This window comes from Marinobacterium iners DSM 11526, assembly GCF_900107855.1.
Classification (GTDB): domain Bacteria; phylum Pseudomonadota; class Gammaproteobacteria; order Pseudomonadales; family Balneatricaceae; genus Marinobacterium; species Marinobacterium iners.
Map to the genome: position 1 here is coordinate 1 of NZ_FNRJ01000011.1, position 57,671 is coordinate 57,671.

The 57,671-nt window shown below is 57.2% G+C and carries 51 protein-coding genes (1 of these 51 running past the window's edge); 31 read left to right on the forward strand and 20 right to left on the reverse strand.

Features of this window, described 5'->3' with window-relative positions; translation table 11 throughout:
* Nucleotides 1-214, reverse strand: a 214-nt coding sequence (locus tag BLV48_RS19215; RefSeq protein ID WP_217633009.1) for a hypothetical protein, incomplete at its 3' end; no start/stop codon positions are given.
* A gap of 140 nt (nt 215-354) precedes the next feature.
* On the opposite strand from BLV48_RS19215, the gene BLV48_RS12025 reads away from it, so the two are divergent.
* Together BLV48_RS12025 and BLV48_RS12030 are read left to right on the forward strand one after the other, a co-directional pair.
* Nucleotides 355-672, forward strand: a complete 318-nt coding sequence (locus BLV48_RS12025) for an MTH1187 family thiamine-binding protein (RefSeq protein ID WP_091827040.1) — start codon at nt 355-357, stop codon at nt 670-672.
* A gap of 11 nt (nt 673-683) precedes the next feature.
* Nucleotides 684-1,196 carry a M48 metallopeptidase family protein gene (locus tag BLV48_RS12030; RefSeq protein ID WP_091827041.1) on the forward strand — a complete coding sequence of 171 codons (513 nt, stop codon included), beginning with the start codon at nt 684-686 and terminating at the stop codon, nt 1,194-1,196.
* A gap of 33 nt (nt 1,197-1,229) precedes the next feature.
* Here the strand turns inward: BLV48_RS12030 and rlmF are convergent, their stop codons facing one another.
* Complete coding sequence (gene rlmF, locus BLV48_RS12035; protein WP_091827042.1) at nt 1,230-2,183, reverse strand: 23S rRNA (adenine(1618)-N(6))-methyltransferase RlmF; 954 nt, start codon at nt 2,181-2,183, stop codon at nt 1,230-1,232.
* A 307-nt stretch (nt 2,184-2,490) separates the two neighbouring features.
* On the opposite strand from rlmF, the gene urtA reads away from it, so the two are divergent.
* From urtA to BLV48_RS12100, 13 genes are all read left to right on the forward strand, one after another.
* Entirely contained in the window at nt 2,491-3,777 is a 1,287-nt protein-coding gene (urtA, locus tag BLV48_RS12040; protein WP_091827043.1) for an urea ABC transporter substrate-binding protein, read from the forward strand.
* Nucleotides 3,778-3,838: 61 nt separating this feature from the next.
* Nucleotides 3,839-5,452 carry an urea ABC transporter permease subunit UrtB gene (urtB, locus tag BLV48_RS12045; protein ID WP_091827044.1) on the forward strand — a complete coding sequence of 538 codons (1,614 nt, stop codon included), beginning with the start codon at nt 3,839-3,841 and terminating at the stop codon, nt 5,450-5,452.
* Complete coding sequence (gene urtC, locus BLV48_RS12050) at nt 5,449-6,594, forward strand: urea ABC transporter permease subunit UrtC (RefSeq protein WP_091827045.1); 1,146 nt, start codon at nt 5,449-5,451, stop codon at nt 6,592-6,594. The genes urtB and urtC overlap by 4 nt, the downstream gene beginning before the upstream one ends.
* On the forward strand, nt 6,591-7,424 hold the full coding sequence (urtD, locus tag BLV48_RS12055; protein ID WP_091827046.1) for an urea ABC transporter ATP-binding protein UrtD: 834 nt from the start codon (nt 6,591-6,593) through the stop codon (nt 7,422-7,424). Before urtC ends, urtD begins: the two co-directional genes overlap by 4 nt.
* Complete coding sequence (gene urtE, locus BLV48_RS12060; RefSeq protein WP_091827047.1) at nt 7,421-8,116, forward strand: urea ABC transporter ATP-binding subunit UrtE; 696 nt, start codon at nt 7,421-7,423, stop codon at nt 8,114-8,116. The genes urtD and urtE overlap by 4 nt, the downstream gene beginning before the upstream one ends.
* Nucleotides 8,117-8,126: 10 nt before the next feature.
* Nucleotides 8,127-9,014 carry an urease accessory protein UreD gene (locus BLV48_RS12065; protein WP_254775029.1) on the forward strand — a complete coding sequence of 296 codons (888 nt, stop codon included), beginning with the start codon at nt 8,127-8,129 and terminating at the stop codon, nt 9,012-9,014.
* Between the two features lie 40 nt (nt 9,015-9,054).
* Nucleotides 9,055-9,357, forward strand: coding sequence for an urease subunit gamma (gene ureA, locus BLV48_RS12070; protein WP_091827048.1), 303 nt, complete (start codon nt 9,055-9,057; stop codon nt 9,355-9,357).
* Between the two features lie 13 nt (nt 9,358-9,370).
* Nucleotides 9,371-9,715 (forward strand): urease subunit beta, encoded by a 345-nt coding sequence (locus BLV48_RS12075; protein ID WP_091827049.1) that lies wholly within the window; start codon nt 9,371-9,373, stop codon nt 9,713-9,715.
* The gene (gene ureC, locus BLV48_RS12080; RefSeq protein ID WP_091827050.1) at nt 9,715-11,421 is read left to right on the forward strand and encodes an urease subunit alpha; all 1,707 of its coding nucleotides are present in this window, start codon (nt 9,715-9,717) and stop codon (nt 11,419-11,421) included. The genes BLV48_RS12075 and ureC overlap by 1 nt, the downstream gene beginning before the upstream one ends.
* 10 nt (nt 11,422-11,431) lie before the next feature.
* Nucleotides 11,432-11,884, forward strand: coding sequence for an urease accessory protein UreE (ureE, locus tag BLV48_RS12085; protein ID WP_091827051.1), 453 nt, complete (start codon nt 11,432-11,434; stop codon nt 11,882-11,884).
* A complete protein-coding gene (locus tag BLV48_RS12090; RefSeq protein WP_422730698.1) occupies nt 11,850-12,533 on the forward strand; it encodes an urease accessory protein UreF in 684 nt (227 codons plus the stop codon). The genes ureE and BLV48_RS12090 overlap by 35 nt, the downstream gene beginning before the upstream one ends.
* A gap of 29 nt (nt 12,534-12,562) precedes the next feature.
* Complete coding sequence (gene ureG, locus BLV48_RS12095) at nt 12,563-13,210, forward strand: urease accessory protein UreG (RefSeq protein ID WP_091827052.1); 648 nt, start codon at nt 12,563-12,565, stop codon at nt 13,208-13,210.
* Nucleotides 13,211-13,237: 27 nt separating this feature from the next.
* Entirely contained in the window at nt 13,238-13,804 is a 567-nt protein-coding gene (locus BLV48_RS12100) for a HupE/UreJ family protein (RefSeq protein WP_091827053.1), read from the forward strand.
* 57 nt (nt 13,805-13,861) lie between these two features.
* On the opposite strand, the gene BLV48_RS12105 is transcribed toward BLV48_RS12100, so the two are convergent.
* The 3 genes from BLV48_RS12105 to BLV48_RS12115 all read right to left on the reverse strand — a co-directional run bounded on the left by BLV48_RS12105 (nt 13,862) and on the right by BLV48_RS12115 (nt 18,260).
* Complete coding sequence (locus BLV48_RS12105) at nt 13,862-16,465, reverse strand: DUF349 domain-containing protein (RefSeq protein ID WP_091827054.1); 2,604 nt, start codon at nt 16,463-16,465, stop codon at nt 13,862-13,864.
* A 140-nt stretch (nt 16,466-16,605) separates the two neighbouring features.
* Nucleotides 16,606-17,766 carry an EF-hand domain-containing protein gene (locus tag BLV48_RS12110; protein WP_091827055.1) on the reverse strand — a complete coding sequence of 387 codons (1,161 nt, stop codon included), beginning with the start codon at nt 17,764-17,766 and terminating at the stop codon, nt 16,606-16,608.
* 65 nt (nt 17,767-17,831) lie between these two features.
* Nucleotides 17,832-18,260 carry a YchJ family protein gene (locus tag BLV48_RS12115; RefSeq protein ID WP_091827056.1) on the reverse strand — a complete coding sequence of 143 codons (429 nt, stop codon included), beginning with the start codon at nt 18,258-18,260 and terminating at the stop codon, nt 17,832-17,834.
* Between the two features lie 87 nt (nt 18,261-18,347).
* On the opposite strand from BLV48_RS12115, the gene sbcB reads away from it, so the two are divergent.
* Nucleotides 18,348-19,802, forward strand: a complete 1,455-nt coding sequence (gene sbcB, locus BLV48_RS12120; protein ID WP_091827057.1) for an exodeoxyribonuclease I — start codon at nt 18,348-18,350, stop codon at nt 19,800-19,802.
* Entirely contained in the window at nt 19,768-20,391 is a 624-nt protein-coding gene (locus BLV48_RS12125) for a hypothetical protein (protein WP_091827058.1), read from the forward strand. Before sbcB ends, BLV48_RS12125 begins: the two co-directional genes overlap by 35 nt.
* Here BLV48_RS12125 and BLV48_RS12130 read toward each other — a convergent pair.
* The gene (locus tag BLV48_RS12130) at nt 20,370-23,234 is read right to left on the reverse strand and encodes an insulinase family protein (RefSeq protein WP_175527662.1); all 2,865 of its coding nucleotides are present in this window, start codon (nt 23,232-23,234) and stop codon (nt 20,370-20,372) included. The two genes, BLV48_RS12125 and BLV48_RS12130, sit on opposite strands and share 22 nt — an antisense overlap.
* A 151-nt stretch (nt 23,235-23,385) precedes the next feature.
* Between BLV48_RS12130 and BLV48_RS12135 the strand changes: the two genes are divergently transcribed.
* The 5 genes from BLV48_RS12135 to BLV48_RS12155 all read left to right on the forward strand — a co-directional run bounded on the left by BLV48_RS12135 (nt 23,386) and on the right by BLV48_RS12155 (nt 29,591).
* Nucleotides 23,386-23,769, forward strand: a complete 384-nt coding sequence (locus BLV48_RS12135; protein WP_091827060.1) for a DUF6394 family protein — start codon at nt 23,386-23,388, stop codon at nt 23,767-23,769.
* 4 nt (nt 23,770-23,773) lie between these two features.
* Nucleotides 23,774-25,477 (forward strand): potassium channel family protein, encoded by a 1,704-nt coding sequence (locus BLV48_RS12140; RefSeq protein WP_091827061.1) that lies wholly within the window; start codon nt 23,774-23,776, stop codon nt 25,475-25,477.
* A complete protein-coding gene (locus tag BLV48_RS12145) occupies nt 25,477-26,373 on the forward strand; it encodes a DMT family transporter (protein WP_091827062.1) in 897 nt (298 codons plus the stop codon). Before BLV48_RS12140 ends, BLV48_RS12145 begins: the two co-directional genes overlap by 1 nt.
* A 9-nt stretch (nt 26,374-26,382) precedes the next feature.
* Complete coding sequence (locus BLV48_RS12150) at nt 26,383-27,252, forward strand: Tim44 domain-containing protein (RefSeq protein WP_091827063.1); 870 nt, start codon at nt 26,383-26,385, stop codon at nt 27,250-27,252.
* Nucleotides 27,253-27,440: 188 nt separating this feature from the next.
* Nucleotides 27,441-29,591, forward strand: coding sequence for a methyl-accepting chemotaxis protein (locus BLV48_RS12155; protein ID WP_091827064.1), 2,151 nt, complete (start codon nt 27,441-27,443; stop codon nt 29,589-29,591).
* Nucleotides 29,592-29,629: 38 nt separating this feature from the next.
* On the opposite strand, the gene yaaA is transcribed toward BLV48_RS12155, so the two are convergent.
* Together yaaA and BLV48_RS12165 are read right to left on the reverse strand one after the other, a co-directional pair.
* Complete coding sequence (gene yaaA, locus BLV48_RS12160; protein ID WP_091827065.1) at nt 29,630-30,409, reverse strand: peroxide stress protein YaaA; 780 nt, start codon at nt 30,407-30,409, stop codon at nt 29,630-29,632.
* 72 nt (nt 30,410-30,481) lie between these two features.
* Nucleotides 30,482-30,712, reverse strand: a complete 231-nt coding sequence (locus tag BLV48_RS12165; protein WP_091827066.1) for a DUF2789 domain-containing protein — start codon at nt 30,710-30,712, stop codon at nt 30,482-30,484.
* 237 nt (nt 30,713-30,949) lie between these two features.
* Between BLV48_RS12165 and BLV48_RS12170 the strand changes: the two genes are divergently transcribed.
* Both BLV48_RS12170 and BLV48_RS12175 read left to right on the forward strand, forming a co-directional pair.
* Entirely contained in the window at nt 30,950-32,227 is a 1,278-nt protein-coding gene (locus tag BLV48_RS12170) for a tryptophan--tRNA ligase (protein WP_091827067.1), read from the forward strand.
* Nucleotides 32,228-32,413: 186 nt separating this feature from the next.
* Nucleotides 32,414-32,617 carry a hypothetical protein gene (locus tag BLV48_RS12175; protein WP_242530142.1) on the forward strand — a complete coding sequence of 68 codons (204 nt, stop codon included), beginning with the start codon at nt 32,414-32,416 and terminating at the stop codon, nt 32,615-32,617.
* 72 nt (nt 32,618-32,689) lie between these two features.
* Here BLV48_RS12175 and cysK read toward each other — a convergent pair whose 3' ends face one another.
* Nucleotides 32,690-33,658 (reverse strand): cysteine synthase A, encoded by a 969-nt coding sequence (gene cysK, locus BLV48_RS12180; RefSeq protein ID WP_175527663.1) that lies wholly within the window; start codon nt 33,656-33,658, stop codon nt 32,690-32,692.
* Nucleotides 33,659-33,817: 159 nt separating this feature from the next.
* On the opposite strand from cysK, the gene BLV48_RS12185 reads away from it, so the two are divergent.
* Nucleotides 33,818-34,327, forward strand: a complete 510-nt coding sequence (locus BLV48_RS12185) for a tetratricopeptide repeat protein (RefSeq protein WP_091827069.1) — start codon at nt 33,818-33,820, stop codon at nt 34,325-34,327.
* Here the strand turns inward: BLV48_RS12185 and BLV48_RS12190 are convergent.
* The 8 genes from BLV48_RS12190 to BLV48_RS12225 form a co-directional block, all read right to left on the reverse strand.
* Complete coding sequence (locus BLV48_RS12190; RefSeq protein ID WP_091827070.1) at nt 34,302-35,717, reverse strand: DUF4139 domain-containing protein; 1,416 nt, start codon at nt 35,715-35,717, stop codon at nt 34,302-34,304. The two genes, BLV48_RS12185 and BLV48_RS12190, sit on opposite strands and share 26 nt — an antisense overlap.
* Nucleotides 35,718-35,728: 11 nt before the next feature.
* Nucleotides 35,729-38,134 (reverse strand): SUMF1/EgtB/PvdO family nonheme iron enzyme, encoded by a 2,406-nt coding sequence (locus tag BLV48_RS12195; RefSeq protein WP_091827071.1) that lies wholly within the window; start codon nt 38,132-38,134, stop codon nt 35,729-35,731.
* Between the two features lie 84 nt (nt 38,135-38,218).
* Complete coding sequence (kdsA, locus tag BLV48_RS12200; RefSeq protein ID WP_091827072.1) at nt 38,219-39,067, reverse strand: 3-deoxy-8-phosphooctulonate synthase; 849 nt, start codon at nt 39,065-39,067, stop codon at nt 38,219-38,221.
* 35 nt (nt 39,068-39,102) lie between these two features.
* Nucleotides 39,103-39,504: a hypothetical protein gene (locus BLV48_RS12205; protein WP_091827073.1), complete on the reverse strand. Its 402-nt coding sequence runs from the start codon at nt 39,502-39,504 to the stop codon at nt 39,103-39,105.
* A 69-nt stretch (nt 39,505-39,573) separates the two neighbouring features.
* Entirely contained in the window at nt 39,574-40,506 is a 933-nt protein-coding gene (locus BLV48_RS12210) for a GIDE domain-containing protein (RefSeq protein ID WP_091827074.1), read from the reverse strand.
* 3 nt (nt 40,507-40,509) lie between these two features.
* A complete protein-coding gene (locus BLV48_RS12215) occupies nt 40,510-41,082 on the reverse strand; it encodes a LemA family protein (protein WP_091827075.1) in 573 nt (190 codons plus the stop codon).
* 74 nt (nt 41,083-41,156) lie between these two features.
* The gene (locus tag BLV48_RS12220; RefSeq protein ID WP_091827076.1) at nt 41,157-41,366 is read right to left on the reverse strand and encodes a DUF2788 domain-containing protein; all 210 of its coding nucleotides are present in this window, start codon (nt 41,364-41,366) and stop codon (nt 41,157-41,159) included.
* Nucleotides 41,367-41,455: 89 nt separating this feature from the next.
* Complete coding sequence (locus BLV48_RS12225) at nt 41,456-41,644, reverse strand: CopG family transcriptional regulator (protein ID WP_091827077.1); 189 nt, start codon at nt 41,642-41,644, stop codon at nt 41,456-41,458.
* A 120-nt stretch (nt 41,645-41,764) separates the two neighbouring features.
* Here BLV48_RS12225 and dauA point away from each other — a divergent pair, with 120 nt between their 5' ends.
* Nucleotides 41,765-43,519 carry a C4-dicarboxylic acid transporter DauA gene (gene dauA / locus BLV48_RS12230; RefSeq protein WP_091827078.1) on the forward strand — a complete coding sequence of 585 codons (1,755 nt, stop codon included), beginning with the start codon at nt 41,765-41,767 and terminating at the stop codon, nt 43,517-43,519.
* On the opposite strand, the gene BLV48_RS12235 is transcribed toward dauA, so the two are convergent.
* Complete coding sequence (locus BLV48_RS12235; protein ID WP_091827079.1) at nt 43,440-46,085, reverse strand: EAL domain-containing protein; 2,646 nt, start codon at nt 46,083-46,085, stop codon at nt 43,440-43,442. The two genes, dauA and BLV48_RS12235, sit on opposite strands and share 80 nt — an antisense overlap.
* A 196-nt stretch (nt 46,086-46,281) precedes the next feature.
* Between BLV48_RS12235 and BLV48_RS12240 the strand changes: the two genes are divergently transcribed.
* Entirely contained in the window at nt 46,282-47,496 is a 1,215-nt protein-coding gene (locus BLV48_RS12240; protein ID WP_091827080.1) for an NnrS family protein, read from the forward strand.
* A gap of 10 nt (nt 47,497-47,506) precedes the next feature.
* Here the strand turns inward: BLV48_RS12240 and radD are convergent, their stop codons facing one another.
* Complete coding sequence (gene radD, locus BLV48_RS12245; protein ID WP_254775030.1) at nt 47,507-49,306, reverse strand: DNA repair helicase RadD; 1,800 nt, start codon at nt 49,304-49,306, stop codon at nt 47,507-47,509.
* 44 nt (nt 49,307-49,350) lie between these two features.
* On the opposite strand from radD, the gene BLV48_RS12250 reads away from it, so the two are divergent.
* Entirely contained in the window at nt 49,351-50,190 is an 840-nt protein-coding gene (locus BLV48_RS12250; protein ID WP_091827081.1) for a sterol desaturase family protein, read from the forward strand.
* Here BLV48_RS12250 and BLV48_RS12255 read toward each other — a convergent pair.
* The gene (locus tag BLV48_RS12255) at nt 50,185-51,288 is read right to left on the reverse strand and encodes a tRNA-queuosine alpha-mannosyltransferase domain-containing protein (RefSeq protein WP_091827142.1); all 1,104 of its coding nucleotides are present in this window, start codon (nt 51,286-51,288) and stop codon (nt 50,185-50,187) included. The genes BLV48_RS12250 and BLV48_RS12255 overlap by 6 nt on opposite strands.
* Nucleotides 51,289-51,392: 104 nt before the next feature.
* Between BLV48_RS12255 and BLV48_RS12260 the strand changes: the two genes are divergently transcribed.
* From BLV48_RS12260 to BLV48_RS12270, 3 genes are all read left to right on the forward strand, one after another.
* The gene (locus BLV48_RS12260) at nt 51,393-52,091 is read left to right on the forward strand and encodes an SDR family oxidoreductase (protein WP_091827082.1); all 699 of its coding nucleotides are present in this window, start codon (nt 51,393-51,395) and stop codon (nt 52,089-52,091) included.
* A gap of 100 nt (nt 52,092-52,191) precedes the next feature.
* Nucleotides 52,192-56,289 (forward strand): EAL domain-containing protein, encoded by a 4,098-nt coding sequence (locus BLV48_RS12265; protein WP_175527664.1) that lies wholly within the window; start codon nt 52,192-52,194, stop codon nt 56,287-56,289.
* Between the two features lie 109 nt (nt 56,290-56,398).
* Nucleotides 56,399-57,671, forward strand: partial view of a bifunctional diguanylate cyclase/phosphodiesterase gene (locus tag BLV48_RS12270; protein WP_217633010.1) — the 5' end (the start) only. The gene runs 1,562 nt beyond the window's last position; the window shows 1,273 of its 2,835 coding nt (coding positions 1-1,273); it begins with the start codon at nt 56,399-56,401; the stop codon falls past the right edge of the window.

Below are 57,671 nucleotides of genomic sequence, written 5' to 3' on the forward strand. Positions count from 1 at the left end.
AAAACGAGCATGCGCGTTTTGCAGCTTTGCCGTGCGTGTTATCCTGCAACGGCCAGACCATAGTTACCTGATACTGAACGATTTTCCCGCCTGTTGCCAGTGACAAATGAGCATCGCTAAGTGACAAAGCAGGCAACACCGGCACGTGGCCTTCAATACACTGTATGAAATCACAGAAACTCAGATCAGCTTGTCCACAGGCCAAGTGGTGCACGGATCGATCAGCTGATTCCTGCGAATGCCTGCAAATTGCGCAAACCAGCATATCCCGGCCGCTGCCTTTCACCTTTTGCCCGACACGGAGGTAACATAGGCAGCCTGTAATCTTGCCAACACGGCCAAGCAGGAGTGCCTATGAAAGTCATGATTGATCTCTGTGTTATTCCGATCGGGGTAGGTGTTTCGGTATCCGAGTATGTTACGGCCTGCCAGCGGGTGCTGGAAGATGCCGGTCTTGAACACCAGTTGCATGCCTACGGTACCAACATAGAAGGGGACTGGGATGACGTCATGGCAGCGGTGAAGCGCTGTCACGAAGTTGTCCATGAGATGGGGGCGCCGCGTATCAGCTCGTCCATGCGTCTGGGGACCCGAATCGACCGGGAACAAAGCATTCAGGATAAAATTCAGAGTGTGGCCGACAAGCTGGCAAACGATTCAGAACTGGGGTGAGTGACAGGCCCATGAGCAAGCCCAAAGCGTTCAATTACCTCAGTGGCTACAGTCAGCAGGTTCAGCAGCAGGCACAGGCGTTGCTGGATAACGAAAAGTCCGGCGCCTGGCTATTGAAGAAGTACCCTCAAGCGCATGAACTGGCGTCCGAAAGGGCCCTGTATGACTATGCGCAGGGGATCAAAAACCAGTATATGCGCAGCTCGTCGCCGATCAGCAAGGTGGTCTACGATGACAAGATACACATCATCAACAATGCCTTGGGTCTGCATACCTATGCGTCGCGGGTGCAGGGCAAGAAGCTGAAATCGAAAAACGAGATTCGGATCTCTTCGCTGTTTCGCAAGGTGCCGGAGCCGTTCCTGCGCATGATTCTGGTGCACGAGCTGGCACACCTGCGCGAGAAGGAGCACGACAAAGCGTTCTACAAGCTCTGTTGTCACATGGAGCCGGATTACCACCAGCTGGAATTCGAGCTGCGCCTGTACCTGTGTCATCGCGATCGCTTTGGCGATCTCTGGTGAAATTTAACGGGATGGCGGCACGTACAGGATCAGTTATATAAACGTCCATGCCAGTATGCGGGTGATTTTATTACCCTGTTTCATCTCGATTTCTCGCACGTCAACGGCGCCAAGTTTGCGGATCAGTTTGGTGGCAGGCTTCAGGTTTTCGGCTTTCGATACCAGGCTGGTGAACCAGCGGCACTGTGTAGAAAAAGCTTGGCTTTCTTTAATCATCTTCTTAAGGAAAGCCTGTTCGCCGCCCTTGCACCAGAGTTCCGCTGCCTGGCCGCCGAAGTTCAGCCTGGCCGACGTGGCCGTTTTATCACCGCGGTTACGTGCCAGGTTGTTGAGTTTACGGCGGGTACCTTTGAGTGCTTCTTCCTGGGAGGCATGGAAGGGCGGGTTGCACACGCTCACATCAAAAAACTCGCCGGCCTGAATAACCCCCTCAAAGATGTGATTCTTGTCGTGTTGCGTACGCAGGGTGAAGCGCTCTTGCAGACCGGGATTCTTGGCGATAATCGCGGCGACGTTATCCAGTGATTGTGGATTGATATCAGAACCCACGCATTGCCAGCCGTATAGCTGGCAGGCGAGTAGCGGGTAGATGCCATTGGCGCCTGTGCCGATGTCCAGCAAGGTGACGCTGGGCGAGGCATCCGCTTGATTGGCATCAGGCGCGCCAAGGCCAAGCAGGTCTGCAATGTAATGGATGTAGTCGGCTCGTCCGGGAATGGGCGGGCACAGCGCGCCTTCAGGAATATCCCAGTCAACAATGCTGTAATGCTGCTTTAACAGCGCGGCATTCAGGGCTTTTACCGCCAGCGGGTCGGCGAAGTCGATAGACAGGTTGCCGTACGCATTCTTGCTGACATATTGGGCCAGCGGAGGGTAGCTGTTGAGCAGTGCAGGAAAATCATAGCCGTACCTGTGCAGATTTCGCGGGTGCAGGCCTTTGCGATCAGGTTGGGCAGGGCTTTTTTCTGTATGACGGCGTGGGCGCACAGCAGTATATCCGAAGTTCAGGCTTCAACCGGTGGGTGATATCGAGTGAGGCCGAGATTATAGCGCTGGTCCATAAGCAGGGTATACAGGGCCCCTGCCTGCGCTGTTGCGACCCCCTGCAAGTCCTGTCCCCCGTCCACTACGTCATTTGACGTACCCCTCTGCGTCATTGCGCGCATACCCCCTCTTGCCCCCCTTGGGAATAATCGGTCAGGCACTGAGTTGTTTTCCCGGCCTCGTCGAGGCCTGACCGATAACGAAGGTTTCGCCCGCACTGCACGGATGCGGAACCAAAGGGGGTACTGCAATGAAGATCAAATCACTGGCTGCCGGCGTTGCTCTGACGATTGGCGTTTCTTCTCTGTCCTTCAATGTTCTGGCGGCGGATACCATCAAGGTGGGTGTGCTGCACTCACTGTCCGGCACCATGGCGATCAGCGAAACCACGCTGAAAGACACCGTATTGATGATGATCGAGGAACAGAACAAGAAGGGCGGACTGCTGGGCAAACAGCTTGAGCCGGTTGTGGTAGACCCGGCCTCGAACTGGCCGTTGTTCGCCGAAAAAGCGCGTGAGCTGCTGACCCAGGAAGAGGTCGATGTCATCTTCGGCTGCTGGACCTCGGTATCCCGCAAGTCGGTCCTGCCGGTACTGGAAGAACTGAACGGCCTGATGTTCTATCCGGTGCAGTATGAGGGCGAAGAGTCCTCCAAAAATGTCTTTTACACGGGGGCTGCTCCCAACCAGCAGGCGATCCCGGCGGTGGATTACCTGATGAACGAGCTGGGTGCTGAGCGCTGGGTGCTGGCCGGTACCGACTACGTGTATCCGCGCACCACCAACAAGATCCTCGAAGCCTACCTCAAGTCCAAGGGCGTGGCGGAAGAGGACATCATGATCAACTACACCCCCTTCGGTCACTCCGACTGGCAGTCGATTGTCTCCGATATCAAGAAGTTTGGCGGTGCCGGCAAGAAGACCGCGGTGGTGTCCACCATCAACGGCGATGCCAACGTGCCGTTCTACAAGGAGCTGGGCAACCAGGGCGTCTCTTCAGAGGATATCCCGGTGGTGGCCTTCTCCGTGGGTGAAGAAGAGCTGTCCGGTATCGACACCGGCCCGCTGGTCGGCCACATGGCCGCCTGGAACTACTTCCAGAGCGTGGATACTGACCTCAACAGCGAATTTATCCAGAAATGGCACGCGTTTACCGGTGATGACTCGCGTGTGACCAACGACCCGATGGAGGCTACCTATATCGGCTTCAACATGTGGGCGCAGGCAGTAACGGCTGCCGGGACCACCGATGTGGACGCGGTCGAGCAGGCGATGATCGGCCAGGAAGTACCCAACCTGACTGGCGGCGTTGCCGTGATGAACAAGAACCACCATCTGAGCAAGCCGGTGCTGATCGGTGAAATTCAGGACGACGGTCAGTTCGAGGTGGTCTGGGAGACCGAAGGTGTCGTGGCGGGTGATGCCTGGTCCGACTTCCTGCCGGGCTCCAAAAATCTGATTGCTGATTGGACCGCGCCGATCACATGCGGCAACTACAACGTGGAAACCCAGTCCTGTGGTGGTCAGGCCAACTGATCCATCGACTCTCAGCGGCCCCGTCTGACGGGGCCGCCTGCACAACTTCTGGAGTGACCCCGTGAAACGATTACTGGCGATCTGCTGTTACTGCTTCGGCCTGCTGCTGTCGTTGTCGGCAACGGCCGCCGAAAAACCTTTGCCACCCGCGCTGGCTCCGCATCTGGAGGCGCTGACCGAGGCGTCCCTGAGCCAGACGATACCGGTGCTCGAAACCCTGGAAGCCGAAGGGGGGGAGGCGGTGCAACCGCTGTTTCTCCATCTGCTGGAGGGGGATCTGTATTTCATCAAGTCCAGCCGCCAGGTGATTGCCGTCACCGAATCGGCCGGCAAGGATACCTTCATCGACATGCTCAGCGGTGTGGAAATCGAACCGCTGTCCAGTCGTGAGATCAAGAAAATTCGCGTCAACAACCGTCTGCGAGGCCATCTGCGTGATGCTATCGCACGCCTTCAGTTGGGCTCCGCCAGTGCATCGGTGCGTGAAAGCGCCGTGCGTGCACTGTTGTCTGACCTGGATGCGAATACCCTCAGTGTCATTCGTGAGGCGCGCCTGAATGAAAGCGCCGCAAACGTCCGTGAGGTGATGGACATGGCGCTGGCCCTGAACCGCCTCAACACCGCTGCAGAAGCGTCGGACCGCATTGAAGCGATCGGCCAGCTGGAGGGCAGCCTTGAAGGTGATGTGCGCAACGCGCTGAACCGCATTGCCGACAACGACCCTTCACCTCAGGTACAGCAGGCCGCGCAGAAGGCATTAGTTGGAATCGAGCAGAAGGTTGAGTTCTACGCTTTCATCGACCAGCTGTTTTTCGGCCTGAGCCTCGGCTCCGTGTTGTTGCTGGCGGCGATTGGTCTGGCGATTACCTTTGGCGTGATGGGCGTGATCAACATGGCTCACGGCGAGATGATCATGCTGGGGGCCTACACCACTTACGTGGTACAGCTGTTGATGCCGAACCATATCGAATATTCGCTCTGGGTTGCCATTCCGGCCGCTTTCGTTGTGTCCGGCATGGCCGGTGTACTGCTGGAACGTCTGGTAATCCGTCATCTGCATGGCCGCCCGCTGGAAACCCTGCTGGCAACCTTCGGGGTCAGTCTGATCCTGCAGCAGCTGGTCCGGACGGTGTTTTCGCCACTGAACCGTCAGGTAGCATCGCCCGAATGGATGAGCGGCTCCTGGGAGATCAACCCGGTCCTGTCGCTGACGCTGAACCGTCTTTATATCCTCGCCTTCGCGCTGCTGGTGTTCTTTGCGCTGATGATGTTGCTGAAGAAAAGCTCGCTGGGTCTCAATGTGCGGGCTGTTTCCCAGAATCGCAGCATGGCCAAATCCATGGGCATTCCCACCGGCCGCGTTGATGCGCTGACCTTCGGTCTGGGCTCCGGTATCGCCGGCATCGCCGGGGTGGCGCTGAGCCAGCTGACCAACGTGGGGCCGAATCTGGGCCAGTCCTACATCATCGATTCCTTCATGGTGGTGGTGTTTGGTGGCGTGGGCAACCTGTGGGGCACGCTCGTTGCGGCGTTCTCGCTCGGTATCGCCAACAAGTTCCTGGAGCCGGTCACCGGTGCCGTCCTCGCGAGCATTCTGGTGCTGGTCTTCATCATCCTGTTTATCCAGAAGCGTCCCAAGGGACTCTTCCCGCAGAAAGGGAGGGCGGCTGAATGAACTGGCTGACTCAGCTATTTGCCGCCGGTCGTACCCCCGGTAACCGGGTACTGCCATTCGTGATCGTGTTGCTTGGCGTCACCACGCTGGCGTCAATGGCCAACCTGATGCTGCCGGAAAGCTCGCCGCTGCACGTCAGCACCTACACCATCACCTTGCTGGGCAAGTATCTCTCCTATGCGATGCTGGCGCTTGCGGTGGATGTGATCTGGGGTTACTGCGGCATCCTCAGTCTGGGCCACGGGGCGTTCTTCGCGCTTGGCGGCTATGCCATGGGCATGTACCTGATGCGCCAGATCGGTGATCGTGGCGTGTACGGCAACCCGGATCTGCCGGACTTCATGGTGTTCCTCAACTGGGATAGCCTGCCCTGGTACTGGATGGGCATGGACCAGTTCTGGTTTGCCATGCTGATGGTGCTGGCCGTGCCCGGGCTGCTGGCGTTCGTGTTCGGCTGGCTGGCATTCCGCTCCCGTGTGACCGGTGTCTACCTGTCGATCATGACTCAGGCGTTGACCTATGCGCTGATGCTCGCCTTCTTTCGCAACGAGATGGGATTTGGCGGCAACAACGGCCTGACCGACTTCAAGGAGATTCTGGGGTTCGATCTGCAGTCCGATACCACCCGCGTGGCCCTGTTTGTCACCACGGCGCTGGTGCTCTGCGCGGTGTATGTCATCAGTCATCTGATTCTCAAGTCCCGCATGGGCAAGGTGATCGTGGCGATCCGTGACGGCGAGGCCCGTGCCCGTTTCCTGGGCTACCGCACCGACCGCTACAAAGTATGGCTGTTCGTCTTTTCCGCCCTGATTGCGGCCATGGCAGGTGCGCTCTACGTGCCTCAGGTCGGCATCATCAACCCGGGCGAGTTCTCGCCGCTCAACTCCATCGAAGTGGTGGTTTGGGTCGCGGTGGGTGGGCGCGGCACGCTGTATGGCGCGGTTATCGGTGCACTCCTGGTCAACTACGCCAAGACCCGCTTTACCGCCATTATGCCGGAAGGCTGGCTGTTTGCACTGGGGGCGCTCTTCGTTCTGGTAACGCTTTATCTGCCCAAGGGACTGGTCGGGCTGCGAGGACAGTTGGCAGCGCGTCGTAACAACAAGGCCGGCAAGGCAGTAAAACAGGAGGTGCACTCATGACCGCACTGGACAACGCGCGCGAACTGATGCGCCCCGACCGCGTCTGGCCCTTTCTGATCCCGCCGGCAGCCCCGGTCGATGTATCGCATCAGGTGCTGCTGTACGTGGAAGGGTTAAGTGTCAGCTTTGATGGCTTCAAGGCTTTGAATGATCTCAACCTGTATATCAATGATGGCGAGCTGCGTTGCCTGATCGGTGCCAACGGGGCTGGCAAGACCACCCTGATGGACGTCATCACCGGCAAAACGCGCTGCGACCAGGGCAGTGTCTACTTTGGCCAGACCATCAACCTGCTGGAAAAATCCGAGCCGGAGATTGCCCAGCTGGGCATCGGTCGCAAGTTCCAGAAGCCGACGGTATTCGAGGCGCACACGGTGTTCGACAACCTGGAGATGTCGCTGAAGACAGCCAAGGGGATCTGGCAAACGCTGATGGCGCGCCTGGCCCCACGCGAGCTGGATCTGATCGACAGGGTACTGGAGACCATCGGCCTCAAGGACCAGCGCTTCATGCGAGCCGGTGCACTGTCGCACGGTCAGAAGCAATGGCTGGAGATCGGCATGTTGCTGGTGGCCGAGCCGCGACTGCTGCTGATTGACGAGCCGGTGGCGGGCATGACGGCGGAAGAAACCGAAAAAACCGCTGAACTGCTGACCTCACTGGCGGGCGAGCACACCGTTGTGGTGGTGGAACACGACATGGAGTTTGTGCGCAGCATCGCCCGTACCGTCACCGTACTGCATCAAGGCACTGTATTGGCCGAGGGCACCATGGAGCAGGTGCAAAACAACCGTGACGTCATCGAAGTGTATTTGGGAGAGGGCGCATGATCTCCATCCACAATGTAAACCAGCTCTATGGTGGTACCCAGATCCTCTGGGATCTGGATCTGGAAATAGAGCAGGGGTCCTGTACCTGCATCATGGGCCGCAACGGGGTCGGCAAGACCACCCTGCTCAAGTGCCTGATGGGGCTGCTGCCGATTCAGAGCGGCGAGATCCTGATGGAAGGGCAGGCGCTGCACACGCGTCCAGCCGAATATCGTGCCCGTGCCGGTATTGGCTACGTGCCTCAGGGGCGTGACATCTTTCCGCTGCTGACGGTTGAGGAAAACCTGCGTATCGGTTTGCCGATCCGCAAGGACAAGGCAAGGGATATTCCCGACAAGATTTTTGAGCTGTTCCCGGTACTGGGCGAGATGATGCACCGTCGTGGCGGAGATCTGTCCGGCGGTCAGCAACAGCAGCTGGCCATCGGCCGTGCGCTGGTGCTTGATCCCAAGGTGCTGATTCTGGATGAGCCCAACGAGGGCATCCAGCCCAACATCGTCAAACAGATTGGCGACGTCATCCTCAAGCTCAACGAGGAGGAGGGGCTGACCGTGATCCTGGTGGAGCAGAAGCTCGGCTTTGCCCGACGTGTCGGCAAGGAGTTCCGCCTGATGGAAAAGGGGCGGATTGTCGCGGCAGATCGCATGGATAACCTCAATGATGAGCTGATTCGTCAGTATCTGGCGGTCTGAGGAGTGCAGGATGAACATGCCGCTGATGCCACGACCAGGCTCGGATAACGGCACCACAGCGCCCTCGCGCTGGCATGCCCGTCTGTCGCTGGGCATCAAGCGTACGCCCCGTGGCAGCCGTGTCGCCAGTGCCGAGCGCTTCGGCCCGTTGCATCTGCAGAAGCCCTTCTACCCGGAAGGTCCTGATCTGGCGCACCTCTACCTGCTGCACCCTCCGGGCGGAATGGTCTCTGGCGACCTGCTGGAGATTGAAGCGCGCCTAGAGCCGAACACGGCGGCACTGATCACCACCCCCGGAGCCGGTCGCGTTTACCGCGCCCGTCCTGACCGTACCCTGCAGCACCAGCGCGTGCGGCTGGAGGTGGGCGAGGGCTGCAGCCTTGAGTGGCTGCCGCTGGAGACCATTCTTTACCCGGGTGCTCGCACCCGGCTGGAAGTGGATGTAGAGCTGGCCACAAATGCCCGCTTTATCGGCTGGGAGGTGACCAGTCTGGGGCTGCCGGCACAGGGCGAGGGCTTTGGCCGCGGTGAGCTACAGCAACGGCTGCAGATTCGCCGAGAAGGCCGCATCCTGCTGCGCGAACAGCTGATGATCGATGGGCGGAGCCCGGCGTTGCTGATGGGAAAGGCGGGCTTGCAGGGACAGCCGGTGAACGGGCTGCTGGTAGCGGGGCCGTTTACGCCGGAACAGGCTGAGCCACTGCTGGAGCCGCTGCGAGCGTGTTGCGAACGAGACGAGCTGCTGGCGGGCGTGAGCCTCAGTGGCGAGTTTCTGCTGATCCGAACATTGGGGTGTTGCTCGGAGCGCACCCGGCTGTGTTTGGAACAGTGCTGGGGCCTGATTCGGCCAGAACTGATCGGCCGCGAGGCCTGCGCCCCACGCATCTGGGCGACCTGAATTGAACAGACCCACAGCAGGTGGGCTGGAGGAGAAACCGATGGAACTGCTGCCAAGAGAGAAAGACAAGCTGCTGATATTTACGGCAGCGTTGCTGGCGGAGCGCCGCCTTAAGCGTGGCTTGAAATTGAACTACCCGGAAGCGGTGGCCTACATCTCCATGGAAATCATGGAGGGTGCCCGTGATGGCCGTACCGTGGCGGAGCTGATGGGCTACGGCAAGACCCTGCTCAGTGCCGATCAGGTGATGGAGGGCGTGCCGGAGATGATTGACGAGGTGCAGGTGGAAGCGACCTTTCCCGACGGCACCAAGCTGGTCACCGTGCATCAACCGATTGTGTGAACAGGAGAATCCCATGATTCCCGGAGAAATTCAGACAGCCGCCGGCGAGATTGAACTGAACGTTGGTCGCAAGACCATACGCGTGCGGGTGGAAAATCACGGAGATCGACCGGTACAGGTCGGCTCCCATTACCATTTTTATGAAGTGAACCCGGCGCTGGTGTTTGAGCGTGACGCGGCCCGTGGCTATCGCCTCAATATCGCCTCCGGTACTGCCGTGCGCTTCGAGCCTGGACAGGGCCGGGAAGTGGAACTGGTCGAGTATGCCGGCAGCCGTACCATCTACGGTTTCCGTGGCGAGGTGATGGGACCGCTGGACACTGCAGCAGGCGGAAGCTCAGCAGGAGGGCACAACTGATGGCCAAAATGGATCGACACAGCTATGCCCAGATGTTCGGCCCCACAGTTGGGGACAGGGTACGACTGGGCGACACCGAACTCTGGATTGAGGTCGAAAAGGACTACACCACCTACGGCGACGAAGTGAAATTCGGCGGTGGCAAGGTGATCCGTGACGGTATGGGCCAGAGTCAGGTGACCAACGACACGGCCATGGATCTGGTGATTACCAATGCCCTCATTCTGGACCACTGGGGCATCGTCAAGGCCGATGTGGGCGTGAAGGAGGGGCGGATTCATACCCTCGGAAAGGCGGGCAACCCTGATATTCAGGATGGTATCGACATCGTCATAGGCCCCGGCACTGAAGTGATCGCGGGCGAAGGCTGCATCCTGACGGCCGGTGGCATTGATGCCCATATCCACTTCATCTGCCCGCAACAGGTGGAAGAGGCGCTGATGTCTGGCGTGACCACCATGATCGGCGGTGGAACGGGCCCGGCTACCGGTACCAAGGCAACCACCTGTACACCGGGGCCCTGGTATCTGGGCAAGATGCTGCAGGCCACCGACCAGATGCCGATGAATCTGGGCTTTCTCGGCAAGGGCAACGCCAGTCGCCCCGGAGCGCTGCGTGAACAGCTGGATGCCGGTGCCTGTGGCCTCAAGCTGCATGAGGACTGGGGCACCACACCAGCCAGCATCGACTGCTGTCTGAGTGTGGCCGAAGAGTACGATGTGCAGGTGGCGATCCATACCGATACCCTGAATGAGTCCGGCTTTGTGGATGACACCCTGGGGGCGTTCAAGAACCGCGTCATCCATACCTATCACACCGAAGGGGCCGGTGGCGGCCATGCGCCGGATATCATCCGTGCAGCAGGCTATTCAAATGTACTGCCGTCTTCGACCAACCCCACGCGCCCGTACACGGTCAACACCGTGGATGAGCATCTCGACATGCTGATGGTCTGTCACCATCTGGACAGCAACATTCCCGAGGATGTGGCCTTTGCCGACTCCCGCATCCGCAAGGAGACCATCGCGGCTGAGGACATTTTTCATGATCGCGGCGCCTTCAGCATGATTTCGTCCGACTCTCAGGCGATGGGACGTGTGGGCGAAGTCGTGACGCGGACCTGGCAGACGGCGCACAAGATGAAATGCCAGTTCGGGCTGTTGCCGGAAGACAGGGTACTGGGAGCCGATAATTTTCGCGCGCGCCGCTATGTCGCCAAATACACCATCAATCCGGCGATCACCCATGGGGTGGCCCATGAAGTGGGGTCCATCGAGTCCGGCAAGCTGGCGGATCTGGTGCTGTGGAAGCCGGCATTTTTCGGCATCAAGCCGGCGATGATTATCAAGGGGGGTATGATTGCGGCGGCGCCCATGGGCGATCCCAATGCCTCCATCCCGACGCCGCAGCCGGTGCACTACCGACCCATGTTCGGTGCCGAGGGCAAGGCGGCGGCACAAACCTCCGTCACCTTTGTCAGCAAGGCAGCGCTGGAGTCCGGTTTGCGTGAACAGCTGGGGCTGAGTCGACGTCTGGTTGCCTGTGGCAATACCCGCAACATCAGCAAAGCCGACATGATTTTGAATGACTGGCAGCCGGACATTCAGGTGGACCCACAAACCTATGAGGTGCGGGCCGACGGCGAGCTGCTGACCTGTGAGCCTGCTGATGTGCTGCCCTTGGCGCAGCGATACAGCCTCTTTTAAGGAGAGACGCATGTTTGAAATCCATGAACGGCTGGGCACCCATTGCCATGCCCCCATCGCGGCGAAAGTAAGCCTGACCCATGACCAGCGTGATCGTGGCCGATTGAAGCTGGTCAGTGATACCGGTGAAGAGGTGCGTGTCTTCCTGGAACGGGGCAAGCCGCTGCGAGTTGGTGAATACCTGAAATCATCCTGTGGGCGTCACATTTTGGTCGAAGGGGCCAAAGAGTCGGTGCTGGAGGCGCGCTGTGATGACTGGAACACTTTTGCACGGGCCTGTTACCACCTCGGCAACCGCCATGTGCGCATTGAAGTAGGTGATCGCTGGCTGAGGATCAAGCCGGATCATGTACTGGAGGAGATGCTGCAGCTGCTGGGGCTGGAAACCCGGCAGGCCGAAGCGGTATTTATGCCGGAATCCGGAGCCTATGCCCATGGCCATGCGCACCATCACGACCACTGACCATGCCTTGATGCGCCTGTTGCAGCTGAGCAGCGTCAGCCTGCCGGTGGGCGGCTACGCCTTCTCGCAGGGGCTTGAGTACGCCATCGACAGTGGCTGGATACACAGGGCAGATCAGGTGGCGGATTGGTTGGAGCTGCAATTGCTGCATGCTCAGGCAAAGACCGATCTGCCGTTGTTGAAGCTGGCTATGCAGGCTGATAGCGATGGACGTTGGCAGTCGTTGAACGACCTGTCGCTGGCCTGTCGCGAGACCCGCGAGTTGCGCCTGACCGACGGCGCCATGGGCGAAGCGTTGCGACGGGTGCTGAAGAACCTGGGCATTGACGTGCCACAGGTGCTGCAGCAGGAGGTCAGTTTCATCGTGCTGTTCGCCTTTGCCGCGAAGCACTGGGGGCTAGAGTTTGGTGCCACCGCATTGGGACTGGGCTGGTCCTGGCTGGAAAATCAGGTGGCCGCCGCCACCAAGCTGGTGCCACTGGGACAGACGCAGGCACAGCAGCTGCTGAATGACCTGCAACCGTTACTGCCGCAGGCGATCGAGATCGCAAAAAGCGTTGAAGAAGACTTTATCGGTGCTGGCCTGCCCGCATTGGCAATCGCCAGCAGCCGTCACGAAACACAGTATTCACGGCTGTTTCGCTCTTGAAGAGCCGCCGTTGAGAAGAGGAAACCAACATGAGCAAACCGAAACAGACATTACGAGTGGGAGTAGGGGGGCCGGTGGGCTCCGGCAAGACGGCGTTGCTGCGTTCGCTCTGTGCCGCCATGCGCGAGTATTACGATATCGCCGTGGTGACCAACGATATCTACACTCAGGAGGATGCCAAATTCCTCACCGAGCATGAGGCATTGAGTGCCGACCGCATTATTGGGGTAGAAACCGGCGGCTGTCCGCATACGGCCATCCGTGAGGACGCCTCGATGAATCTGGCGGCGATCGATCAGCTGGTGGCGCGCCACGGAGTACTGGATGTGGTATTTGTCGAAAGCGGTGGTGACAACCTTAGCGCCACGTTCAGCCCCGAGCTGTCTGATCTGACCATCTATGTGATTGATGTTTCGGCCGGTGACAAGATTCCGCGCAAGGGCGGCCCAGGGATCACCAAGTCCGATCTGTTGATTATCAACAAAACCGACCTGGCACCGCTGGTGGGAGCCTCGCTGGAGGTAATGGATCGGGATGCGCGCAAGATGCGCGGTGATCGCCCCTTCATCTTCGCAAACCTGAAAAAGGCTGAAGGGCTGGACGACATTATCGGTTTCATCATCAGCGAAGGCATGCTGGAAGCCAAAACTCTGCCACCGGCCCATGCGGTGGTGTGATTGAATTCAATTATGAAGGGGATAACGATGAAAAAAGCACTGATTGCGACTGTCGCACTGTTGCCGGGCGTGGCGCTTGCGCACACGGGACATGAAGTATCGGGTTTTATTAGTGGCCTGGCGCACCCGGTAGGTGGTGCTGATCACTTGCTGGCGATGCTGGCTGTGGGGCTTTGGGCTGCCCGTTTGGGTGGCCGTGCACTCTGGTTGGTGCCATTGGCCTTTGTGGCCACCATGCTGTTGGGCAATCTGCTGGCGCTTTCTGGTGTTTCTTTGGTGTTCACCGAACAGGGAATTGGCCTGTCCGTAGTGGTTCTGGGGCTGTTGCTGGCTTTTGCTGCACGCTTTGTAACACCTGTCTGCATGGCAATCGCAGGCAGCTTTGCGCTATTCCATGGCTTGGCTCATGGCGCTGAAATGCCGCTTAATGCCAGTGGTTTTAGCTATGCCGCCGGCTTCATGCTGGCCACACTGGCGTTGCATCTGGCTGGTATGCTGGTGGGCAAGATCGGAGTTGAAGCGCGTGCAGCGCTCTTCAGCCGTGTAGCCGGTGGGGCAATCGCTTTGACCGGTATGGCGATGGTCGTCGCCTGAAGAGATATGCAGGACGGGTGTTTCTGTTGATGGGTGGCCACAGGCCACCCATCTGCATCATGATGCGTGCGTCAGTATGTCCGAAAAACGTTTGCGCAGGTCAACAAACTGCCATGCAAACGGCAGTGTCAGCCATTCCAGCTCAAGGGATTGCAGGGCCGCTTCAGATGGCTCGTCATCCTGTTCGGCCAGTGCTTGGCCGAGCCGCTCCATCTGGTATTCCATGCGCAGCACTTCATCTTCTTCAGGTGTGGGTTGTCCGAGCATGATCTCAAGTCGGATACACAACTCACGCGCCTGAGCTTCAGACAGGGCCAACTGCTGATCGATGGAGCGGTTGCCCGCACTGATCAGGCGGATCGCTTCCAGTCGCTGGCCGATGCGCTCGCGCCACAGCTGACCGGGAGAAGGGCCGGTAACCGCTTCCGTCAACAAGGTAGAAAGCGTTTCCGAGCGTGCGGTTTCAGCCAGTTCCTCTTCTGCCTGCTCGGCCAGTTGAGCCAGCCTTTGCAAGGCTTGCAGAGGTGTCCCGGACAGCAGTATTTCACGCGCAGGGGATGGTTTCTTGGCAGTCTGCGCCTTGCGGGCCTGTTTGAGTCGGCTGAAAATCAGGTCGCACTGTTCACGAAATGCCTGCCACAACCCGCGTTCGCGGCTACGGAAGGTTGCGCCGGCTGCTTTCCACTGCTGTTGTAGCTGCTTGGCTTCGCTGGCGGCGGCTTCGATATCCTCTGCGCTTGCCAGTTCGGCGGCGCGAGCAATAATGCTTTCTTTCAGTTCGGCACACGCCTGACGATGAGCCCGAATACGGCCATCGAGATCACGCAGCAGGCTATTGAACTGCTGTTGTACCGGTTTGCCGGGTGCCCGGTCAACCGGCGAGAACGTTCGCCACTCCTCGCGTGCGGTACGGCCGATTGCTTCGACGGCATGCCAGTCGGCCTGACTCCAGTCCATACCGTGGATGAAGCTGTCGAGCTGGTTACAGATTTCGCGTCGCTGCTTCAGGTTGTGCTCACGCTTCTGCCGCTGAGCGCTGAACCACGCCTGGCAGGGTGCATAGGCTTTTTCGCCAGCATCGTGAAAGCGTTTCCACAGCTTTTGTGAATGCACAGGATCAGTGTGGTCAATCTCCTTCCACTCCTGTTGCAATGCACGTATCTGGTCGGCCAATGTCTGTGGGGGCTGTTCTGCTCCGACCAGCGATTCCATCTGCTGACACAGTTTTTCCTTCTTGCCGTTGGCTGCGAAACCTTGCCAATCCTTAAGTTCGGCGAGCCTTGCAGTAAGTTGGCGGTAGCGTGAATCCAGGCTTTCAGGCAAACCGGAATGCTGTTCAACATGCCGCGCAAGACTTTTGTGGGTGGACTCGGCGGTGCTGATTTCGCCCTGATCAAGTTGCTGCTCCAGCAAGCGCAACTGCTGGAGCAGTTCATCTTCCTGCCGGCTGGATTGCGCATTTATCTGTTTAACTGTCTGCTGCAGCTGTGTGATCAGTTCCTTCAGCGACTGAAGCAGCGTTGGGAGTGGGCGTGAATCGGGCCACTCGACTGAGCGCAGCAGGCGCTGAGCTCGGCGCAGTGTTTGTTCCGGGCTGCCATCCTGCTGTTGCAGCAGCGATTCAATATGTGGGCTTTGTTGCTGCAGCCGTTCACTTGCCGCCATACAGTGTTCGGCGTTTTGGCTGAGGCTTTGCCACTGCTGACGCTGCTCGCTGGCGGGTTCGTAACGGCTGTTCAATTCATCCCATTGATGCTGCAGGCTCTGCAGGGCCTCTGCCTCAATTACATCGCCGGCAACCAACGCTTCCAGTTCTGCCAGCAGCTCATGCGACGCGTGCCGGTCCAGCTCCTGCTGTTTGAGTTGTTCCTGCTCCTGTCGTTCCGCTTCTGCTGCGGCCTCAAGTCGGGCCTGTATCTGCTCGATCCACTGTGTAAAGAGGCGGTTGCTGTCATTATCGGCAGCCGGCAGTTGCTGCCACTCCTGCGACAACGCTTGAGAGCGGGCATGCAAGAACTGCAGGTCGGCTCCCACGGCAAGCTGTTCAAGTTGTTGCAGCAGTTGGGTGCGCCGATTGGCATGTTCGGTTTCAAGTCGGGCCTGTTCGCGCAAGCGGTTCAGCTTGTCGCGGCTGATGCGGTGTACGGTTTTGTCACGGCCACGACTCTGACGCTGCAGGTTTTCCAGCAGGTCGGCTCGCTCTACGCGCTCGGCCGCTTCACGGCGCATGGTAGCCAGGCGGGCATGCAGAGCCACCTGCATCAGCACGGCTTCGTCATCTATGCAGTTGAGGGCGCTTTGTTGCAACTGTTCGCTGCTGACATTGATGATAATTTGGGTACGGGTATCGGCATCGTCAAGTCGCCTGAGCAGTTCGCTCAGGCTGTCGGAGCCTTCACCGTTCAGGCATTCGCTGACGCGCAGCCCTGCCTGTTCACGGACTTCAGGGTCGGAGGAGTGCGATAGCACGTCTAGCAGAGAGTCCGTGTCACTCAGACGTCCAACCGCCACTATACGGACCTGGCGGTTGTCGTCATGCAGTGCCAGCTGACACAGGATTCTGGCTTGGTCAGGCTGGTCCGGACATAGTTTGCTGACGGCACTTAAGCGCACTTCAGGATCTGAATGACGCCATCTTGGCTTGAACAGGTTTGCAAACATCAGTCACCACTACCGGAGAAGAGTCCCGGCATCCATTTTCATGCAGATGAGCGGGCGGGCGCCTATTCTACCGGTCAGGGTAGTGCAAGGAAAAGCCTTGACAGATGCTGAATACGGACAATATCTGAGGACAAATTTTTTCAGATACTCAGATCAACGTGTTGAACAGTGCCAACCCGGCCATCTTCTGATAGGAAAATGCTGCTTGAACGGATCACTCCAAGTCGGCTTTCTGTCATGCCCGACGTCAGAGAAAACTCGGTATCAGCGGCGTTGAGCCAGATTGCGCCGATATTCTTGCTGGCCAGTGTCATCAGTGAGCCCTGTCCTTCTGCACCCGGTGACCAGAGCCGAAGGCGGGAGAAGACACTGTCACCGGCATCAATAAAACCGTTGCCATCTTCGTCAAATTGGGCCAATTCCGCAAAGCCGTTGCCGGATCGAGCGCCAAAAAGCTCCGATCCATCATTTATTACGCCGTCGGAGTTTTGATCGAGTGCAATAAATGCACGGTTTCCCGCCAGAGTCGGTACCTGATCAGCTTGCCCGTCCAGATCCAGGTCAAATTCAAACCGGGTTTGGCTCAGCTGGGCCGCATCACCGTCAAAGTTGATCACCAGTGGGTCTGACAGACGAGCGCCGATGCGCAGAATTTCGTGCTCTTCCTGCGTAATCGAGCGCGCCATCTGCAGAGACAGGTTGATATCGATACGACGGCCATCGCGGGTGATGACCTGTCCACTGGCCTCGAAACGGGTGGACTCCTGCTCATGGATGCGGCTGTGGCGTTGGTATTCAAGGCCGACTTGTGGTTCTGCAGGTGTTTCAGGTGTATCTGCTGCCGGTTTTGCCTGGTTGGGGGCACTGATTTCAGCGCCGCTTGCGTGCTGAAGAGACGCAGGATCGATCAATTGCAGGCGAATGTCCTTGCCGGTGATCGCCTTGTGTAGTCGGGTGATCAGCTCAAGCTTCAACTGGTCTGAGGCCTCAAGGCGTAATTCGAAGGGCGCCTCTGGGGGAGCGGTTTCGGTCGTTGATTCAAGCGGAGTGCCACGAGTCAGTGCTGCTACGGGTGATGCTGGCTCGTTATTGCTGTTTTTGGCATTCATGGCCAAGCCTGCCGAATAGGTCAGCAACTCACGGCGCTCGATGTGACTGGCCTCGAACAGGGTGTCGACCTTGCGTGCACCGGTTACGGGGTCCTGGCTGACTCGACCGATACGCAGCTGCTCATGCTGTTCTTCGCTGCGGCTGTAGTTGCGATCGCTGGCAAGTTGCAGGTTGTGACTTTGGATCTGCATGACCGGATTCCTCTGGTGATAGGAGTCATATCGGCCAAAGCTGGTGGAAGTTTAGACAGATGTTCTCAGCTGGGGATCAGTTCAACTTCACCATCCAGATAGACCCAAAGCCCGGATTCACGCTCGAAGCGGGAGCGTTCATGCAGGATGGCACCGCCTTCCGGGCTCTCAAACGCAGCCTTGAACTCGACCAGACCTGTTTCGTCATTTGTTTGTCCCGCTTCCGTGGTGACAATCTCCAGGCCGGTCCAGGTGGTGATCTGGGTCTGTTCGGCCAACAACTCGGCATCCTGTGGCGAGCGCTTGGCTGCGGCCGTCGTTTGCACCAGATAGTCCACTGCACCAATGGCAAAAGCGGTATAGCGCGAGCGCATCAGGGCTTCAGCCGTTGCCGCAGGCTTACGGCCACTGATGGCAGGTTCGCAGCAGAAAACAAAAGGTTTGCCGGAGCCGCAGGGGCATTGAGTGTCCAGGTCCTGAGTGTCGGTCAGCATGCAGATGATCCCTGAGTGTTGAAATGTTAATCTGATCGATAGGCTGATCTAACCATTACCCCTATAAAAAGTCGAGATATACCTCCAATGGCGGCGCAGACCCCCGAAACCTTCTTCTGGCACGATTACGAAACCACCGGTATCGATCCGGCGCGGGATCGCCCGCTGCAGTTTGCCGGTGTCCGAACCGATGCGGACTTCAACATTATCGATGAGCCGGTAATGCTCTACTGTCGCCCCTCCGAGGATGTGCTACCGCATCCCAGAGCCTGTCTGGTCACCGGCCTGACGCCCCAGACCGCATTGAAAGAGGGGGTGACCGAAGCCGAGTTCATCGCACGCATTCATGCCGAGTTGGCCCGCCCCGGTACCTGCGGGGTGGGGTACAACAGTATTCGCTTCGATGATGAGATCACGCGCTTCACACTGTATCGCAATTTTTATGACCCCTATGCTCGTGAATGGCAAAACGGTTGCTCACGCTGGGATATCATCGACATGTTACGGCTGACGCGCGCGCTGCGACCGGAAGGTATCGAGTGGCCTCTGTACGAGGATGGCCGCCCGAGTATGCGGCTGGAAGACTTGACCCGTGCCAATGGCATCGACCATGGCAGTGCGCACGATGCACTGTCGGATGTATATGCCACCATTGCGGTTGCCAAACTGGTCAAGGAGCGGCAGCCCAAGCTGTTCAATTATGTACTGCAAAACCGTGGCAAGCGTGCGATTCAGGCCCAACTGGATGTGGCCAGGATGAAACCGGTATTGCACATCTCCTCCAAATATCCGGCAGAGTGGGGCAATGCCGCCATCGTTGCACCGCTGGCTTCGCATCCGAGCAATCGCAACAGCACGTTGGTGTGGGACCTGCGCGTCGATCCAACGCCTTTGTTCGATCTTGATGTGGCCTCACTGCAGACGCTGATGTACACCCGGCGTGACGAACTGCCGGCAGATGCCCCTCAACTGGCACTCAAACAGGTGCTGGCCAACAAGTGTCCGATTATTGCTCCGGCAGGGATGCTCACGGCCGTAGAAGCCGAACGGCTGAAGATAGACGGGGACACCTGCCGTCGTCACCTGCAGATGCTGCGAAATGAAACTGGAGTGGCCGCCAAGGTGGCCGATATATTTAACTCACCCATGCCTGAAGCCGATGGTGATCCTGACCACATGCTGTACAGCGGCGGCTTTTTCTCGGACCATGACCGAGCATTGATGGAACAGGTACGTGAGTCTGAACCGGACGCGCTGGCGGGGCTGCAACTGCCGTTTCAGGACCCGCGGCTGGAAGAGATGCTGCTGCGTTACAAGGCACGTAACTTTGAGTACACGCTGACCGAAGAAGAAGCGGTGCGCTGGGAAGAATATCGCAGCCGTAAACTGCTGCAGGGCGACGCCGGCTGTTACAGTCTGCCTCAGCTGTTCAATGAGATGAATGAAATAGCCCAGTCCGGCACTCTGTCGGAGCGGGACCGTCACATTCTGGAGGAGTTGGCACTCTATGCCGAATCGATCTACCCGGGCGAGTATTTCTAGTGGCCTGCTGCTGGTACTCGGTTGCCTGCAGCCGGCAGCAGCTGAAAGGCAGCCACTTCCCTACGATGTGACCCGGGTGGACCGCTACAGTGGCGGCCAGGTTCATGGGCGTGATGCCTACGAAGGGATGGCCAGGGGAGACTATGACCGGGAAAGCATGCGTGAGGTGGCTTTCACCAACCGGGAAACGTCGCTGCCGCCGGTACAGCTTGTTTACCCTTCCGATCCGCCGCCGGTGCAGGAGGTTGTGGTAGCGCCTCAGGTTGAGGTAGTACTGCGGGGCGAAGACCTGGTATTTGACCAGATCCGGCTGGATGCCGCGATTCAGCGCTGTGTGTTTGAGCGGATCTGCACTGATGAGGTCAAGGCGATTCCCGGAGTCTATCTGGGCGATGATCACAGCGGTGACTCGGAGTGGAGCGGGCGTGATGATGAGCTGGAGGTTATTACCGAAGCGGAGTCAGGCTCTGAGCCCGGGCTTGAGGTTCTCGGGCCGGGTCGAACCTTCATTGAGGTGCCGGCACAATCGGAGCCCGAGCCGCAGCCCGAGCCCGATGTGGAGCTGATTCAGCTGCCTGACCCGGGGTAGGGCAACGTTGCACCCAGCTGCTCCTGCTTGAGTGTATCCAGCCGTTCGGCACTATCCTGCATCGCTTCCGAACTGATTTCATGCTCAACCGAGCTGCCGAAGCTGCGTATCAGCAGTTGTCGCTGCAGCAGCTGCTCCATAGTCTGCAACAGGTCTGCCCGGCTCAGCTCGCGGGTAATCTCGCTCAACTGCTCGCGGGTATCAAAATCATGATTGCCCCGGTCAATCTCACGCCAGAGTCGGTCGCTGCGTGTGCGAAGGTCATTGTCCTGCTGGTTGATCCGGCTTAGCAGGCTCTGGCGATAACGATCCAACTCCTCCTGTGGCATGGTGATCAACTGCTCCAGCATCTGTTGCAGGAATAACTTGTATTCACCGTGCAACCGGATAGGGTCCGTGTTGGGTGACTGAACGACCAGCGCTACCCCGGCCCGCTCGCGCAGAGGCATGAACTGGCTGGAAACAATGTAACCGAACTGCTTTTCCGTCCGCAGACTGGTGTAGAACGGTGTACTGATGATCTCGTTGATCAGCGCAGTCGCGGCCCGTGTTTTCAGACTTTCATCGGGTCCCTGAAGATAGAGCAGGGCGGTGGAGTCATGATGTTCGGTTTCAAGGTTGCCGATCAGAAACTCGTTTTTAGGCAGCAGTACAACCTCGACAGGTACTGCTTGCCAGGGGGAGTTGTTGGGCTGAAGCTGTTTGCGGACACTGCGGGCCATTTCGATCGCCTGGTCACGGCTCAGGTTGCCATGTGCAAGCAGACTAAGTTCTGCCGGCTGCAACAGGAGTGGGTAGAATTTTTCCAGGTCGCTCAGCGAGAGAGATTCCAGTTTGGCCAGCTTCTGCTCGGTAGACCAGCTTCGCATCAATCGTGTATAGAGCTGATCAAAAGCCAGATTATAAGGCTTGTCTTTCAGGCTGTTATTGAGTTGTTCATGCAGCTGGCGTTTGATGCGGTCAAAGCGAGCCTGTTCGAGGGATGGCTGGCGCAACGCCTGCAGAATTTTTTCGAGCAACAGCGCCTGTTTGTCATTGAAACCGGACAGGCGCAGGCTGATGCCACGCTGGTGTGGGTAGAGGTTGGCGGACAGTCCCGCAAGAGACGCGTCGTACAGCGTTTCGTTGAGTTGATCTTCTACCATGCGGGTGTAAAGGCTGGCCAGCAGCGCCTGCTCAGGGCCCTGGTTGGCAACAGGTGAGAGCAGAGTGAAGTAGAAGTCTGCCCTTGGACGCTCAAAATCGCTGTCGGGCAAATACCATAGGCGAGCGCCGGGCTCAGACCATGCTTCCTGGGGAATTGTCTGATTTGCACTGTCAATCAGGCTGAAGTCGGAGGCGATAAACGGATTGCGACCACGCACCTGCAGTTGATCCAGTACAGCTGGCTCACGCCAGCGCTGGAGGCGGTCGGTTGCGATCGTATCAATACCGTAGGCGGTGTTGTAAAGCGGCTCGATCTGCTCGGTCTTCAGACCTTTTCCTTCCAGTGTCAGAAGCAGGTTGTCGGGTGTCATGCGATCAAGATAGCGGCTGATCAGTTCAGCATCGAACTCGCCAAGATGATAGTCGCCCTTGAGCAGGTATTCAGTGGGGTAGCGACCGGCGGCCTGCGACAGCTGCATCACCAGGTGAGTTGGGTCCAGCTTGTCTCTGAAACGGAACTGCACCTCGGCCAGCTGCTGCTCTTCACGGTACAGCTCAGGGTCGATGCCGTCTCGGCGCAGCAGCTCGATAAAGCTGAATATCGACGCGGTGACATGGTCGATTTGCTCCCGGCCCTGCTCGGTCAGGTCGACCTGAATGCGCAGCATGGCACTGTCGGGCAGATCAAGTGCGGGATAGGCCGACAGGCCACGGGCAAGGCCGGCCTGCTTCAGATAACTCAGCAGGCTGCCCTTGCCTTCGTATCCAATCAGGCTACTCAGGTAGTAAAGAGGCTTCTGCTGCCAATACTCACGGTAGGACGGCATGGGGAAGCTCAGGCTAAGCTGGCGCGTATCGCGCAATGTTTCGATATTGAGCTGCGCCGGCAAACGATCGGCTTCGAACAGTGGTGCCGTGTCAACAAAAGGTTTGGCATTGCGGTTGGGTACGGCCGCGAAATCTTTCCTGACCTGTTGTTCCAGTGTATCCAGTGACTCGGTGCCAAGTACGGCAAGCGTCATCAGATTGGCGGAGTAATAACGCTCATAGAAGCGGATCAGTGCATCACGAATTTCACTGTCGCTGGTGTTGGACAGGGTTTTCAGATTGCCGACGGCAAAACGGCTGTAGTGATGCTCCGGGTTCAATACCTGCTTGCTTGCTTCGAAACTGCGTCGGCTGTCGTCACGGCGCTTGGCCTGAAACTCAGACTCAACGGCATGCCGTTCCCGGTCCACGTATTCAGGGCTGAACAGCGGCGCTATGAAAAACTGGGCAAAGCGGTCCAGTGCACCAGGCAGGACCGAAGCCTCCACGCTGAAGAAGTAGTTGGTGTTTTCGTAGGCGGTAAAGGCGTTGTGACTGCCGCCATGGGAGCTGATGAAGGACTGGTAGCTGCCTGCTTCAGGATACTTTTCGGTACCCAGGAACAGCATGTGTTCAAGGAAATGCGCCAGCCCTGGTCGGTCGGATGGGTTGGCATTTGAGCCCACTCCGACATTCATCGATACGGCTGCCTTATCGGCATCAGGGTCGGACACCAGAATCACGTTCAGGCCATTGTCGAGTTCAAACTGTCGGTATGATCGAGTGTCGAGCGTGCTCTGAATGATTTCAGCCTGTACCGTCAGGCTCAACAGCAGCATGGCCAGCAGCATCAAGGCCTTGCTGAATTGGAAACGGAAAAGTGACTGCATGTGACCTCGTTGGAAACTGATCGGGTGAATGTCTGCCATCTACGACTGCGCGGGGGTAAATTGGTTCGATTCCCGTGCAGCATTCGCTATGATGCGTTTATACGGGTGCCAAGTGCAATCCGACTGGAACACTGACTTTCAAGGAATACCCATGAACCGGGAAAAGGTAATCTTCGCGTTTTTTATTGTACTGGCGCTGACACTGAACTTCGGTTTTGTGTTGGGTGAGATCGACAATATAAAACACCATGATGTATTTGAGCTGTTTGCTGCCTTGGTAGTAAGTCTGATCTGTACCGTCCTCAAGTTTGGTGATCGTACCCATCTGGGTGCTTTGATGCTGGCAACCAGTCTGGTTGCCGATCTGCAGTTGATCATCGCCGCTGGCATCTGGGGGTATGGAGAACAGATGGCCGCCAGTGGCATGACACCCAAACTGATGGCCAGTGTGGTCTCGTTTGCGGCGGGGGCGCTGGTGGCCAACGTGATCTCGGCGGTTCTGCTGGTGGTTGAAACCGCGTTGGTACGGCGCTGAGCGCATGAACAACCTGCTGTTTCTGTTCCTGCGCCGACTACGGACGCCGTTGATCACGCTGATCAGCGTGTATGCGGTGTCGATTTTCGGCATGACCTTGATTCCCGGCCAGGATGCCGATGGCAATGTCTGGTACATGGATTTCTTCCATGCCTTCTATTTCGTGTCCTATATGGGCACGACGATCGGTTTTGGCGAGATTCCATACGAATTCACCGATGCACAACGGATGTGGGTCACCTTTACCATTTATGCAACAGTCATCACCTGGCTGTATGGTATCGGTACCATGTTGGCCGTACTGCAGGAGCCCATGTTCGGCCGCCTGATGCGGCTGCGCGGCTTCAGAAGTCAGGTGCGCGATCTGCAGGAGCCGTTTTATCTGGTGTGTGGCTATGGTGTGACCGGGCGGTTGTTGGTGAGGCGGCTGGTAAAAAGAGGTATACGTGTAGTCGTTATCGATGTCGATCAAGATCGAATTGACGCTCTTGAGCTGGATAATCTTGTAACCCCGGTGCCAGCACTCTGCGCCGATGCGTCCTTGCCGGATGTGCTGGATCACGCAGGTCTGCAGCACCCCAGATGTGTCGGGGTCCTGGCGCTTACCAACCACGACAGGGTGAATCTGGCCGTTGCCATCGCCAGTAAGTTGCTGGTCCCCAAGCGCCAGGTCATTACCCGTACCAACTCGGATCTGACCACCGCCAACATGGCCTCGTTCGGCACCGACATGATTGTTGATCCTTTCCGTGCCTATGCGGACTATCTGGCATTGGCGGCACGATCTCCGCACAAGCACCTGGTGTATGACTGGCTGATGAATCCTCGTCACCGCAAACTCTCCAGTGCGTACAAGCATGCGGAAGGACGCTGGATTATCTGTGGTTATGGTCGCTTTGGCCGAGCGCTGGCAGCAGCGTTTGCGGCAGAGGGAATGGATATGACCATCATCGACCCAGACCATGACAGCGTTACCCCGCTTGAGGGAGCTGTGGTTGGGGTGGGGACCGAGGCACATACTCTGATTGAAGCCGGTGTGGAAAGCGCCGTAGGCATCATTGCCGGTACTGACAGTGACACCGATAACCTCTCCATCATCATGACAGCGCGAGAACTCAATCCGAAACTGACCACAGTCGTGCGACAGAATCTGCATCAGAATGCGCTGGTGTTTCGTCACTCCCGCTGTGACTATGTCATGGAGCCGGGGCGAATCATTGCCAATCGGATACTGGCGCAGCTGAAAACCCCGCTGTTGTCGGAGTTTTTGCAGCATCTGCAGCAGGAAAGCAATGTTTGGGCACATGAGCTGCTCAATCGCATGAGCAACACAGTGGGAGATGATGAGCTCGACAGCTGGTCAATCCGGATTGATGCAGAGAATTCGCCGGCTGTCGTCAACATGCTGCAGCAGGGACATAAAATTCCGCTGCGGGTGTTGTACCGTAACCCACGGCAACGGGACAAGATGCTGCCCTGTTTTGCGCTGCTGCTGCGTAACGCTGATGGAGTCCGTATACTCCCGGGTGAGCTGACCGAGCTGAAGGAGGGCGACGAAATTCTCTGCTGTGGGCTTGGTAATGTATTGCGCCAGATGGAGTGGACGGTGAACAACTACAACGTGCTGTATTACGTGATCACGGGCGAGGATCCGCCCCACAGTCTGCTGGCTCGATTACTGCGGCGACAGGAGCGGGAAGCCCTCTGATGCCTTATCTACTGCTTGTACTGACCACCCTGTTTTGGGCAGGCAACTTCGTGCTGGCCCGTGCCATTCATCTCGATCTGCAGCCGTTTACGCTGGCGTTTCTGCGCTGGACTCTGGCGCTGCTGATCATCGCCCCCTGGTGGCTGGGGCGGGCCTGGCGGTTGCGTCAGGTGCTGCGAGACAATCTGCCGTTACTCACGGTGCAGGGCATTCTGGGAGTGGGCTGCTTCAATACACTGGTATATTTCGGCGTGCAGCATACCCAGGCATCCAATGCCATGTTGATGCAGTCCGCAGTGCCGGTAGTCATCCTGTTACTGGGGGCGCTGTTTCTGCGCGAGCCGGCCAGCCCCAGACAATGGCTGGGCGTGGCGCTGTCGCTCGGCGGGGTACTGGTGCTTGTCAGTCGCGGCAGCCTGGAAGTGATGGCCGCGTTCGATTTCAATCGAGGTGATCTGTGGATCTTCCTGGCCATGCTCAGCTGGTCGCTTTATACCCTCAGCCTGCGCTGGAAGCCGGCTGCACTGGATGGTTTTACGTTCTTTGGTTTTTCCGTGCTGGTGGGGGTCGTCGTATTGTTTCCGTTCATGCTTTGGGAACAGGGGGGCAGTACAGCCTTCAAATTAACGGAACCCTTTGTCTGGACCGTGATCTATATGGCGATCTTTCCGTCGATCCTGTCGTTCCTGTTCTGGAATTACGGAGTTGAAAGGCTGGGCGCGGCCACGGCCGGGTTGTTCATTCACCTGATGCCGATGTTCGGCCTGCTGTTGGCAACTGTTTTTCTCGGTGAAAGACTGGGCTGGTACCACCTTACCGGTGTACTGCTGATCTTTTCCGGCTTGTATATAGCGATACTGGCGCAATCCCTGCGTCGGTTACGAAAATCTGTTTGAGGAGACTCGATGAAAACATTGATGACCACCTGCTTTGCGTTGCTGCTTGGCTTTATGCTGATGCCGCAGGAAGCGGAGGCCAAACGCCTTGGCGGCGGTTCAAGCTTTGGCAAAAGCTACACGACACCCAAGCGGGTCGCACCTGCCCCCGCGAAAGAGCAGGCCGCTGCTCCCACGTCGTCCACCAAAACCGCCGGAGCACGCAGCGGTCTGGGTGGCATGATGGGTGGTCTGCTGGCGGGTGGTCTGCTGGCAGCGCTGTTCATGGGCGGTGCGTTTGAAGGCATTCAGCTGATGGATATTCTGTTGCTGGCCGGGGTCGGGTTCATACTGTTCAAGCTGTTCAGCAGCAAGCGTGCGCAGGCGCAGAGACAGCAGCCCGCCTATGCCATGCCCGATGGGGCCATGGCACGTCAGGCGCCGCAGCATGAGCCGGCTGATCCGGTTATGCCTGCCTCTGCAGGAGTCAGTACCGGTTCCGACTTTGCCCCGGTCGAACTGAAACTGCCGCAGTGGTTCAACGAGCAAGCCTTTGTTGAGGGTGCCCGCAGCCACTTCATGAATCTGCAGACTGCCTGGGACAGCCAGAACTGGGATGAGATTCGCGACTACATGTCTGACGAGATGTTCGCGGCGCTGCAGCAGGAACGTGCCAAACTGCCTGAGCAGCAGCATACCGAAGTTGATTCGGTGATGGCCGAGTTGGTGAACTTCATCGACAACGGTGACCATGTGGTTGCCAGTATTCACTTCTATGGCTGGATTGCCGAGTCGGGCCAGCCGACCAGTGAGTTCAGCGAAATCTGGCATCTCAATCGCGATATGACAACTGACGGCAGTGACTGGAAGATTGTCGGTATCGAACAGCCGAACGTGTAACGCCCTTCTGCCGATGGCCCCTGTGCCACCGGTTTGTCAGATGCACCTTCAAGGTGCATCTGCACCTCTTTAGGCACTCTCTGCACTTTTATGGATCACATGAGTGATTCTTTGATCCCATTCTGCACTGGTTTTTTTGGCGCGTTTTTTGCTCCGGTCATTCTGTTGTTTTGTCTGGAGAGTTGTAAATGGCCGTTCTGAAAAGCACCGCAATGCAGTTGTCAGCTGCTGAACGTCACTGGTTGCCCTGGTTCGGGCCGACCGGAAAGCTGGCCATGCGCCGTGCCTGTTGGCTCAACCGCCGGACTTTGCCGGTGGTGGAGCAAACCTTTGAAAGCATCGCGGAAATACGCGTCAGACTGCTCACCGGCTGGGCCCAGGCCAAGTGGGATATGCTGGCCGATCTAGCACAACAAGTGGGTGAGTCTTTTCCGGACTGTGACAGGGCGCTACTGGAGCACAAACGGCGCCAGGCTCAGGATCTCTCAGAACTGGCATTGATCGATCTGGAAGGCCGAGTAACCTGTTCGACAACACCGACCCGCACAGGCTGTCAGGACCTGAACTCAAAAGCGGTCAACGCTGGCCTGCAGGCTCCTTTTCTGCACGGCCCCTATATCGACCCGGTGACGCTTGAGTTGGGTGCCAGCTCTTCTCGCTTCCATGACGAAGTGACATTGATGTTCTATCAGCCGGTTAAACAGGATGGCGTTGTCGTGGGCGCACTGTGTGCCCGTGTACCCAACGATGTGCTGGGTGACCTGATACAGCGAGAGGCGGGCCACATCTTTCCGGAGTCCGGCGATAACTACCTGTTCATGGTGGAGTCGCGGTTTGATCCCACTATCGAAGCGGGAACGGCGCTGTCACGCTCACGTTTTGAAGATGGCACCTTCAGCCACGGTGAAAACCTTAAAAGCGGAATTCATACCGCCTGGGGAACTGTTAAGGTTAACCGTCATACTGAATTCGAAATCCGTTTCACCGATCCCGCCACCGGTCAGTTGCACCCCGGTGTGCGGGAGACGATCCGTAAGGGTGGAAATCTGTTTGTGGCTTACCCGGGCTATTCCGATTATCGCCACATCCCCGTGATCGGTAAGGGAGTGACCTTCAGCATGCCGGGCTCGCAGGATCGGTGGGGCATGATGTGTGAATCCGATCTGGAAGAGGTCTATCGCCGTCGTTCGCTCAGTGTGCGCATGATGACGAGCTTGGCGGGGTCGCTGGCAGTGGGGCTTGGCGCCAGTTACGGTCTGCAGTATTGGCTGAATCTGCCGGCACTGCCGGGCATGTTGCTCAATTTTGTGTTTGTGATGCTGTCGGTAATGCTGTTCTGGCAGGTGGGAATACGTCCCCTGTCGCGCCGATTGGGAGCGATGACCGAAGTGATCCGAAATCTGGCGGAAGGACAGGGTAATCTTAGTCAGCGATTGGACAGTGACCGCATCGTGGCGGATGAAACCGGTGATATGGCCCGCTGGATCAACAGCTTCGTGGATAATCTGGATGGCATTGTGGCGCAGGTGATTCGGGCTGCCGATGATGTGGGTGAAAACAGCCAGACCATGCAGGTGCGCAACCGCATTGCACTGGATTCCGCAACCTCGGTTGATGAAGCCGCCGAGACCATGTTGAGTCTGGTTGAGTCGCAACTGGTGGCGATCAGTCAGGCCTCCGGTACGGCTGAGGTCATGAAGTCTGCCATGGAGGAGGTTGTCGCCAAGGCACGGGAGCAGTTCGAGTCGGTACGCTCGGGTACGCAGGCGATTCGCGATATCGTCCAGACCTCCGCGAGGCGAGTACAGGCGCTGAACCAGCGCACGGTTGAGATCGACGAAATGGTAGCACTGATCACCGATATCACGGCCCAGACCAATCTGCTGGCACTCAATGCGGCCATTGAAGCGGCACGTGCAGGCGAACATGGGCGTGGATTCTCGGTGGTAGCCGATGAAGTCAGGGCGCTCGCAGCGCGAACTGAAACCGCCGCGCATGAGATCAGTGCCCGTATCGAGCGGATTCAGAAAGAGAGTGTCGACGCAGTACGTTTCATGGAGGCCGGTGTGGAAGACGTGGATCGCAGTCTGCAGCTGGCGGAGCAGTCCACTTCGGATAACACGGAGCTGCATGACAGCGTGGCGCAGATGTTTGATATCATCAAGCACATCGACCGTCACAGCCAAGAGCACGGCGGCCATGCTCGATCTGTCGCTGAGATCACCACACGCATGCATCAGGCGGTGGGAGAGTTGCAGCTAAGCTCAGATCAGGTCAAGGGAACGGCGGCCAAGCTGCAACAGCTGGTGGGCGCGTTTGAAGTCAGCTCGGCCAAATAGCGCTAGCCCGCTCGCCACCGTGGCGGGCGGGCAGCGGCTCAGCTGGCGGGCACTTCATCTCGCAGGAATACCCAGGTATCGCCCTTGCTTTGTTCCTGGCTGAAATAATACCCCTCCAGATCAAACGCCTTGATCGCCTCAGGCGCATCGATGCGATTCTGGATGATGTAACGGCTCATCAGGCCGCGTGCCTTTTTGGCATAGAAACTGATGATCTTGTATTGACCGTTCTTGAAATCCTTGAACACCGGGGTGATCAGTCGGGCGTTGAGCGCCTTGGGCTGTACCGACTTGAAGTATTCATTTGACGCCAGGTTGACCACTACGTCATCGGATGTTTTCAATTCCTCGTTCAGTGCGGTGGTAATGCGTTCGCCCCAGAACTGGTAAAGGTTGTCGCCAGAAGCGGTTTTCAGTCGAGTTCCCATCTCCAGGCGGTAGGGCTCCAGCAGATCCAGCGGACGCAACACGCCATACAGGCCTGACAGAATGCGCAGATGCTGCTGGGCGAAGCTGAAGTCAGCCTCGCTGAAGCTCTCGGCATCCAGACCGGTGTACACATCTCCCTTGAAAGCCAATACGGCGGGGCGGGCATTGTCCGGCGTATGTTTGGGCTCCCAGCTCTGGTAGCGTGCCACATTAAGACTGGCCAGCTTGTCACTGAGTTTCATCAGCTCGGCAACATCCTGAACCGAAAGCTGACGCAGTGTTTCGATCAGCTGTTGTGACTGCTCGGTAAAGCGTGGCTGGGTGTAGGTATCGGTAGCGAGAGGGGATTCATAATCAAGCGTTTTGGCTGGTGAAACCAGTGTCAGCATGAGTTGGGTCTACCTTGCACAATAAAAGAGAAGGGGCCGCACCTGACCGGCCCCGGCGGATCTAAAAGGGAATTAATGCAGGCTGTTGTTCAGTTCGTCAACTATTTCAGCCCAATCAGAATCACTGCTGATCGCTTCACGCAGAAACTCGGCCTGGGTTTCGTTCCAAAATGACGCCTCATGCAGCTGAATTTCGCTGCTGAACAGCCGATGGGTGCGAATAAACTGCTCAATCGAGTCATTGTCTGCCGGCAGGCCGAGCTGTTCAAACAGGGCGCTGAAGGTGTGAGCGGATGTATCCATGTAAACCTCCTGTGGCAATATCAGACGTAGCCGTATCTGTCTCCATTATGGTCAAGCCTGCAGGATTGTCAAAACCTGACTATTTTGGTTGGTTTTGTGTCGAGTCGAATCGAATCGTTGTTCTGGCAATGACAGCGATAACATGGGCTTGCAAGCCTCTCAACGCATTCTGAGCGGCAGCGACTTAACAAGTTGTGTATCATAGCGTTTTAGGACAGACCGACTGACGAGTACGCAATGAGCAAACAGACCGTTCTGACCGGTATTACCACCACCGGTACGCCGCATATTGGTAACTATCTGGGCGCCATCAAGCCCGCCATTGAAGCGAGCGAAAACCCCGCTTTCAACAGCTACTTCTTTCTGGCTGATTTCCATGCGCTGATCAAGTGCCAGGAGCCTGACCGGGTGGCGCGTTCAACCCGTGAAATTGCCGCAACCTGGCTGGCATTGGGGCTGGACACCAATAAGGCGACTTTCTACCGTCAGACCGACATTCCTGAAATCACAGAGCTGACCTGGATTCTGACCTGCCAGACCTCCAAAGGGCTGATGAACCGTGCCCATGCTTACAAGGCCTCGGTGGATGCCAACCGTGAGGCCGGTAAGGAAGACCTGGATGACGGTGTCACCATGGGTCTGTTCAGCTATCCGATATTGATGGCCGCCGACATCCTTATGTTCAATGCCGACACTATCCCGGTGGGCAAGGATCAGGTGCAGCATATCGAGATGGCGCGTGATATCGCCGGTCGATTCAACCATCAGTTTGAGCCCCTGTTCACCCTGCCGCAGGCGCAAGTGGATGAAGAAACTCAGCTGATTCCGGGGCTGGACGGCCGCAAGATGTCCAAGAGCTATAACAACACCATTCCATTGTTCTGTTCGTCAGATGAGCTGCGCAGGCTGATCAATCAGATCGTGACCGATACCCGTGAGCCGGGTGAACCCAAAGATCCGGACAATACCCTGATGCACCTCTATCGCTGTTTTGCGACCGAAGTGGAAAGTGCCGCCATGCGTCAGCGGTTTATCGACGGGATCGGTTGGGGGGCTGCCAAAACTGAACTCTTCGAGTACCTGGACGCCCAGCTGTCTTCGCCGCGTGCCCGTTACAACGAACTGATGAATGACCTGGGTGAAGTGGAAGCGGTACTGCTCAAGGGCGCTGAGCGTGCGCGGGAATACGCAACTCCGTTTCTCGACAAGGTGCGCCACGCCGTCGGTATCCGCTCACTGACCGATACCAGCAGTACGCAGCAGCAGAAAGTGGCGAAAGAAAAGGAAAAGAGTGAAGAAGAGCTGGCCCGCGCCGAGGAAGGGCGCCGTCGTGCCATCCTGATGCAGATTAGTCCCCTGCTGGAGCAAGTGAAACAGGCCGAAGACAAGACCGCTGCAGCGGTAACATTGATCGCTGAAAAGTCGGCTGAAGTTGAAGCGTTGAAGAAAAAGGCACGTCAGAAGGCTCAGAATGAGCTGGATCTACTCAAGGAGGAGCTGGCGGCCTATCTCTAGCCCCCTTCCCATATCTCTTCCTGCATGACCTGAAACAGCCTTTCCTGACCGGAAAGGCTGTTTCATTTCCGCTGTCCTCTCTTTGTCATCAAATGACAAAGAAAGCCTCACGCACTTGTTATATTCCGCCATTAGGCTATGCTTCTTGTAATAAAACTACAAAATAAAACCAACAGGAGGAAGAGCATGGATATTCAGGTAAAGGCAGAAGAACGGACTATCGCCATTCTGGGTGTGGATGGCGAAAATTTCGTTGTCAGCGGCGTGTACAAGGGCACCGCACGCAAGCCAAGCTCTTATATCGTAACCCGCAGCAGTGACCGCAGTGTCACCGTACGCGACCTTAGCACTTTCCCGAGCCATCAGCAGGTACGCGAATTAATGAGCTGATATCGACACCCGATTCAGCAAGAGAAACTGCCGCCTTGTGCGGCAGTTTTCGTTTGGGTGTGGTCAGGCGAGCTATTGCACCGTTTCGTTATCGCTGAACATGCCTTCAAACAGAATTGAAGACAGGTAGCGTTCACCCGAATCAGGCAGAATGACTACAATCTGTTTGCCTGTATTGGTTTCCAGTTCTGCCTGACGCAATGCTGCCGCCAGGGCGGCGCCACAGGAAATACCGCACAGAATACCTTCTTTCTGCATCAACTCACGTGCGGTTGTGATCGCATCTTCATTGCTGACCTGCTCAACCTTGTCGACCAGTGAAAGGTCCAGGTTCTTGGGTACAAAGCCGGCACCAATGCCCTGAATTTTATGCGGAGCAGGTTTGACCTCATCACCAGCCAGGGTTTGCGTAATCACGGGGGAGTCGACAGGTTCAACCGCGACGCTGATGATCTGTTTGCCCTGAGTGCGCTTGATATAGCGTGAGATGCCAGTCAAGGTGCCACCCGTGCCGACACCGGCAACCAGCATATCAATCTTGCCGTCGGTATCGCGCCAGATTTCCGGGCCGGTGGTTTTCTCATGGATGTCCGGGTTGGCCGGGTTCTCGAACTGCTGCAGCATCAGGAAGCTGTCCGGGTTTTCGTCCACCAGCTGTTGGGCTTTTTCGATTGCGCCTTTCATCCCCTTGGCCGGTTCGGTCAGCACGATTTCGGCCCCAAGGGCCTTCATCAGTTTGCGTCGCTCCAGCGACATGGAGGATGGCATGGTCAGAATCAAGCGGTAGCCCTTCGCGGCCGCCACAAACGCGAGCGCAATACCGGTATTGCCACTGGTCGGCTCAATCAGAGTCATGCCGGGCTGCAGACGGCCGTCCTGTTCTGCTGCCCAGATCATGCTGGCGCCGATGCGGCATTTGATCGATCCGGCCGGGTTACGCGATTCGATCTTGGCGTAGAGATTGCCGGCTGGCCAGAGATTTTTGAGTCGTACCAGCGGTGTGTTGCCGATCGTCAGCGCGTTGTCTTCATATATATTCATCAGCTTTTCAACTCCATGACGGCTTGAATCAGGGTCAGCAGGCTACTCCAAGCTTGCTGACAACAGGTATAGTTCAGTGTACCGCTGACTGCGGTAAAATGTGAGACGATTTTTTCATATCTGTATAAAGATACGATTTCTAATGCCTTGGGGGTATATATGCATTGGCTAATGCGGCAACTGGCACCTTTGATCGCCTGGCTGGCAGATCGCCTGTTTCATTTGTCCCTGTTCAATCGGTCCCGTCAGCGTCACCAGCTGGTCATGCGGCTGTTCCGGTTTGCTGCGGACAATGGCAGCCAGCGGGCACTTTCGGTATACGGTCATCTGCTGCACTTTCGCGGCGAAGATGTGGCCAGCCGCATTCAGGGTGGGATCTATCTGCAGCGTGCGGCTGATGCCGGTGATCCCAAGGCACAGTATCAAATGGGCAGAATTTTCGAGAATGGATTCGAGCATTACTTCACGCCTGATCTCGGCAAGGCGTTACATTACTACCGCCAGGCGGCGGAACAGCTTCATCCTCTGGCTATTCGACGCATGATTGAGGTTTATGAAGAGGGCGCCCTGGGTGTTGCCATCGACCCGGCGCGTGCCAACTGCTGGCGTCAGCGCCAGCACCAGGTGCCCTCGGTCGAGGCGCTCAGCGTGTCGTCAGAGTCGCGCTGAAGCTCAGCTCCTCTTCACTTTCGGCAGGGATTTCCATCTGCCAGCTGGCAGACGCACCGCTGACCTGTGTAGTTGGTTTACTGGTGAGTGTCAGCTTGAACGGCAGTGGAAAGTGAGCAGTCAGGTCCAGAGGTTTGCTCTGTTCCGAGCGGTTACGCACACTGATCCGGTACTCCACCTCATAGCCTTCAAACACCTTTCTGAAGCCTGTTTGGACCTGCTCGATCCCCAGGTCAAAGGCTTCACCCATAATCACTCTGACCTTTTCGCCTGCAGCGGTTGCAGGTACCTGAGTGCCCCCCACAAACTGCAGTTGGCCGTCGGCATCAGGCCGGAACACTCGCGCCTGTCCGCTGGGCAAGGGCAAGCGTGATCCGGATGTGGCCGGTGCGGTGAAATGCAGCTCAGTCAGAGCCTGATCCAGCTGTGGCGGCATCTGTTGATGGGCGTTCACCTGAAGTGCGTAGGTGTATTGAATGCTTGCGGGCAGCTGGGTGTTTGGAATCAAGGGTACCTGTTTCTGCTGCTGATCTTGCAGGTTGTGTAGCCCGGGCAGGGTGTAGAGGTGATAGTCCTGTACCGATCCAGTTTCAACTCCGCCGACTTTCATATCGGCTGCGGCCGAGCGCATCAGCATGACTTCAGGTCGAGTCTGTTGAGGCTGGTTGACCTGTCCCGCCAGCAGCTTGATGTTTGCCTGGGGCCAGGCCAAACCGCTGTGGTTGTTCAGAGTGGCGAGGCCTTCCAGGTCCAGCTGTTCACCATCACTATCGAGGGTCAGCAGGTAGTCCATCTGCCAGCTGAGGCCTTGTGTCAGATAGCTGATTTCGGCTTCGGCCGCATTGCGGGTGCCTTTGGTGCGAAATGAAAGGCGTGGCTGCAACTGATAGTTGGGACTGTCTGGTTTTACAATCAGTCGCCACTGGCCTTGGTGCAGAGGCAGGGTTTCGATCTCTCCTGCTTCGTTTGCTATCAGTGCCGTGTTGCCTTCAACACGCAGCAGACGCACTTCGGTGCGTGTTTCGGACCCTGTGACGGGATTGAAGCGGGCGAGGGTAATTGTTTTGCCCATTTGCGTCTGCAGCAGGCTGCCAAGACTGAGCAGGTCCTGTTCCAGGTTTTGTTCCAGAATCTGGCCCATACCGCGCAGTTTAAGCGTTTGAGCCTGCATCTGTGGGCTCACAGCTTGCAGCAGAATCGGGGTATCAGCCGGAAGTGCCGGAACCTTGCGCTGTTCCTGAACCAGTGCGAGGTTCTGCTGGTACAACGTGAGATCAAGACGAGTACGGCTGTCGTCCGCAATACTGATCTCGTTTGCAGCCTGTATCAGTGGGCTCACAAGCAGGCCACCGACCAGAGCGGTGGACAGAGAGAGTTGTCGAATGATCATGGGGGCTCCTGTTATTGCATGCTGGCCGGCAGATCCAGGGCAATCCTGAATCCCCAGCTGTTGCGGGAACTGGTGGCGGGGTGACGGTAGCGGCTTGCCGGGCGTGCGACCCGAGGAATGTCAAACCATGAGCCACCGCGTATGACTCTGTGTGTGCAGTCGCTGGTGCGCGTGGCGCTGCCATCATTCGGCGCGTTGCTGTAGTCGGGCTGGTAGCAGTCCAGTACCCATTCATCCACATTACCACTCATGTCATGCAGCCCCCAGGGGTTGGGCTTCATCGAGCCGACCGGGGCTGTCTGCTGACCACCCCATTGGGTGTCACAGCCATCACAGACGGCATATCCCTGGCCCGGCTGGTTGCCCCACCAGTAAATCGATTCGGTCCCTGCGCGTGCGCTGTACTCCCACTCGGCTTCTGTCGGCAGTCGATAGGGCTGTCCTGTCTGTTCGGCTAGCCAGCGGGTGTAGGCATTGGCATCATTCCAGCTGACATTGATGACCGGCCGAGTGCCCCGTCCCCAGCCTTCATCATCCGGCAGGGGACGGCCGGTTGCGTTGGCAAAGCGGTCATATTCCTCGAAGGTGACTTCATGACGGGCCAGGGCAAAACTGCTGCTGATGATAACCTCATGGACCGGGCGCTCGTTGTCATCTCCGTTACCATGCAAATCGCCCATGCGGAAGCGTCCGGCAGGAATGACGGCCATTTGTGGACCGAGACCGCCTTCCTGAAGCTCATCCTGGAACAGGGTCAGGTTGTCGACGGGGCGATTAGCTTCCCGCAAGGCGCTGGCTGATTCTACCCCGGCAGAAGGTTTCTCGTTGACGGGCTGCTCTGCAGCTGCGTGCAGGCGATCAAGTTCCTGCTGCTGGCGTTGGTGTGCCAGCTCAAGTGATTCGAACGCGGCCCGCAATTCACGGTTGTTTTTCATTTGCGTCAGGGCCTGAGAGCTGATTGCATCAAGCTGCCCTTGATAAAACAGCAGTGCCAGCCAGAAGCCGGCTACAAAACCAAGCGCAAAGATCAGGCCGCGCCTGGACCAGCGGCGAACCGGCTCGGGCAATTGTGTGAGTGAACGCAATCGAGTAATCAGAGAACCTGTGCCGGTTTCAGGCTCTTGTTCGGCATCGTTGGCACTGTCGTGTGGGTGTTGCTCTGGCGTGGGATTCTTCTTGTCTTTGGCAGCTGGCGTATTTTCTATGGTTTCAGCATCTGGTTCAGCCTCAGGTTTCGGTACCGGTTGGGGTTCCGGTGCAGATGTTGGCTCGGGGTCTGGCGTCGCTTCGCTTTGGGGCAGTTCCTCAGGAGGTGGGCCGACGCTGTTCTCGGTATTGTCAGAGGCAGGTTCTCGCACAACAACCGCGTCATCAGTAGCATCTGCTGCCGGCAGGTCTGGACGCTCAGTGACGGGCGCGGGTTGAGCTGGAGTGGGCTGAACTTCAGCTGCCGCCTGTTTGATCGCGGTCGCCGCTGGCGGGTCCGGCTCTACCGCTGGTGTCTCGCGGGGCGTCTCGCCGGGACTCTCGCTGCGCATGTCCGGAATCGTGCTCTGCTCCGGGCTGGTTTCGGTGGCAAACAGCTCCCGAACCAGCGCCATGCAGCTGGCAGGGCGGGGCTCTGTTTCAGGGCTCAGGGCACGGCTGAGGCTTGACCACTGTGCCTTGTTGAGCCCGCCAGGAGACTTGAACTCCTTGCGATAGCGAGCCGCTTCACCATCGGCAGGCTGAAAGGCACGCTTGCCGCTGTACAATTCCCAGGCGATCAGGGCCAGCGCGTACACGTCAGATCGGGCGGTCTGGTTCTGTGGGTGAAAAGCTTCGGGGGCCTGGTAGCTGGGATAGTCCGGCTGCTTCGGCAGCAGGCTCAGTAACGGGTCGAGAATGCTGCGCCAGCCAAAGCCAGTCAGTTTGACGCCGCCGCCTGCATTCAAAAAGATCAGGTCAGGTGCCAATAACGAGTGAGGTTTTCCCAGTTTGAGCTGGCCACTGTCCACGGCTTTAGCCAGCTGAATCAGCAGCCCCTGTTTCTGGCGATCATTGAGCTTGCGTGCCTGATTGCGTTGAAACAGGTCAGAGAGAGTTTGCCCGTCAAGGTGTTCCAGTGACATGAACTCCAGCCCGCGCCAACTGAAATAACCGTAGCAGGTGGCGATATGAGGGTGGCGCAGTGCCGAGCGCAGTTTTGTAACCAGCTTGCGCATCTGGTCGGCAACTCCTTCGTGGCGAACCAGCTCAAGGCGCAATATAAGCAGGCTGACTTCAGTGCGAGCAGCCGTGGATATATCTTCGGCCAGCCAGAGACTGCCCATAAAATGTTCGCGCTGCTTGCTGATCAGCTGAAAACGATGATGGCTGGGCCCAATGACCAGCTCTTCCTTGAGGCCTGCGTAGGCGGTTTCGATCGGGTTAGCCATCTTGATACCGGGTCCTTGCTGCAAACATCCTTATCATAGCTGACATGTGTGTGGCTTACAGCTGTGAGCTACACACTGCCTGAATCAAGCGCTGGTATCGAGTGGGTCAAATGATTTGACCAGCTCGTCTACCGCTTTCATTTGGGCCAGGTAGGGCTCCAGCTTATCCAGCGGCAGGGCGCAGGGGCCATCGCATTTGGCTTCGTTGGGGTTGGGGTGTGCTTCGAGGAACAGACCAGCGATGCCTTGAGAAAGGCCGGCCCGTGACAGTTGCGCCACCAGGGCACGACGGCCGTCGGCAGAGTCCGAGCGTCCACCCGGCATCTGCAGCGCGTGGGTGGCATCAAACATGACCGGATAGCCGAACTCCTTCATCACGCTGAAGCCAAGCATATCCACGACCAGATTGTTGTAGCCGAAGCTGCTGCCGCGCTCGCACAGAATCAATCGATCATTACCGGCTTCTTCACACTTGTGCAAGATATGTTTCATCTCCTGCGGCGCAAGAAACTGGGCTTTCTTGATATTGATCACAGCTCCCGTTGCGGCCATTGCACTGACCAGGTCGGTTTGGCGCGACAGAAAGGCCGGCAGCTGGATGATATCGCACACCTCGGCGGCAGGGGCGGCCTGATGCGGTTCGTGCACATCGGTGATAAGCGGCACGTTGAAGGTGTTTTTTACCTCTTCGAGAATTCTCAAGCCTTCATCAAGGCCCGGGCCACGAAAGGAGTGCAGAGAAGAGCGGTTCGCCTTGTCGAAAGATGCCTTGAATACATATGGAATGCCCAGCTTTTGGGTCACTTCAGCGTAGTGTTCGGCGATGCTCAGAGCAAGATCACGCGACTCCAGTACATTCATGCCTCCAAACAGAACCATCGGCTTATCATTGCTGATCTCGATGGAACCGGCACGCACAACCTTCTGCTGCATAACACCCTCTCGTTACTGGCGAATCAAAACGAGGATTATAAGCCATTCGAGGGGAAATGTGCCGCTTGATGCGCAATCCACTCCAGGGCACGTTTTTCGGACTCTTCAGCAGGCGCCTTGCGCTGGTAAAGCGTAATCTGACACATCTGCTCAAGCATGCGAGCTCTGAAAAGCTGCTCTTGGGTCAGAAAAGCGAGTTTCAGTGTGTAGTGATCGCCCTCATGCGTGCATTCAGTGACGAGAGCATTGATGCAAAAATCAGATGAAAGCGCCGGGGCGCTGATGCGCAGCCATTCACCACTGGGGTGGGGGCCTGGTGCCTTCAGGCTCAGGCCCAGTGGCAGGAGGGAGGTGCAGTCGGAAGGGGCTTTATCCAGCGGCAGCAACCTCAGCTCTATCTGATCCGGATGTTGCAGGTAGCGTTGTGGATTATGCATGATCCCAGCCTTTTGAACGGGTACAACGGGTCTGTCGGCCTTGATACCTGTATCTTGAGTGCTATTGCTTCATCCTGCCAGTAAAACCTCAAGAAAAAGCCAGAAGGCGACACCGGTCAGTGACAGGCACCAGATAGATATCCAGCGGTAGCGCCGCATCAAACGCTCTTCATCGTAAGTCGATAAGAGGTACGGTTGGCGCCGGCTTTGAGAGTCTGTCAGTACGTTCATGCTGGGTAGTTGGTGCAACTCGCGCTGCTGCGCCCTGGCTTCTTGAAGGGCTTCTTTCTGAGCCTGCTGCCACTCCTGAAGATCAATCTGGCCATCACCATTCTGGTCAAAGCGCTCGCGCAGCCGATCCGGGTTCTGCTTCCAGTCGCGCAAAAGATCACGGGCGGTGGCTTTCATATCCAGTTGATCGCGGCCACCGCCCACTGTGTGGAAACGTCCCAATGCGTAGAGTTGTTCGTGTTCGAAAATCAGACTTTCGGTATAACGGTAGTGACCACTGACACTGTTGCTGGTCAGAATCGCGGCAATCCCTTTAGCGGAAAGACCACTGGCATTAATGGAAGGAAGTTCGGTGTTGCCGCGCCAGCTTTGTTTGTGCAGGGTTGTTACTTCGGCGCCTGCTGGATCGACCAGGCAGGTGCCGGTCCCATCGTTGATCTGAAACCAGCTGTCGGAGCGGCCACTGCGGACGGTCTTCCACTGCTTGCGTTCGCCCCCGCTTTGCTTCTCTACCTTGTAGGTATACCAGACACAGGGTCGGCCCGACAGTGGGGCGCTCAGCATGCCGTTTTCACCGGCGATCACATGACCAATCAGCTCCACATATCCTTGCGGTGCTGACCGGATACGTGCGGTAGGGATGTCTGCAATCAGACGGTAGTGGCCGAGTTTACGAAATACGAACCAGAGGGCCACCAAGGCGGCCAGTGCCAGTGCAAGCAGGGCGATCAGTCGTTCCGTGGAGCCCAGGGGGCCGATATCCAGAAGCATGGCTTAGTTGAACAGTTGCTTCATATCAACATCAGCAAGTTCTGCCTCGTCAAACTCAAGCAGCTCGGCCGCCTTGAAACCGAAACGGCGCGCAATGATGACGTCGGGGAACTGTTCGATACGAACATTCAGCCGGTTTACTGAGTCGTTGTAATACTCACGGCGGTCGGCGATACCGGATTCGAGCCCGGTGATGCGGCTGTGAAGATGATGAAAGCTCTCGCTGGCGGTCAGTTCAGGGTAGTCTTCCGCCACGGCGAACAGATTGCCGAGTCCTAACCGGAGCTGGGTTTCCGCCTTGCCTAAGGCCCCCACATTGCCTGCCTCACGTGCATTGGCAACCGCAGAGCGTGCCTGCATGACGGCTTCAAGGGTTTTCTGTTCATACCCCATGTGCTGCTTGCAGGTTTCCACCAGCTTGGGCAGCTCGTCATGACGCTGCTTCAGCAGCACATCGATGTTGGCCCAGGCACGCGATACACCATGCTTGAGCTGCACCAGATGGTTGTAGAGTGATATGAAATAGAAAACGGCAACAGCAAGAACGACCAGCGTAACAATGAACGAAATATCCATGTGTGAACCTCGGAAATGATCCTTTGGCTCACACTATAAACGCATTTCATCGCGGGTAGAAATGGTGCTGATGATCAGATGCTTCCGCCACCGATGATCTCGACTACTACTGTTTTGATCAGGAAGGCGATCAGCCCAAGTCCCAGTGCGAAAAACAGAATAAAGGTGCCGAATTTGCCGGCATTGGATTTTTTGGCCAAGTCATAAATGATGTAGAAAATCGCTGCTGCGAACAGTACCAGGCCAACGTTGAGCATGATGGCTTCGATTTCTGCCAGACGCATGGACGTATCTCCAGATTTTTAAGTTGTATAAATTATGCATGATTGTGAATTGGATAAACACAGAGACTATGTAGGGGAAAATGGCGCTTTTAGAGCAGATCGTCCTTGCCGTAGACCTTTTCCTGCCATTCAGGGCCCAGCTCCTGCTCGATAAAGTCGCGGATGAACTTGCGCACCATCTGGGAGGGGGTAACGTCCTGCTCATTGCACAGGCGTTCAAAGGTGGCTTTTTTCTTGGGGTCGATCAACAGGGTGAGGCGGGCAGTACGGTTTTCCATGAAGCAGTCATTACCTTAAAGTCGAGTATATGTTAATCATATTAACATTGAATCATATTTGGGCAACCGTTAATGTGGTTGAATTGTACTCATCGCTTTACTTTCTAAAGGGAACGCCACATGTCCAGACATGCCCGGTTGCACTCGCTTTCCTTCGCCAGCGCACTGCGTGAAGTGTTTCGTGAAGGTTATGATCGCCGAGCGCTTGGACAGGATCTGCTGGCGGGGCTGACTGTTGGGGTGATCGCGATCCCTTTGTCGATGGCGCTGGCGATTGCAAGTGGCGTGCGGCCTGAGTACGGCCTGTATACGGCGATTATTGCGGGTTTTCTGATTGCGCTGAGTGGTGGGTCGCGTTTCAGTGTATCCGGGCCAACGGCGGCCTTTGTGGTGATTCTTTACCCGGTAGCGCAACAGTTTGGGCTGGCAGGGTTGCTGGTAGCGACGCTGATGTCGGCCGTTATTTTGCTGCTGTTGGCATTTGCCCGGCTTGGCAGGTTGATCGAATATATTCCCGAACCGGTGACACTGGGGTTTACCTCAGGTATTGCCATTGTGATAGCGACCCTGCAAATCCCTGACTTTTTTGGCCTGCAGCTGGCCGAGATGCCTGAAGCCTGGTTGCTCAAGCTGGCGGCGCTGGGGCAGGCCCTGCCTGCATTCGATGGCGCAACGCTACTGGTGGCGGCCCTGACTCTTGCCACATTGATTCTTTGGCCCCGTTTGCGTTTGCCGATTCCGGGTCACCTGCCTGCCTTGCTGATCGGGGTAGGCGTGGCGTGGATTGCATCAAGCCTTGGCTGGAGCGTTGAGACCATTGGCAGTCGCTTCAGCTACCTGTTGCCGGATGGTTCAACCGGACAGGGTATCCCTCCCTTCTTTCCAGAGTTTGTCTGGCCCTGGCAGCAGCCGGGTCCTTCCGGTGAGCCGCTGGACTGGTCATGGGCGCTGGTGCGTGAATTGCTGCCGGCCGCGTTTTCCATCGCCATGCTGGGTGCCATTGAGTCGCTGCTGTGTGCAGTGGTGCTGGATGGCATGACCGGCAAGCGCCACCATGCCAACGGTGAGCTGCTGGGGCAGGGGGTGGGCAATCTGGTGGCACCCTTCTTTGGTGGTTTTACCGCCACGGCGGCCATAGCGCGCTCTGCGGCGAATTACCGGGCCGGTGCACGGTCACCCATTGCTGGCATGGTGCATGCTTTGGTGGTGCTGGCAGGTCTGCTGGTATTGGCACCCTTGCTGGCATATCTGCCCATGGCGAGCATGGCCGCTCTGCTGCTGATCGTGGCCTGGAACATGAGTGAGGCACCCAAGGTGGTTCAGCTTCTCAAACGTGCGCCGCGAGGTGATGTACTGGTATTGCTGACCTGTCTGTCGCTAACAGTGCTGTTCGATATGGTGATTGCCATTTTTACCGGCATCATGCTGGCTTCGCTGCTGTTCATGCGGGATCTGGCAGGCATGACGCGCTTCACCAATATCAGTCAGCAGCAGAAACATGTGCCGGGACAGCTGCGGTCAGGCTGGCAGGTATACAAGTTGAGCGGGCCGCTTTTCTTTGCGGCCGCCGAGCGGGTGTTTGATGAACTGCACGAGCAGTGCCAGGGGGCGAAAGGCGTGGTGCTGTACATGGATGCTGTGCCGTTGCTGGACGCCGGTGGTCTGAATGCACTGGAGCACTTCATTCGTGCCTGTGATCGAGAGGAGGTTGAGCTGGTAGTGGCTGACCTGCAATTTCAGCCGTTGCGCGCGCTGGCTAGGGCCGGCATGGTGCCGGTGCCCGGGCGGCTAAGCTTTACTTCGACTCTGGTGGAGGCGTTGCAACCCTTGATAGTTGAACACGCTGCGGCTGATAGCTCTCCAGCCACGCACTAAGCTCTTCAGCCGGCAGTGGACGGCTGAACAGGTAACCCTGCATGAATTGACAGCCCTGCTGAGCCAGGGTGGAGCGCTGAGCTTCGGTTTCCACCCCCTCCGCGATCAGGCGCAACTCAAGGCTGGCTGCCATGGATATGATGGCGCTTACCAGTGAGTCACCGTAGCGGTCGGTGTTGAGGTCACGCACAAACTCTCGGTCAATCTTCAGTGTATCGACCGGGAAACGCCTCAGGTAGCTCAGGGATGAGTAACCGGTACCGAAGTCGTCAATGGCCAGGTTAACGCCCACCTGCTTGAAACCGTTGAGCCAACCGATGGTTTCTTCCGAGTCTTGCAGCAACAGCCCTTCAGTGATCTCAAGTACCAGCTGGGACGGATTAATCCGGTTGCGTTCCAGAATGTCGCGCACCACTTGGGCTTCCAGTCCCAGCTCGCGCTGGCGCTCGGAAATGTTCACCGACAGATACAGGTTCATGCCCTTGTCTGACCAGTGTCGCAGCTGGGCACAGGCCGTTTCCAGTACCCATTCGCCGATGGCGCCGATCAGACCGGTTTCTTCCGCCAGCGGAATGAAAGCGTCCGGTGGTATCATTCCTCGTTCAGGGTGATGCCAGCGCAACAGGGCCTCTACCCCGGTGATGCGCCCGCTGCGGCCATGGACCACGGGCTGATAGAACACTTCCAGCTGTTCTCGGTCCAGTGCGTGGCGCAGGTCCTGCTCCAGTGTCATCCGCTGATTGGCATGTTCCTGCATGGCAGCAGTGAAGAAGTGAGTTTGATTGCGCCCGGACTGCTTGGCCTTGTACATCGCCAGGTCGGCGTTGCGAATCAGGGTCTCGGCGGTATTGGCGTCGCCCGGGTGCATGGCGATACCAATGCTGGCACCGATGATCACTTCCCGCTCAGCCAGCAGGAAGGGTTCACTCAACTGATCTATCAGCTTGGCTGCAACATGGGCTGCGTCGGCATCCGACTTGACGTTGTGTAACAGGATCACGAATTCATCTCCGCCGAAACGGGCAACTGTGTCGGTTTCGCGCACACAGTTGTTCAGGCGTTTTGCCACCTGTTTGAGCAGATCGTCTCCGTATTCATGGCCCATGGAGTCATTGACGAATTTGAACCGATCCAGGTCGATGAACAGCAGGGCGATCATCTGTTCGTCACGGTCGGCGGTGATGATGGCCAAATTAAGTCGGTCCGACAGCAGGGTTCGGTTGGGAAGTTCCGTCAGCTCGTCATAGTAGGCCTGACGCACAATCTGAGCTTCGTCATTCTTGCGTTTGGTAATGTCCGAGAACACGGCGACATACTCACTGACCTTGCCTTCGCAGTCGTGAACCACCGAAACCGACAACCATTCTGGATAAATGGTGCCGTTCTTGCGCCGGTTCCAGATTTCGCCACTCCAGGAGCCGTGTTTGAGAATTTCCTGCCACATGTCTTGGTAAAAATGTTCGTCGTGGCGGTCGGAGCTGAGCATGCTCGGGTTCTTGCCCTGAACCTCTTCAGGGGCATAGCCGGTGATGCGGCTGAAGGCGGGGTTGATGGTCTTGATCAGACCATTCTGGTCGGCAATCATGATCGCTTCGTTACTGGTGCGGAACACCGTTTCAATCATTTGCAGCTGTTCTTCGACCTCTTTCTGCTGAGTGATGTCTTCTTTCACTGCAATGTAACTAAGGACTTTACCTGCTTCGTCCCTTACAGCGGAGATGGAAGCTGATTCCCAGAAAAGGCTGCCATCCTTGCGTCGGTTCAGCAGCTGGCCATGCCATTCTTCACCCTGCTCCACGGTGGCCCACAGGTCACTGTAAACCTCGGGCGACATCTCGCCCGAGCTGAGCATGCCGGCACTCTGTCCCAGTGCTTCCTCGCGGTTGTAACCGGATATCTGACAGAATTTAGGGTTTACATACTCGATACGGCCCCGAGTGTCGGTAATCATGACGGATGCAGGACTCTGTTCCATGGCGCGGCCCAGGTTGCGCAGCTTCTGCTCAATTTTCTGAGTATGAGTAATATCCGTACGCACGCAGGCAAGGCCGCCTTCACGGGTGCGACAATCACTGGCCATGATGGAGTGGCCGCTGTCCAAGTGTTCAATGTAGCTCTCGGCGCCGGGCTGTTCGCTGCCGATCTGTTCGCGTCGAAGCACATGGGGCTGCAGCTGGTGTTGAAAGTCGTCCCATTGCTCTAGTTGCAGCTCATCCATCCAGGGGTAGACCTGACGCCAGCGTCGGTTGCACACCATCAGGCGGCCCGCTGGGCTGAACAGGGCAAAGGCTTCCGACAGGCTCTCAACCGCATCGTGCATCCGGTCACGGGAAGTTTCGGACTGGCGGCGCAGCAACATGAAGCGACGCAGCAGGTCACCCATAAGCAGGAAGACCAGCAGGAAAACTCCAAACAGAGCAACGCCGAGGGCACGGGCATCCATGTTGGCATCTGAGCCACTGAAGTGATTGCGATCCCCGCTCCATAGGATATAGAACAGCAACAGCAGGTTCATTCCGGTCAGAACCAGCATTAGCTTAAGTGCGCGGGAAGAAACTATTCTCATTTAATCCTGTAGTGAATGAAGGGTTAAAGGGGGCAAAGTGTAGCGCCTGGCAGACTCTTTGCCATAGTTAATTCTGCCTATTTACCTAATTGTCCGTCAGTTTTGGGTGCTTGTCAGATTTTTTCCAGCCTGAATGACAAAAATAGTGTATAATAAATACATTTAAATAGTCGGATGACGCACCAGAGGTCCAGTCATGGCAGTTGTTAATCTCGAACATACACCGCGCAACCATTATGAAGTGATATTCAGCAACGGCTTTCGCCCCATGTTTACGCTGGTTGCTCTGCAGGCGTTGCTGGCACTCGGTGGCTGGCTCGCGTTCTGGAATGGCTGGCTGGCCGCTCCGGAAACACTGGGTACGCCATTGCTCTGGCACGGACATGAGATGCTGTTCGGTTTTGTCGGCGCCGCGATAGGCGGTTTTTTGCTGGCTGCAGTGGCCAATTGGACCGGGCGGCGACCGGTTCATGGCGGTGCGCTGGTGCTGCTGGTTCTGTGCTGGCTGCTGGCTCGCGCCGTTGCGTGGCTGGGTGCGGACTGGCCAGCGCTGTTCAATGCGTTGGCAGCCTCACTGTACTGGGTGGTGCTGGCAATTTTGTTCGGACGTGAACTGATAGCGTCAGGCAACCGTCGCAATTTGAAGGTGCTGGTTTTGATCGGTCTGTTTACCCTGTTCAGTCTGGCGTTTCATCTGCAGTGGCTGGCGCCTCTTGATATCCTACACCTGACTCTGGTGCTGGTACTGATGCTGCTTACATTGATTGGTGGGCGCATCACGCCAGCCTTTACCCGTAACTGGCTGAATCGTCAGTCGCCGACGCCCGAACGGTTACCGGCAGCATCTGGTCCGCTGGATGCAGCTGCGGCTGTGATGACGGCGATTTCCGGTCTGGTCTGGGTATTCTGGCCCCAGTCGATGGCTGCCGCAGTGCTGCTGGCACTGGCGGGTGGGTTGCAGCTGGTACGGGTACTGCGCTGGTGTGGCTGGCAGACGCGCTCGGAACCGTTGCTGTGGGTGCTGCACCTGGGCTATGGCTGGATCGGTATCGGCCAGTTGCTGCTGGCCGGTGGCAGTGCCGGTTTCTGGCTCTCCAGCGCCGGTTTGCATGCGCTGACCATCGGTGCCATGGGCGGCATGATCATGGCGGTTGCGTCGCGTGCTGCACTGGGGCATACCGGCCGCGCGCTAGAGTCAACGCCGATACTGACTCTGGCGTTTTTCAGCCTGCACTTGGCGGCGCTCACGCGGATTGTTGCCGCGCTCTGGCCAGCCGTGATGCCACCGTTGATTACGTTGTCAGCGTTGCTGTGGCTACTGGCCTTTGCGCTGTTCAGCTGGCGTTATCTGCCGATTCTGCTGGGGCCATCGGTCAGCTTCAGTGATCGCCTCAAGGCGGGACAGGGCTGATCCTGCCGGCTTACAGGCAGTTGGCCTTGCGGTAGCTGCCCTGATAATCAAACAGGCGCTCACGGACTTGCCAAAAGCCCCCCTTTTTTGCGGAGCGGCCTTTCTTGCCGCTCATGCGGGCGATTACGAAATCGGGTGCTGGCAGTAATGCTTCACTGGCAACGACCTCGGCTGCGGAGGTGAAGCGGCGGGGTTGTCTGCCCTGACCACAGCGGCGACCGAACAGGGTATTGAACAGGGTCTTTTGTGCGGGACGATCCATGTGGAAACGCTCCTGCAGTTCCTCCCCCTGTTCCTCGTGGTAGGTCAGCGTCACACACTCGCCGCTGGCACTGACACTGATGCCGGCGCAGCGAATCACTTTGGCGTCCTTCAGCTGCAGCGCACGCTTGAGCAGGTCATCCGGGTCGATGATCGCTTCATTGCAGCTGTGACAGCGACGGGCGGCGATGTCGTTTTCAGCCCCGCAGTGGGGACATTCCTTGAACTTGAAGCGGTAATCACACTGTTGCGGTTTTTCCCCTTCCAGCTCCAGCAGGCCCTGACAGCGGCGGCCATGGTGTTCGATCACCTGACCGCTGTCGTCTGTCTTGCCCCAGAAAATGTTGGCAAAACCGCAGCCGGGGCAGAACACCTGTACAGGCTCACTGTCGGTTGAAGGGCGCGGCGTGCCTACCTCCGGGTGGTGCAGATTAAAGCCGTTACCGGCGTAATCGATCACCAGACAGTCCCGCTTGCCCTCGCTCAGGCGCAGGCCGCGGCCCACAATTTGCTGATACAGGCTGACCGAGGCGGTGGGGCGCAGGATGGCGATAAAATCCACATGGGGCGCGTCAAAGCCGGTGGTGAGAACGGCAACATTGACCAGATATTTCAACTGGCGCACCTTGAACGCCCGAATCAGCCGTTCGCGCTCCTCACTCGGTGTGGTTCCGGTGACGATGGCGGTCTGCTCGGCAGGCAGATAACCCTGAATTTCGCGGGCATGCTCGACTGTGGCGGCAAACACCATCACCCCTTCACGCTGCTCCGCCAGTTCGGTGATCTGCTCGCAGATGGCACGGGTAACACGCGGGTGTTTCAGCAGCAGACTGTTCAGTTCTCGCTCTGGGTAATGACCGCTTGAAGAGGGTGTCAGGGCGGAAAAATCGTAGTGGGCGATGGCGGCATCCACCAGTTCGGGGGGGGTTAGATACCCCTTGCGGATCATCCAGCTCAGCGGCAGCTCATAGATGCAGCGCTCGAACACACGGGGTTCTTCGCTGCGCACAAAACCGCGGTAGTGAGTGCGGTAGATCCAGCCATAACCCAGTCGGTAGGGGGTGGCGGTCAGGCCGAGCAGTTTCAGCCCCGGGTTCTGTTGCCGCAGGTGGCCGATCACCTGTTGATACTGAGAGGTATCATCTTCGCTGACGCGGTGGCACTCGTCGATGATCAGGAGCGAGAACTGATCCGTAAAGTCCTCCAGATTGCGCGCGATCGACTGTACACTGGCAAAGGTAACCTGGTGATTGAATTCGCGTCGGCCAAGACCGGCGGAGAAAATGCCCGCTTCCAGCCCCAGGGCGGCATATTTGGCGTGGTTTTGCTCGACCAGCTCGCGTACATGGGTGATTACCAGAATGCGCTTGCGGGCCAGTCGCGCAAGCTCGGCGATGACCAGGCTTTTACCGGCGCCGGTTGGCAGTACAATCACCGCCGGGTCATCGCCGGCGCGAAAGTGTTTCAGGGTGGCGTCGACCGCTTCCTGCTGGTAGTCACGCAGGGTGAACGCGGTGTTTGTGGGGCGTTTGGCTGTCATGGCGGCCATGGTAATGCGCGGCCTGAGCAAACTCCATCGGTAGGGGGAAATGAATGACCTTTGAAGTCTGGTTACGGCTGTCGGCTTTTCTGTTGGTGCTGCTGTTGTGTGCCCTGTTTGAGCGGCGCATGCCAAGGCGCAGCTGGCGTTTTCCCAAACGCTCACGCTGGCTGACCAACCTGACCCTGACCCTGCTGAATACTGTATTGGCCCGACTGACGTTGGGTGCCTTTGCCATCACCGCCGCTATCTGGGCCAGTGATCAGGACATCGGATTGTTCAATCAGGTTGCCGCCCCCCAGTGGCTGATTCTGCTGACCGGGGTTGTGGTGCTGGATGCAGCGGTTTGGCTGCAGCACCGGGTCACTCATTGGGTGCCGCTGCTGTGGCGACTGCACAGGGTGCACCATACCGACCCGGAGCTGGATGTGACCACGGCGCTGCGTTTTCATCCGGTGGAGATCGGTTTGTCATTGCTGTGGAAGGCGTTGGTGGTGATTCTGCTGGGGCTGACACCGGCCGCAGTGATTTTGTTTGAGCTGTTGCTCAGTATCTCGGCCATTTTTACCCATGCCAACCTGCGCCTGCCTGCAGGGCTGGATCGGCGCCTGCGCTGGCTGATCTGCACCCCAGACATGCACCGCATCCATCACTCGGTGTATCAGCCGGAAACCGACAGCAACTACGGCTTTTTTCTGTCGATCTGGGATCGCGCCTTTGGCTCCTATCGCCACAAGCCCGCCGATGGGGTCGAACAGATGCGGCTGGGGCTGCTGGAATTTACCGAACCGCGTGAGCTGACGCTGGGACACTTGTTGCTGCAGCCTTGGAAAAATATCAAACGGATCAACGATAACGGGCCGTTTGAAAAGCCGAATCGGCCCGTGTCATAGAGACGGCGCGCCGCCTTGGGTCAGGGTTTCAATGACCCGACCCCAGCTCGCCTTCAGGGCAGGCCAGCCAAGATGTTCTACATCAGGTGTCCTGATCGGCTCGCCGCAGTGTTTGGAGGCCGAAAGCTCGCCCAGCATTCGGGCCAGTGCTGAGGTTTCCTGCTGCTCGGCATAGCGATATTCGGCTGCAAACAGTTCACGGTAGGCCAGTCGATCCGGCACCACCGGGCGACAGCCTGCCGCGACCGCTTCCAAAACAGCAATGCCCTGAAAATCGTGCAACGCGGTCGACAGCACCACGTCAGAGCGTTGCAGCAACCGACGATAGGCTTCGGTACTCTCGATGTGCCCCCAGCACCCCAACTGCCCGCCGGATTCAAGTCGCTGTTTCAGTTGATCGAACACCGGAGGCAACCGCCGAAACTGCTGCCCGACCACATGCAGGCGAAAATCGACGTGATCGGTCTGCAGGCGCTCCACTGCGGCCAGCAACAATTCGGGGCCCTTGTCGAACTCCCAGCGGTGATTCCAGACGATCTCCAGTGGGCCTTCAACCGGTGCGGCAGGCAGGAATACCTGCTCGGGCAGAGGAACGTGCAGCACCTCCGAGCGAGCTCGTATCTGCTCCACCAGGCCGGGAGGAACCTGATCGGGCAGCTTGCGCAGCAGTCGGTCAGCACCCTCCAGCAAGGTGTCTCGGTTGTAGCCGGAATTGAACAGCACGCGATCGGCACAGAGTGCGTTATAGAGATTCAGTATCAGGGGCTCGACACTTTGATGTTCATGCCCGGACGCAGGGTAGGCAAACTGATTTTCGTGGAAATAGACCACGCAGGGCGTCTGAGCCAGTGACGGAACAAAGCCACGCAGGCTGGTCAGGTCCACCATCGAGGTGGCAATGACCAAGTCATAGGGTTGTTGCAGACGTTCTCTTTCGCCAAAGGCCCAGCTCAGGCTGTTGCCGCGAATGCGCCAGCTGAAATAACGCGCGGGCAGGCTCAGTACCGTCCAGTCATGTTCGGGCAGAGCATTCACCAGCCCCTTGCGCCAGTACTGGTGACTGACCGCATCGTAGGCTGACAGCAGAAGAATCCGCATATCGGTATCCAAGCAGAAAAAACGCATTGTGCCAGAGGGGTGCGAACTTGTCAGACCGTGATCGGCCTGCTTGACTGAGGGTAGATGTTTCAAGGAGAGCACAGATGGCCAGAACAGTTTTGATTACCGGTTGCAATCGTGGTCTGGGGCTTGAGTTCGCCTATCAATATGCACGGGATGGCTGGCATGTACATGCCTGTGCGCGGGATCTGGTGCATGCCGAGGCACTGCAGGCGCTGGAAGCCCGCTTTCCCGAGCAAATCAACCTGCATACGCTGGATGTGAACAAGGATGGTCAGATCAAGGCGCTGGATCGTGTGCTGGATAACATCAGCATTGATTTGCTGATCAATAATGCGGGTTATTACGGTCCCAAGGGTGTGGCGTTTGGCACCCTGGAGCGTGAGCTTTGGCGACAGGTACTCGAAACCAATACGCTTAGCCCGTTGATGCTGACGCAGGCGCTTTATCCGCGCATCGCGGCCAGTGAGCTGAAGACGATTGCATTTCTCAGCAGTAAGGTTGGCAGTATCACCGATAACACCGCGGGTGGGGGGTACTACTACCGCAGTTCCAAGACGGCACTGAATCAGGTGGTGCGCAGCCTGTCCATCGACCTGTCGGGGGCCGGGGTAAAAGTGGTTGCATTGCACCCAGGTTGGGCTCAGACAGACATGGGAGGCAGCAATGCTCTGATTACGCCGGAAGAGAGCGTAACCGCTCTGCGTTCGCTTTTGAATGGGCTGACACAGGAACAAAGTGGGGACTTTATCAATTACGATGGCAGCACTCTTCCCTGGTGAGCTTTAATGCAGAGGTCTGATTGCTATGGGTTGGCCGGACAGGTAGATTTTATTCTCAATGCTTTTGGGCAGGGAAGGTAACAGGATGCTACTTTCACAAATGCGATCCCCGCAGATGTTGACGCTGCTGTATGCCTTACTGGGGGTTGCGTGGATTGTGTTCAGCGACCAGCTTGTCGTTTACCTGGCCGGCGATATTCACCGATTTGCTGAGGTCAGCCGCTACAAGGGTGTGGCCTTTGTGCTCATCAGTGCCGCCCTGATTTTCCTGGCCTTGACCCATTATCGCTTTGAAGAGCTCTCCAACCACAGAGCGCCAGGGCGTCAGCGTTATCTCGTGTTTGCCTTTGTTACGCTGCTGCTGGTGGTACCGTTACTGGCTGTGTCGGTTACCCGGCTTTATGGCCCCGAACTCCAGCAGCGTGAGCTTGATCGGCTAGGCCAGGTCTCCGAGCTGAAAAGCTCGCAAATCAGTCAATGGCTGGAGCACAGCAGTCAGGAGCTGGGTGCCATTGAGCAGCTGCTGGAAACTGGTAGCAGTACAGTTATTCCCGATTCGGAGCGCTTTGCACACATGCAGCAGGCCGTTTCCAGCCTGTTGCAGGGGCTGGGCTATTCCGGGGCCGAGATCCACTTTCCGGGGAGGGAGCCGCTTCAGCTGGGAATGGTCCCTCGTATAGAGGCTAATGGTAATACGCTCAAGCCCTTCAGAATCAGCCAGAGAGATTGGCTGCAGCTGCTGCAGGATGAAGAGGCGACAGCTTGGGTGCGCCTATCTAGGCCCAGCCATGGTGATCGCATCGCGCTGGAGCTTTATCGACCGCTTGAAACTTCGTTGCAGCCGATATTGTCTGAGTGGCTGTTAAGTGGAAACAGTGCGGAATTGCTGTTGCTGCAGGCGAAAGGGGACCGAGGAGTCTATATTTCACCGCTGAAGCACAGTGATGCTCGGCCTATGACGCAAACCATCTCTCTGATCGAACAAACAATTCCTGGTGCTGTCGCACTGGTTTCTGGTGGCTCGGGTGAGGTTGCTGGAAAGGACTACCGAGGTGTCCCGGTGCTGGCGGCTTACAGAACCGTCACCAACTCTCCTTGGGCGTTGGTAATAAAACGTGATCGTGATGAAGTGCTCGCGCCACTCGATACCCTGCTGCATTGGATGCTGCTGCTGGGCATGATATTCATGCTGGCGGTGGGGCTCATTCTGTTGCTGCTCTGGCGTCAGCAACGACTGAGGTTGAGTTTGCAGGCCAAGGCGGACCTGGATGCACGTGACCGAATTTTGCAGCGCTTTTATGACATGCCATTGATCGGAATGGGCATCTATGACCCCGCTGCCCGGTGCTGGGTGCGCGTCAATGATGAACTGCTGCGGATGCTGGGCTATGAGCGCGATCAGTTTATGGCAACAGATTGGCGCGAACTGACCCCGGGACACTTGCTTGAAGAGGAAGGGTATCAGTTTCAGGCTTTATTGGACGGCCTGAGGGATGGCTATCAGATCGAAAAACAACTGCGCCACGCAGAAGGCCATTTGGTGGATATTCGGCTTGATGTTCAGATTGAGCGTGAAAACGGCGGCTGGATGCTGGCCATCATGCAGGATATATCTGAGCGGAAGCGCAACGAGGCCCTGATCCAGCGTCAGGCCAACCTGTACAATATGCTGTCACAAATCAACCAGATGATTGTGCGACGCCACTCCCCGGATCGAATCTTCCAGAGCGCCTGCGATATCGCCGTTCGTTTTGGCAAGCTGAGATTTGCCTGGATGGCTCAGCTGGATAAAAGTGGCCAGCTGAAACCACTGGCCAGTGCCGGCTTTGGCGGAGAAAGCTTGCCAATGCTGTTGCAACTGTGCCGCAACTACCCTGAACAGGGGCTCACCATGGCCGCTATCCGGCAGGGTGAGTGCATGCTGGCAAACAATATTTTTACCGATCCCGATTTCCAGCCCTGGTATCAGCTGGCGCGGCGTCATGATATCCATGCTGCTATTGTCCTGCCCTTGAATGGTGCCGGTGGCCGGCGGGTGGTGATGACGTTGTATGCCGGCGAGCCTGACTTTTTCACCGATGAAGTTGTGAATACATTGGATGAACTCAGCCATGACATCAGCTTTGCCCTGGCTGACCACTCGCGTGATCAGGCACTGAAGAAGGCCAATCAGGTCATCAACGCAAGCCCAGTGGTGCTGGTGCGCTGGGAGAATAGCCCTGGCTGGCCCGTGTCCTATGTGTCCGACAATGTGCGCCGTTGGGGGATCGAGCCTGCGAGCCTGCTTAAGGGGGAAATCAACTATGAGCAATTGATTCATCCGGATGATCGGGACACGGTTAATGCTGAGATTGAAGGATACCTTGAGCGCAGCGAAAATGAATATCACCAGTTGTACCGACTACAACTGGGCTCGGATGAGGTGATTTGGGTAGAAGATCATACTCATGTGCAGCGGGACCGTCAGAACAATGTTCAGCATATCGAAGGTGTATTGACCGATGTGACCGAGCGCCAGCAACAGGAAGCACGCCTGGAGCGTGCCTCGGCCGTACTGGAAAGTACCCGTGAGGCGGTAGTCATCACGGATGCTCGCCAGCACATTATCCAGATCAACCCTGCGTTCAACGAAATGTTTGGCTGGACGGAGGAAGAACTGGTTGATAGCACACCGCACCAGTTTGCCTCCGGTCGTCATGACAGTGCCTTCTATGAACAGATGTGGCACGAGCTGGACCGGTGCGGCCACTGGCAGGGCGAGATCATGAGTCGACGCCGTGATGGTGAAGTATTCCCGGCTCTGCTCAGCATCAGCGTGGTACGTGGACCGCGTGGCAACATCAATCACTACGTGGGTGTGTATACGGACCTGAGTCGCTTGAAAGAAAGTGAGTCCAGGCTTGAGTATCAGGCACTGCATGACCTGTTGACCGGCTTGCCCAACCGGCAGATGCTGTTCAGTCAGTTGGGGCACTGTATTCATTACAACCGCCGCCACAGGCGTATCTCAGCATTGCTAATGATCGATTTGGATAACTTCAAGGATGTAAACGACAGCTTTGGTCACCTGGTGGGTGATCAGTTGCTGGAGCAGGCAGCGCAGCGATTGAAACTGCGTCTGCGTGACGAAGATATGCTGTTCCGTTTGGGCGGCGATGAGTTTGCGGTATTGCTTGAGGATGTAACGTCAGGAGGCGATGCAGCCAATGTGGCCTTAAGCTTGATTCGACAGTTTGACGGCAGCTTTACGCTAAGCGGCGGTGTGGAGGTTCGGGTCGGTGCCAGCATCGGCATCAGTCTGATCACCAATCTCAAACAGAAACCGGAAGACCTCTTACAGCAGGCGGATGCGGCTCTGTTTCGAGCCAAGGAGCGGCGTGGCAGCCTGAGCTTCTATAGTGATGATCTTACTCAGGCTGCTCGCCAGCGTCTGGAGCTGGAGCAGAGACTGGGCCACGCCATAGAAGCCAATGAGCTTCGACTTCATTATCAGCCGCAATGGTCTTTGGAAACGGGTGAAATGACCGGGGTAGAAGCACTGGTCCGCTGGCAGGACCCTGAGCGCGGGCTGATATCGCCCGTCGATTTTATCCCGATCGCTGAACAAACGGTCTTGATCGACCATATTGGCCGCTGGGTGCTGAACGAAGCCTGTGATCAGATTGTCCGCTGGCAGGCAGCGGGGCTCCACATTCCGCGTGTGGCAGTTAACGTGTCACCGCAGCAGCTGCGCTATCACAGCCTGCCGGATGAAGTGGCCAAGGCGCTGAAGCGGACCGGTATTGCACCGGAGCGGTTGGAACTTGAGCTGACCGAAAGCGCACTAATGGCGCCCAACCTTGAGCCGGTGGCCATGTTGAAGCAGCTGCGCGCACTGGGTGTGCGGCTGGCAATCGATGACTTCGGTACCGGCTACTCTTCTCTGGCTTACCTGAAACGTTTCCCGCTGGACCTGCTCAAGATCGACAAATCCTTCACGGATGACCTGCTCGAAAGTGATGAGGCCCGTGCCATCGTCGAAACCATTATCGTACTGGGGCGCAAGCTTGGCTTGAGGGTGCTGGCAGAAGGGGTTGAAACCGAAGCTCAGCGCAGCTTGCTCAACACGCTTGGCTGTCACCAGTATCAGGGCTACTTGGCCAGCAAGCCTCTGCCCGTGGCAGAGCTGGAGATGCTGCTGGCAGCACCGCAAGGTTGATCTGTAACAACTGGAGAAGATACCCAGTCTTGGCTTTTGATGTATGATCGAGCAAATGTTTAATACCCGGGTCTCAACCTTCTGACCTGCAGGGAGTGCAGTGGATACTGTGAATTCATCAGTCGTGTGTCACAGCTCCAACAGAATTGCTACCAATCTGTTACTGGCCGTCGCTTATGCGATCCTTGGACTCGGCTTCTCCACCACTGGACTACACGACCAGATCGTACCCTTGTGGTTGCCGGCAGGCCTCGCACTTGCTGTTGTACTGCGTTTTGGTACGAAGATGTTGCCGGGGGTGTGGCTCGGCAGTCTGCTGGTCAATTTGATTTTGCCCAACGGTTGGAGCCTGCCAGAGACGGGACACCTGCTGACCGCACTGGTGATTGCCAGCGGGGCTGCCTTGCAAACCGGCCTGGCGGCATACCTGATACGCCGTTTCGGTGTTGATCCACTGTTGCCTGTCAATGAGCGCTGGATGCTGCGCTTTCTGCTCTTTGCCGGGGTGCTGACCTGCACCCTGAATGCCACGTTGGGAACGCTTGCGGTCACGTATATCAATCAGTCCGGTGGCAGTCTGGGACTGCTGCTGGATTGGGTCAGCTGGTGGCTGGGCGACAGCTTTGGTGCCGTTTTCGGTACCCCTCTTATTCTCTCGCTGCTGCCGGCAACCCAGCCTGATGCTGCCTCTCGCCGTTGGGTATTGTCGGTGCGACTGTTGGGAACCTTATTGGCGTTGATCGTGATCAATCAATACTACCTGTCTCACCTGTCCAGCCTGTTGGAGCGCAGTTTTCGTCAGGACGTACAACTGATCGACGCCCGTATTCAGGCAACCATTCAGCAAAACCTGCGTGATTTGACTCGGCTTGAGCTACAGATCGCCAGTCGCCCGGATCTGAAGCCAGAGGAGTTTCGAGAGCTGGTATTTGCTCACATGCAGGACAACCCTGCGCTGCGCGCCTATTCCTGGGACCCGCTGGTACCGCGTTCGCAACGGACCGAATTCGAGCAGCGCACACGTGAGCTGTTGGGTAACCCTGAGTATGCCATTTATGGTGAGTCCCCGCCGTCTGAAGATGTCTTGATTCCGGTACAATATGTCGAGCCGCTGGAACAGAACCGGGCCGCACTGGGGTTCAACCTCTACTCGCTGGAAGATCGCCGTCGCTGGGTACTGCAGGCTGAGTCACGCGGTCAGGCGGTGGCAACCGGTATCCTGAATCTGACCCAGGCACCTGATGAGCCGGGCTTGTTGATTTTGCAGCCGGTTTACCGCCAGACGGGGACAGAGTTGCTGCAGAGTCGGCGTGAACTGCTTGGCTTCATTGTGGGCGTCTTCACGGTGGCACAGTTTTTTGATGCCGCGTTGCAGGAGTCAA

Coding starts and splice junctions, on each gene's coding strand:
- BLV48_RS12025 (WP_091827040.1), top strand. CDS start 355: ATGAAAGTCATGATTGATCTCTGTGTTATTCCGATCGGGGTAGGTGTT.
- BLV48_RS12030 (WP_091827041.1), top strand. CDS start 684: ATGAGCAAGCCCAAAGCGTTCAATTACCTCAGTGGCTACAGTCAGCAG.
- urtA (WP_091827043.1), top strand. CDS start 2,491: ATGAAGATCAAATCACTGGCTGCCGGCGTTGCTCTGACGATTGGCGTT.
- urtC (WP_091827045.1), top strand. CDS start 5,449: ATGAACTGGCTGACTCAGCTATTTGCCGCCGGTCGTACCCCCGGTAAC.
- urtD (WP_091827046.1), top strand. CDS start 6,591: ATGACCGCACTGGACAACGCGCGCGAACTGATGCGCCCCGACCGCGTC.
- urtE (WP_091827047.1), top strand. CDS start 7,421: ATGATCTCCATCCACAATGTAAACCAGCTCTATGGTGGTACCCAGATC.
- BLV48_RS12065 (WP_254775029.1), top strand. CDS start 8,127: ATGAACATGCCGCTGATGCCACGACCAGGCTCGGATAACGGCACCACA.
- ureA (WP_091827048.1), top strand. CDS start 9,055: ATGGAACTGCTGCCAAGAGAGAAAGACAAGCTGCTGATATTTACGGCA.
- BLV48_RS12075 (WP_091827049.1), top strand. CDS start 9,371: ATGATTCCCGGAGAAATTCAGACAGCCGCCGGCGAGATTGAACTGAAC.
- ureC (WP_091827050.1), top strand. CDS start 9,715: ATGGCCAAAATGGATCGACACAGCTATGCCCAGATGTTCGGCCCCACA.
- ureE (WP_091827051.1), top strand. CDS start 11,432: ATGTTTGAAATCCATGAACGGCTGGGCACCCATTGCCATGCCCCCATC.
- BLV48_RS12090 (WP_422730698.1), top strand. CDS start 11,850: ATGCCCATGGCCATGCGCACCATCACGACCACTGACCATGCCTTGATG.
- ureG (WP_091827052.1), top strand. CDS start 12,563: ATGAGCAAACCGAAACAGACATTACGAGTGGGAGTAGGGGGGCCGGTG.
- BLV48_RS12100 (WP_091827053.1), top strand. CDS start 13,238: ATGAAAAAAGCACTGATTGCGACTGTCGCACTGTTGCCGGGCGTGGCG.
- BLV48_RS12105 (WP_091827054.1), bottom strand. CDS start 16,465: ATGTTTGCAAACCTGTTCAAGCCAAGATGGCGTCATTCAGATCCTGAA.
- BLV48_RS12110 (WP_091827055.1), bottom strand. CDS start 17,766: ATGCAGATCCAAAGTCACAACCTGCAACTTGCCAGCGATCGCAACTAC.
- BLV48_RS12115 (WP_091827056.1), bottom strand. CDS start 18,260: ATGCTGACCGACACTCAGGACCTGGACACTCAATGCCCCTGCGGCTCC.
- sbcB (WP_091827057.1), top strand. CDS start 18,348: ATGGCGGCGCAGACCCCCGAAACCTTCTTCTGGCACGATTACGAAACC.
- BLV48_RS12125 (WP_091827058.1), top strand. CDS start 19,768: ATGCCGAATCGATCTACCCGGGCGAGTATTTCTAGTGGCCTGCTGCTG.
- BLV48_RS12130 (WP_175527662.1), bottom strand. CDS start 23,234: ATGCAGTCACTTTTCCGTTTCCAATTCAGCAAGGCCTTGATGCTGCTG.
- BLV48_RS12135 (WP_091827060.1), top strand. CDS start 23,386: ATGAACCGGGAAAAGGTAATCTTCGCGTTTTTTATTGTACTGGCGCTG.
- BLV48_RS12140 (WP_091827061.1), top strand. CDS start 23,774: ATGAACAACCTGCTGTTTCTGTTCCTGCGCCGACTACGGACGCCGTTG.
- BLV48_RS12145 (WP_091827062.1), top strand. CDS start 25,477: ATGCCTTATCTACTGCTTGTACTGACCACCCTGTTTTGGGCAGGCAAC.
- BLV48_RS12150 (WP_091827063.1), top strand. CDS start 26,383: ATGAAAACATTGATGACCACCTGCTTTGCGTTGCTGCTTGGCTTTATG.
- BLV48_RS12155 (WP_091827064.1), top strand. CDS start 27,441: ATGGCCGTTCTGAAAAGCACCGCAATGCAGTTGTCAGCTGCTGAACGT.
- yaaA (WP_091827065.1), bottom strand. CDS start 30,409: ATGCTGACACTGGTTTCACCAGCCAAAACGCTTGATTATGAATCCCCT.
- BLV48_RS12165 (WP_091827066.1), bottom strand. CDS start 30,712: ATGGATACATCCGCTCACACCTTCAGCGCCCTGTTTGAACAGCTCGGC.
- BLV48_RS12170 (WP_091827067.1), top strand. CDS start 30,950: ATGAGCAAACAGACCGTTCTGACCGGTATTACCACCACCGGTACGCCG.
- BLV48_RS12175 (WP_242530142.1), top strand. CDS start 32,414: ATGGATATTCAGGTAAAGGCAGAAGAACGGACTATCGCCATTCTGGGT.
- cysK (WP_175527663.1), bottom strand. CDS start 33,658: ATGAATATATATGAAGACAACGCGCTGACGATCGGCAACACACCGCTG.
- BLV48_RS12185 (WP_091827069.1), top strand. CDS start 33,818: ATGCATTGGCTAATGCGGCAACTGGCACCTTTGATCGCCTGGCTGGCA.
- BLV48_RS12190 (WP_091827070.1), bottom strand. CDS start 35,717: ATGATCATTCGACAACTCTCTCTGTCCACCGCTCTGGTCGGTGGCCTG.
- BLV48_RS12195 (WP_091827071.1), bottom strand. CDS start 38,134: ATGGCTAACCCGATCGAAACCGCCTACGCAGGCCTCAAGGAAGAGCTG.
- kdsA (WP_091827072.1), bottom strand. CDS start 39,067: ATGCAGCAGAAGGTTGTGCGTGCCGGTTCCATCGAGATCAGCAATGAT.
- BLV48_RS12205 (WP_091827073.1), bottom strand. CDS start 39,504: ATGCATAATCCACAACGCTACCTGCAACATCCGGATCAGATAGAGCTG.
- BLV48_RS12210 (WP_091827074.1), bottom strand. CDS start 40,506: ATGCTTCTGGATATCGGCCCCCTGGGCTCCACGGAACGACTGATCGCC.
- BLV48_RS12215 (WP_091827075.1), bottom strand. CDS start 41,082: ATGGATATTTCGTTCATTGTTACGCTGGTCGTTCTTGCTGTTGCCGTT.
- BLV48_RS12220 (WP_091827076.1), bottom strand. CDS start 41,366: ATGCGTCTGGCAGAAATCGAAGCCATCATGCTCAACGTTGGCCTGGTA.
- BLV48_RS12225 (WP_091827077.1), bottom strand. CDS start 41,644: ATGGAAAACCGTACTGCCCGCCTCACCCTGTTGATCGACCCCAAGAAA.
- dauA (WP_091827078.1), top strand. CDS start 41,765: ATGTCCAGACATGCCCGGTTGCACTCGCTTTCCTTCGCCAGCGCACTG.
- BLV48_RS12235 (WP_091827079.1), bottom strand. CDS start 46,085: ATGAGAATAGTTTCTTCCCGCGCACTTAAGCTAATGCTGGTTCTGACC.
- BLV48_RS12240 (WP_091827080.1), top strand. CDS start 46,282: ATGGCAGTTGTTAATCTCGAACATACACCGCGCAACCATTATGAAGTG.
- radD (WP_254775030.1), bottom strand. CDS start 49,306: ATGGCCGCCATGACAGCCAAACGCCCCACAAACACCGCGTTCACCCTG.
- BLV48_RS12250 (WP_091827081.1), top strand. CDS start 49,351: ATGACCTTTGAAGTCTGGTTACGGCTGTCGGCTTTTCTGTTGGTGCTG.
- BLV48_RS12255 (WP_091827142.1), bottom strand. CDS start 51,288: ATGCGGATTCTTCTGCTGTCAGCCTACGATGCGGTCAGTCACCAGTAC.
- BLV48_RS12260 (WP_091827082.1), top strand. CDS start 51,393: ATGGCCAGAACAGTTTTGATTACCGGTTGCAATCGTGGTCTGGGGCTT.
- BLV48_RS12265 (WP_175527664.1), top strand. CDS start 52,192: ATGCGATCCCCGCAGATGTTGACGCTGCTGTATGCCTTACTGGGGGTT.